The organism is Streptomyces sp. NPDC029152 (assembly GCF_055564355.1).
Genome location: NZ_JBVHWR010000005.1, coordinates 368646 through 424625, shown reverse-complemented (window position 1 = coordinate 424625; position 55980 = coordinate 368646). Strand labels below are relative to the sequence as shown.

Here is a 55980-nt window from a genome sequence, read left to right as displayed (position 1 = left end):
CGCGCGGGAGGGGCTGCGCTTCCTGCGCCACCTGGCCGGGCTGCGCACCGCCTCGGCGCCGGCCCGCATGGTCGTGTTCGGGCTGATCGGGCTGAGCGGCTTCGTGCCCAACCTGGCCGCCCTGTGGGCGCTGACCGCGGCGGGGCTGCACTACCTGCCCTCCGAGATCCTCGCCAACCAGTTCGGGGTGGCCTGGAACCTCCTCCTCCTGGAGCGGCTGCTCTTCCGCGACCGGCGCCGGCACCGGCACTGGGCCGACCGGACGCTGCGGTTCGCGCTGATCGCCAACGCCGACCTGGTGCTGCGCATCCCGCTGATCGCCCTGCTCGTCGGGCAGTTCGGGCTGGCCGTGCTGCCCGCCACCGCACTGGCCCTCGTCATCACCTTCGTCCTGCGCTTCGCCGGGACGGAGGCGCTCGTGTACCTCCCGCGCCGGCGCCGTACGTCAAGGAGAGACGCATGAGAAGGCCCCCGGGGCCCCGCAGGAGAACCTCCGCCCTCCTGGCGGTGTCCGCCCTCACCGGCGGCCTCCTGCTCACCGCCCCCCAGCCCGCCTCGGCCGCCAACCTGGTCGAGAACCCCGGCTTCGAGACCGCCGGCACCGGCGACATGCCGTACTGCTGGGAGAAGTCCGGCTGGGGCGACAACGACTTCTCCTTCACCACCACCGCCGACGCGCACACCGGCTCCAAGGCGATGAAGGTCGAGCTGACCCGCCGGGCGGACGGCGACCGCAAGGCCCTGATCACCGAGTCCGCCGAGTGCGCGCCCGTGGTGACGGCGGGCAGGCAGTACGACCTGTCGCTCTGGTACCGGACCACCACCCCGGACGCCTCCCTCACCCTCTTCCGGCACGACGCCACCGCGGGCTGGCAGTACTGGACCGACCTCAAGACCCTCGCCACGGCCGCCGACTGGACCGAGGCGAGCGTCCGCACGCCCGAGGTCCCGGCCGGCACCGACCGCATCAGCTGGGGCGTCTCCGTCTACGGCACCGGCTCCGCGACGACCGACGACTACACGATGGAGCAGGTCGCCGACCCGGTCCCGGACCCGGAGTGCATGGGCACCGCGAAGGAGTGCGCCGACGGCCGCTGGGACGTGCTGCCCACCCGGAACCCGGTCCGCTCCATGCACTCCGTCGTCCTCCGCAACGGCAAGGTGCTGCTGATCGCCGGCTCCGGCAACGACCCGGAGATGTTCGAGGCCGGCACCTTCACCTCGGCCGTGTACGACCCGCAGACCGGTGAGTACCGGACGGTCCCGACGCCCAAGGACATGTTCTGCGCCGGGCACGTCCAGCTCCAGGACGGCCGCGTCCTCGTCATGAGCGGCAACGCCGGCTACCCGTCGGCGGACGGCACCATCGGCTACCAGGGCTTCAAGGACTCGTACGTCTTCGACCCGGAGACCGAGACCTACACGAAGACCAACGACATGAACGACGGCCACTGGTACCCGTCGGCGACGGTCCTCGGCAACGGCGACGTCATCTCCTTCGGCGGGCTGCGCGAGGACTCCACCGGGTCGGTGACGGCCGAGCGGTGGTCGGACGCGCAGCAGAAGTGGCTGCCGGCCTGGCAGGTCAACCAGACCTGGTCGTACTGGGGCCTGTACCCGTCGATGATCCTGATGCAGGACGGCCGCCTCTTCTACTCCGGCAGCCACGTCTTCGGCGACAACATCCCCGGCACCGGCGCGGCGATCTACGACTACGACGCCAACACCGTCACCCAGGTGCCGGGCCTCCAGGACAAGGACGTGCGGGACCAGTCGGCCAGCGTGCTGCTGCCGCCGGCGCAGGACCAGAAGGTGCTGACCATCGGCGGCGGCAACATCGACTCCAACCCGGACGCGAACCGCCTGACCGACATCATCGACCTCAAGCGGCCCGACCCCGCCTACGTCGCCGGGCCCCCGCTCCCGCAGGGCACGGTCGACCTCGGCGACGGACCGGTGCCGCAGACCGGCAACCAGGGCAAGATGTACGTCTCCGCCGTGCTGCTGCCCGACGGCAAGGTGCTGGAGACCGGCGGCGCGCTGCACAACCGGGCGAACCCGGTCTTCGAGTCGTCGCTCTTCGACCCGGCGACGGAGACCTTCGACCCGGTGGCCGCCGACCCGGAGGCCCGCGGCTACCACTCGTCGTCGTTCCTGCTGCCCGACGGCCGGGTGATGTCCACCGGCGACAACCCGGGCAACGGCTCCTGGAACCACGACGTGTCGGTCTACACGCCCCCGTACCTGTTCAAGGGCGAGCGGCCCGTGATCACCTCGGTGATCGACACCGAGTGGACCTACGGCGACACCCAGCGGATCACCGTCGACCGGCCCGTCGCCAAGGCCGAGCTGATCCGCCCGGCCGCCGTCACCCACTCCTCCGACCCGAACCAGCGGTTCGTGGACCTGCCGCTGTCCGTGGACGGGAACAACGTCGACCTGAACGTGACGAGCAACCCCGACCTGGCCCCGCCCGGCTGGTACATGCTCTTCGCGGTCGACGCGAACGGCGTGCCCTCGGTGGCGAAGTGGGTGCACCTCCAGGGCCCCGCGGCCCTCGCCGCGAAGGACGCCTCCGCGCACGTCCACTCCTTCGCCGACGCCCCGCGGGGCAAGGCCACCGGCCCCGGCCGGAAGCGCGCCTCGCAGCCGGTCGGCCCCGCCGTCTCCGGCTGCGACCGGCACTACGGCTCCGCCGGCGTCTGCGTGCCGACCGTCTTCCCGGCCGAGGCGGGGAGGACGACGGCCGCCCGCTGCGCCTGGCTGGCCCGCAACGGCTACGGCCGCCTGGAGGTCAACGGCGGGGACGACCCGCTGCGCCTGGACCCCGACCGCGACGGCGTCGCCTGCGGCAGGGGGGACGTGCGGACGAAGCGCTAGGGCTCCCGCCCGTTCTCCGCGAGGGCGCGCTCCACGATGGCCTCCAGCTGTTCGTGGTGCGCGCCCTTCCAGTACGCGCGCCCGCACGCGGTGCACTGCGCGAAGACGTCGTAGGACCGCTGGGTGCCGCCCTCGAGCTGGTCCGCCACCTCCTCCTTGGAGGCTTCCTTCAGCAGGCCGTTGCAGGCGGTGCACCGGGTCCAGGGCCGCAGCTCGGGCCGGAAGCGCTCCAGGACCTCCCGGAGCTGTTCCTCGGGGCGGGTGCTGTAGACGTAGGCGCCGGACCACAGCTCGCGGCGGCGCAGCAGGCCCCGGTCGCGGCTGAGCATGACCCGTTTCTCGGCCGCCGACAGCGCGGCGAGCGCCGGGTCGCCGAGGTCCGTCGACTCGTAGGCCGCGTCCACGCCGAGCAGCCGCAGCCGGCGGGCGAGGGTGCCGAGGTGCACGTCGAGCAGGAAGCGCAGGGGAGCGCCCGGGACCCGCTGGGGGTGCTCGACGGGCCGCACGGTCACCGACTCGCCGCCGGTGGGGACGTGTCCGGGCGGCACCTCGCGGCCGTCCACGAGGAGCGCGCCGACCTCGGTCAGGGGGACACCGAGGGACTCGACGACGTGGCCGAGGGTGGAGACGCCGTCGGTGGCGGCGCGGGTGGCGCCGGTGGGGCGGGCACGGGGGACGAACAGGCGTAGTCCGGGGGCGAATTCGACGTGGATCTCGGGACCGTTCACCTGATCAGGATGGCACGCCGGAGTCCGGCGCCCTCAGGCTTCCGCGGGAACCGGCAGGCCGTGCTCCAGGACGTCCAGGGCGCGCTCGACCAGGTCGGCCAGGTCCTCCTCGTGGCCGTGCTCGGCCCAGTACCGCGAGACCTCCATCAGACCGGCGACCAGGGACATCGACAGGACCCGCGTCTCCAGACCGTCGGGGTCGAGACCGGTGCGGTCGGCGACGGCGCGGCCGAGCAGACGGCCGGTGACCGACATGCCCTCCAGCATCCGGGAGCGCACCGCGGGCACCTCGGACATCAGCCGGGTGCGCAGCCGGACCGCTTCGGGCTCGGCCTCGACGCCCCGGCCGATCACCGTGCGCATCACGTACCGGACGGACTTCGGCCACGGCTCGTCCGCGGGCCGCGCCCGGAACTCCTCCAGCACGACCGGGTCGTACGCGTCCGTGAGGACGATGTCCTCCTTGACCGGGAAGTAGCGGAAGACGGTGGACGGCGACACCTCGGCGCGGTCGGCTATCTGCTCGACCGTGGTCGTGTCGTAGCCCTGTTCCCGGATCAGCCCGTAGGTCGCGGCGCGGATCGCCTCGCGGGTCCTGGCCTTCTTGCGTTCCCGCAGGCCGGGCCGCGGCCGGCCTGCGGGGGAGAGGGCGGACCGGGAGGAGGGGGAGGGCGGGGAGGGTGGTGCGGCCGTCATGCGGACCATTGTCGGACACCGCCCGGGGCCGCGGCCACGCCCGGCCAGGGGCTACGCGTGCTGGTAGGCCACCAGCGAGATCCCCACGTAGTGCGCGATGAAGGCCACCAGGGTGAAGGCGTGGAAGACCTCGTGGAAGCCGAACCAGCGCGGCGACGGGTTGGGGCGCTTGAGGCCGTAGATCACGCCGCCCGCGCTGTAGAGGACCCCGCCGACGATCACCAGGACGAGTACGGCGACGCCGCCCGCCCGCATGAACTCGGGGAGGTAGAAGACGGCCGCCCAGCCCATGGCGAGATAGCAGGGGGTGTAGAGCCAGCGCGGTGCGCCCACCCAGAAGACCCGGAAGGCTATGCCCGCCGCCGCGGCGGCCCAGATGCCCCACAGCAGCCACTTCCCCTGGGCGCCGGGCAGGAGGAGCATCGTGAGCGGGGTGTAGGTGCCCGCGATGATCAGGAAGATGTTGGCGTGGTCGAGGCGCCGCAGGACGCCGTCCATGCGCGGGCTCCAGTTGCCCCGGTGGTAGAGCGCGCTGACGCCGAACAGCAGACAGGCCGTGACGGCGTAGATCCCGCAGGCGAGGCGTCCTCTGGACGAGTCGGCGAGGGCGGTGAGGGCGAGGCCCGCGACGAGAGCGGCCGGGAACATCCCGAGGTGCAGCCAGCCGCGCAGCTTGGGCTTGACCGGATGCGGCAGGGAGAGCGCCACGGGACCGCGGCCGTCGGCCTGCGTGTCCCTGGGCGCGTCAGAGGCGGACGCAGTCATGGACCGCATCGTACCTACGGGACCGTAAGTTACGCATCAGTAGCGGAACCGGGCGGACGGCGTGTGGTCATCGTCTCACGGGATGCCCGCCCCGGCGTTTCCCGTGCGCGCCGACCGCACGCCCGCGTCCGCTCCGGCGGTCGCCGGAGTAAAAGAAGTTTCAGGCGAACTCCAGGCGCACGCAAAAAAACACGGAGGCGGCCCCTGGTACGTGGCGATCCTCACCCCGCTCAGGTGTGAGGCCCTCTGGACATATGGGCGCTTTCATCGGATGATCAAATGAGTGCGGTCGGCACCGGATGAGCAGCGTGAGCTCCTCGCGTGACGCATCCGGGTCGCAGCCCCCACGGGGCCTCCAACACAAAACCCCTCATTTAGGAGCAAACGTGGCGCGCGACATCGCGGCTCCCCCCGTCGTCCCCACCCAGCACCAGGAGCTGATCTCGTGGGTGGACGAGATCGCCGAACTGACGCAGCCGGACAACGTGGTCTGGTGTGACGGATCCGAGGCCGAGTACGAGCGCCTGTGCGAGGAGCTCGTGGCGAAGGGCACCTTCAGGAAGCTCGACCCGGTCAAGCGCCCCAACTCCTACTACGCGGCCTCCGACCCGTCCGACGTCGCCCGCGTCGAGGACCGCACCTTCATCTGCTCCGCCGAGGAGGAGGACGCCGGCCCGACCAACCACTGGAAGGACCCCGCCGAGATGCGGGAGATCTTCCGGGGAACGGGCGGCGAGGGCGGCCTGTTCCGCGGCTCCATGCGCGGCCGGACCATGTACGTCGTGCCCTTCTGCATGGGCCCCCTCGGCTCGCCGCTGTCCGCGCTCGGCGTGGAGATCACCGACTCCGCCTACGTCGCCGTCTCCATGCGCACCATGACCCGCATGGGACAGCCGGTCCTGGACGAGCTCGGTGACGACGGCTTCTTCGTCAAGGCCGTGCACACCCTCGGCGCCCCGCTGGCCGAGGGCCAGGAGGACGTCCCCTGGCCGTGCAACAGCACCAAGTACATCTCGCACTTCCCCGAGGACCGCGAGATCTGGTCCTACGGCTCCGGCTACGGCGGCAACGCCCTGCTCGGCAAGAAGTGCTACGCCCTGCGCATCGCCTCCGTCATGGCCCGCGACGAGGGCTGGCTCGCCGAGCACATGCTCGTGCTGAAGCTGACCCCGCCCACCGGGGAGCCCAAGTACGTCGCCGCCGCCTTCCCGTCGGCCTGCGGCAAGACCAACCTCGCCATGCTGGAGCCCACGATCTCCGGCTGGACCGTGGAGACCATCGGCGACGACATCGCCTGGATGCGCTTCGGCGAGGACGGCCGCCTGTACGCGATCAACCCCGAGGCCGGCTTCTTCGGCGTCGCGCCCGGCACCGGTGAGCACACCAACGCCAACGCGATGAAGACCCTGTGGGGCAACTCCGTCTTCACCAACGTCGCCCTCACCGACGACGGCGACGTGTGGTGGGAGGGCATGACCGAGGAGACCCCGGCCCACCTGACGGACTGGAAGGGCAACGACTGGACGCCCGAGTCCGGCACCCCGGCCGCGCACCCCAACGCCCGCTTCACCACGCCCGCCGCGCAGTGCCCGATCATCGCGCCGGAGTGGGAGGACCCCAAGGGCGTGCCGATCTCGGCGATCCTCTTCGGCGGCCGCCGCGCCACCGCGGTGCCGCTGGTCACCGAGTCCTTCGACTGGAACCACGGCGTCTTCCTCGGCGCCAACGTCGCCTCCGAGAAGACCGCCGCCGCCGAGGGCAAGGTCGGCGAGCTGCGCCGCGACCCGTTCGCCATGCTGCCGTTCTGCGGCTACAACATGGGCGACTACATGGGCCACTGGATCGACGTGGCGAAGGACAAGGACCAGTCCAAGCTGCCCAAGATCTACTACGTCAACTGGTTCCGCAAGGACGACGAGGGCAGGTTCGTCTGGCCCGGCTTCGGTGAGAACAGCCGCGTCCTGAAGTGGATCGTGGAGCGCCTGGAGGGCAAGGCGGACGGCGTCGAGACCCCGATCGGCGTCCTGCCGACCAGGGAGTCCCTCGACACCGACGGCCTCGACCTGCCCGAGTCCGACCTGGACTTCCTGCTCAGCGTCGACAAGGAGGTGTGGCGCGAGGAGGCGGCGCTCGTCCCCGAGCACCTCAACACCTTCGGCGACCACACGCCCGCCGAGCTGTGGGACCAGTACCACGCGCTGGTGAAGCGCCTGGGCTGATCCCCCTGGTTCCGCGGCCGGTCCGGCTAGCCCTGACCCGCGAAGTCGTCACGAAGGCCGGCCGCGAGGGACCTCTTCCGCTCCAGTAGCTCGATGTCCCGGAGCACGGAGAGGCCCCGCTCGGGCCGGGTCCCCGCACAACGGCGTGCGACGGACCCGGCCCTTCGGCATGTCCGCGCCGGTGATGAAGCGCCCCGAAGGGCCGCGGGGAACCGCGCGAGCAACCACACACGACCGAAAGCCGCCGACGGACAGACACCCCCGCGGTGCCGCAGCGGCCCGCCCGAGCCACGCGGTGAGTGGCGCCCGGTCCGCGCGTCGCTGCGGGTGCGCGCGGACCGGGGCCGTCGAGGGAGCCCGCGAAGGGCTCAGCGGGACGCCAGTTCGCGCGGCTCCAGGGCCGCGGCGTGGGCGTCCATGCGCTCGGCGGTCAGGATCGCCGCCGCCGTGTCGGCGCGGGAGGCGGCCACCACGAGGGCGCGGCCCGCCAGGGTGTGCGCCCGCCGGTGCAGTGCCGCCAGGTGCGATGCGTGCGGCGCGGTGGTCACCGGCGCCCGGACCGGCTCGTGACCTCCCCGCAGCCGGGCGACCTGCTCGGCGAGCCGGTCGGCCGCGGTGTCCAGCTCCTCGGAGGGCGCCGACGCGCGCAGTTCGTCCGTGGTGGCGAGCAGGGCCGCGAGATGACCCGCGAGCTGGATGTCCAGCTCCTCCTCACGGGTCCGGTGGGGGAAGTCCGAGGTGCCGCCGGCCACCGTGCTGTGGACCGACTTGCTGCGGATCGGTTCGTACATGGGACGGCCTCCTGAACGCTTACAGGAAGCCATCCTACATTGGAATCGATCTAAAGTTGAGTCGGCCGCAAAACAGGACCATGTGTATGCATGGTGCGGGGGTCAGGGCTGGCCGTAGCCGTCCAGGAAGCCGCCGATCCGGCCCACCGCCTCCCGCAGGTCCGTGGCCGTCGGCAGGGTCACCACGCGGAAGTGGTCGGGCTCGGGCCAGTTGAAGCCGGTGCCCTGGACGACCATGATCTTCTCCTGGCGCAGCAGGTCCAGGACCATCCGCCGGTCGTCCTTGATCTTGAAGACCTTGGGGTCCAGGCGCGGGAAGAGGTACAGCGCCCCCTTCGGCTTCACGCAGGTCACGCCCGGGATGCTGGTCAGCGCCTCGTGCGCCGCGTCCCGCTGCTCGCGCAGCCGCCCGCCCGGCAGCACCAGGTCCTTGATGGTCTGCCGCCCGCTCAGCGCCGCGACCACGCCGTGCTGGCCCGGCATGTTGGCGCACAGCCGCATGTTCGCCAGGACCGTCAGGCCCTCGATGTACGACTCGGCGTGCGCGCGCGGTCCCGAGACGGACATCCAGCCGACCCGGTAGCCGGCCACCCGGTACGCCTTCGACATGCCGTTGAAGGTGAGGGTGAGCAGGTCCGGGGCGACCGCGGCCGTCGGGGTGTGCACCGCGTCGTCGTAGAGGATCTTGTCGTAGATCTCGTCCGAGCAGACCAGCAGGTTGTGCCGGCGCGCGATGCCGGTGAGCCCGCGCAGCACCTCCTCGTCGTACACCGCGCCCGTCGGGTTGTTCGGGTTGATGACGACGATCGCCTTGGTGCGGTCGGTGACCTTGCGCTCCACGTCCGCGAGGTCCGGCATCCAGTCGGACTGCTCGTCGCAGCGGTAGTGCACGGCCGTGCCGCCGGACAGGGAGACGGCGGCCGTCCACAGGGGGTAGTCCGGCGCCGGGACGAGCACCTCGTCGCCGTCGTCCAGCAGGCCCTGCATCGCCATCACGATCAGCTCGGAGACGCCGTTGCCGATGAAGACGTGCTCGACGTCCGTCTCGATGCCGAGGGTCTGGTTGTGCATGACGACCGCCCGGCGCGCGGCCAGCAGGCCCTTCGCGTCGCCGTAGCCGTGCGCCGTCGAGACGTTGCGGAGGATGTCCTCCAGGATCTCGGGCGGGCACTCGAAGCCGAAGGCCGCCGGATTGCCCGTGTTCAGCTTCAGGATGCGGTGACCGGCCGCCTCCAGCCGCATCGCCTCCTCGAGCACCGGGCCCCGGATCTCGTAACAGACGTTGGCGAGCTTGGTCGACTGGATCACCTGCATGCCGCGAGCTTACGACCCGGTCACGGCCCGTGGGCCGTGTTTTCCACCACGCGGGACGTGTCGGCCGGGACGGCCGGCGCCGCACCCGACCGCACCCGGCGGGACGGATCCGGCCAACTGGCGGCCGGTTACCGCTCCTTGTTCCCACCCCCCTCCGTCATGACAATGCTCATGACAATCAGGTGCCGTCCGGAAGACCTCCGGCCGGCACCTCCATAGAGGGGACCCCACATGAACAAGCCTCTCCTTGCCGCGCTCGCCACCCTGGCCGTCGCCGGGGTGGGCGTGGCACCGGCGGCCGCCGCGTCACCCGCGGCCGACACGGCTCCCGTGTCACGCACGGCTCCCGTGTCGCGCACGGCTCCCGCGACACCCGCGGCACCCGCCGTCCGCGCCGTGACCTTCGCCGGCACCGTCTCGCTCAGCAACTGTTCGGGCTCCGTCGTCCGCCTGCCCGCCTCCGAGGACGACGACCCGGCCCTGGTGATGTCCAACGGCCACTGCCTGGAGACCGGCTTCCCGGCGGCCGGCGAGGTCGTCGTGAACCAGCCCTCCAGCCGGTCCTTCGGGCTGCTCAACGCCTCCGGCACCCGCGTCGGCACCCTGCGCGCCGGCAAGATCGCCTACGCGACGATGACCGACACCGACGTCTCGCTGTACCAGCTCACCAGCACGTACGCCCAGATCCGCAGCAGCTACGGGATCAGCCCGCTCACGCTCGGCGACACCCGTCCCGCGGCCGGCACCGCGATCACCGTCGTCTCCGGCTACTGGAAGCGGACCTACGCCTGCAACATCGACGGGTTCGCCTACCGCCTGAAGGAGGGGGAGTGGACCTGGAAGGACTCGGTCCGCTACACCTCCGCCTGCCAGACCATCGGCGGCACCTCCGGCTCGCCCGTCGTCGACAACGCCACGGGCAAGGTCGTGGCCGTCAACAACACCGGCAACGAGGACGGCGGGCGCTGCACCGAGAACAACCCCTGCGAGGTCTCCGAGAACGGCACGGTGACGGTCCGCAAGGGCATCAACTACGCCCAGCAGACCTACCGGATCCCCGCCTGCTTCGGCGCCGACAACAAGCTCGACCTCGGCCGCAGCGGCTGCGTCCTGCCCAAGCCGTAGTCAGCGCGGGCTCCGGCGGACCGACCGCCCGGCCAGGACGTCCGTCCGGCGCCCGTCCTCGATCACGAACCGCCCGTCGACCAGCACGTACGGGATGCCCGTCGGCAGCCGCCGCGGTTCCTCGTACGTGCTGCCGGCCGCGACCGTCGCCGGGTCGAAGAGGACCAGGTCGGCCCGGTACCCCTCGCGGATCCTGCCCCGGTCCGGCAGCCGCAGCCGGGCCGCCGGCCGCCCGGTGAGATGCGCCACGCACTCCTCCAGCGACAGCACGCCCAGCTCCCGGACGTAGTGGCCGAGGTAGTGCGGGAAGGTGCCGTAGGCGCGCGGGTGCGGCTTGCTGCCCTGGAGGATGCCGTCCGAGCCGCCGGTGTGGACGCGGTGGCGCATGATCGCGCGGACGTTCTCCTCGTGGCCGACGTGCTGGAGGATCGTCGGGGCCAGCCGGTCCGTCACCAGCAGGCGCCGGGCGACCGTCCACGGGGTCTCGCCGCGGGCCCGCGCCGACTCCAGGACCGTACGGCCCACGTACTCCGCCAGCGCCGGGTCGGTCGCGCCGGAGATCTCGATGGTCTCCCACTCCACGGGCACGCCGTGGCAGCCGTCGGAGCCGGTCACCTCCATGTGGTGCCGGATCCGCTCGGCGGTCCCGTCGTCCGCCAGCCGCTTCAGGACCTGCTCCGGCCCGCCCTCGCTCGCCCAGCTCGGCAGCAGCGCCACGAGGGTCGTGCAGCCGGGGGTGTACGGGTAGGTGTCGAGGGTGATGTCGGCACCGGCGGCCAGCGCGTCGTCCAGCAGCGTCAGCAGCTCGGGCGCCCGGCCCTTGTTCACGCCGAAGTTCATGGTGGCGTGGGCGAGGTGGAGGGGACAGCCGGCCTCGCGGGTCAGCTCGACCATCTCCTCGTAGGCCCGGAGCGCCCCCGCCCCGTACGAGCGGTGGTGCGGGCAGTAGTAGCCGCCGTACGACGCCACCACCCGGCACAGCTCCGTCAGCTCGGCGTCCTTCGCGTACATGCCCGGCGTGTAGGTCAGCCCGGACGACATGCCGATCGCGCCCTGCTCCATGCCCTCGGCGACCAGCCGGCGCATCCGCTCCAGCTCGGCCGGCGTCGCCTCGCGGTCCTCCCAGCCGACCGCGAGGGCGCGGACCGTGCCCTGCGGGACCAGGTACGCGGCGTTGACCGCGATGCCCCGGTCGAGCCGGTCCAGGTACTCGCCGACCGACCGCCAGTCGAAGTCGACGTCGTCGCCGGGGCCGTTCCACCCGGCGATGGCGCGGCGCACCTCGCCCAGGGTGCGGTCGTCGACCGGCGCGTACGACAGCCCGTCCTGCCCGAGGACCTCCAGGGTGACGCCCTGGGCCGCCTTCGCGCTGTGGTCGGGGTCGCGCAGCAGGGCCAGGTCGCTGTGGGCGTGCATGTCGATGAAGCCGGGGGCCAGGGCGAGGCCCTCGGCGTCCAGCTCGCGGCGGGCCCGGGGGCGCTGGCAGCCGGCGGCCGCCGCCTCCTTGACGACCGACACGACGCGGCCGCCGTCGACGACCACGTCGGCGCGGTACGAGGGCTCACCGGTGCCGTCGACGACCTCGGCGTCCCGGATGACCAGCTCTTCCACCAGGGCCTCCTCTAGAAGAACGTACGGATGTAGTCGACGACCGTCCCGTCCGCCCGGACGACCGGGATCAGCTGCCACTTGTCGAAGGACGTGCACGGGTGGGACAGGCCCATGCCGACCCAGTCGCCGACCTCCAGCTCCGCCTCCGGGGCCGTGGCCAGCCAGGCGTGCTGGTCGGACAGGCCCGTCACCGTGACGCCGTCCGCGGGGCGCTCGGGGCCGCCGTCCGCGGGGCGGACCACCTGGGCGAAGGGCAGGTGGAGGTCGTGGGCCGCGTCCCGCTTGCCGGCGTTGGTGAAGGCCTGCTCCGGGGAGGGGCGCGAGACGACCTGGGACCACAGCCGGAAGGCGGGCTCCAGGGCGCCCTCGGCGGGGACGCGGTTGAAGGGGGTCAGCTCGCGGTAGTGCCCGTCGTCGTGCGAGACGTAGGCGCCCGAGCGCAGCAGCTTCAGCACCGGCAGGGAGAGGTCCGGGACCTCGGCGAACACGTCGGCCACCGCGTCGAACCAGGCGCTGCCGCCCGCGCTGAGCACGATCTCGTCCAGTCCGGCGAACCGCCCGGCCTCGTCGAGGTCCACGGCCAGGGCGACCAGCCGCCGCAGCCAGGCGCGCACCCTTTCCGGGTCGGCGTCCGGCACCTCGCCCTCGTAGCCGGCGACACCGGCCAGCCGCAGCGTCGGTGCGGCGGCCACCGCGTCGGCGACCGCCGCGCACCCCGCCTCCGTGCGCACCCCGGTCCGGGCGCCCTCGCCGGCGGCCAGCTCGACCACGACGTCCACCGGGCGCGAGGCCCCCGCGCCGGCCAGCGCCGCGTCCATCAGTTCCACGCCGCGGACGGAGTCGGCGTAGCAGACGAAGCGGAAGTCCGGGTCGGCGTCCAGCTCGGCGGCGATCCGGCGCAGCGCGGAGGCGTCGACCAGCTCGTTGGCCAGGAAGATCCGCTTGATGCCGAAGGCGCGGGCCACCCATACCTGGTGCGGCACCGCCAGCGTGATGCCCCAGGCGCCGTGCTCGATCTGCCGGTGGAAGAGCTGGGGGGCCATGGAGGTCTTGCCGTGCGGGGCGAAGGCGAGGCCGTGCCGGGCGGCGTACGTCTCCATGAGCTTCAGGTTGTGCTCCAGGCGCTCGGCCGAGAGGGCCAGCACGGGGGTGGTGAAGCCGCCGGTGAAGAGGTCGCGGCGCTGGGCGGCCAGCTCGGCGACGGTCAGGCCCGCGGCGTCCGGCGGGAGGCCCTTGAAGCGGTGGTCGACGTGCTCCTCGGCCAGACGGGCGAGGGCTTCGGTGCCGGTGGCGAGGGCCATGGAGCCTCCCTGAGGTGGAGCGTTGCATTCTTTGCAACGCCCGTTGCGTATATCGCTCACTGCTGTCTAACATCTCGGCCAACGCGGGGTCAACGGAGCCTCCGCCCGTGACAGTCCGCCCGCGAAGGTCGAGGAGCCCCACCATCGTGACCGCCGACGGCCCCACCAGCACCGCCCCCGACGTCGTGGACGTCGTCGCGCTCGGCGAGTCCATGGTCACCTTCCTGCCCTCCCGCCCCGGACGCCTCGCCGACGTCCCCTCCTTCGACCGCGCCATCGGCGGCGCCGAGTCCAACGCGGCCTGCGTGCTGGCCGCCGCCGGGCACACCGTCCGCTGGATCAGCGCGGTCGGCGCCGACGGCTTCGGCGACCACCTCGTCGAGGCGATCGGCTCCTACGGCGTCGACGTCTCCGCCGTCCGCCGCGACCCGGACCGGCCGACCGGCGTCTACTTCCGCACCGCCGGGGACCGGGCCACCGACGCGCACGAGGTGGCGTACTACCGGGCCGGCTCGGCGGCCTCCGCGATGTCGGCCGCCACCCTGGACCTCGACGCGGTCCGCTCCGGACGCGTCCTCCACCTGTCCGGCATCACCGCCGCGCTCTCCGCCGACTGCCTGGGCCTGATGCGCGAACTGACCGCCCGCCGCCCCGGCCGCCCCCTGGTCTCCTTCGACGTCAACCACCGCCCCGGGCTGTGGCGCGACGGCGACGGCCCGGCGGTGCTGCTGGAACTGGCGCGCGGCGCCGACCTCGTCTTCGTCGGCGAGGACGAGGCCTGGGGACCGGGCGGCCCCGAGGCCGTGCGCGCCGCGCTGCCCGAGCCGGAACTGCTCGTCGTCAAGCAGGGCGCGAGCGGCGCCACCGCCTTCCACGGGGAGCACGTCACCTCCGTCCCCGCGCCGCACGTCGACGTCGTCGCCGCCGTCGGCGCGGGCGACGCCTTCGCCGCCGGGTTCCTCTCCGCCACCCTGCGCGGGCTGCCCGTGCGCGACCGCCTGCGCCACGGCCACCTGACGGCCGCCGCCGCCCTCACCGTCCCCGGCGACCTCGCCGCGCCCCCGGCACGCGCGCACGCCGACCGCCTGGCCGCCCTCGACGACGACGCGTGGGGGAGACTGCGACTCGGCCCCGGCTGGACACAGGCCGACGAAGGGGCCGACGAGGAGGTACGCACACCATGAGCCAGACCGTCGACCGCGCGCTCAGCATCCTGCCGCTGCTCGCCGAGGGCCCCGCCGACCTGGGCCGGGTCGCCGAACGGCTCGGCGTCCACAAGTCCACGGCCCTGCGCCTGCTGCGCACCCTGCACGAGCACGGCTTCGTCTACCGCCAGTCCGACCAGCGCTACCGCCTCGGCGCCCGGCTCATCGCCCTCGCCCAGGAGGCGATGGAGAACCTGGACGTCCGCGAGATCGCCCACCCCCACCTCGTACGCCTCAACGAGCAGGTCGGGCACACCGTCCACCTCGCCGTCCACGAGGACGACGAGGTCCTGTACATCGACAAGGTCGAGAGCCGCTACCCGGTCCGCATGTACTCCCGGATCGGCAAGCCCGTCGCCATCACCGTCGCGGCGGTGGCGAAGCTGCTGCTGGCCGACCTCCCCGAGCACGAGCGCCGCGCCGTCGCGGAGAAGCTCGACTACCCCCTCTACACGGCCCGTTCGACACCGAACGCCGACGCCTTCCTCAAGGAGCTGGCCACGGTGCGCGAACAGGGCTGGGCCACCGACCTCGGCGGCCACGAGGAGTCCATCAACTGCGTCGCCGCGCCCATCCGGGGCGCCGACGGCCGGGTGGTCGCCGCGATGTCGGTCTCCGCGCCGAACGTCGTCGTCACCGCCGACGAACTCCTCACCCTGCTCCCGCTGGTGCGCCGCACGGCCGACGCCGTCAGCGGCGAGTACTCCGGCAGGACCCCCGTGCACACCCCCCAGCACCACCCCGAGAAGGACACGGCATGAGCGACAAGACCGAGAAGACCGCCCTCACCCCCGCCACCCACACCGTCCCGCCGGCGAAGTTCTCGCACGGCGTCAGGAAGGGCAACATCCTCCAGGTCGCCGGCCAGGTCGGCTTCCTCCCCCACGAGGAGGGCAAGGCCCCCACCCCGGCCGGCCCGACCCTGCGCGAGCAGACCCTCCAGACCCTCGCCAACGTCAAGGCGATCCTGGAGGAGGGCGGCGCGAGCTGGGACGACGTGATGATGATCCGCGTCTACCTCACCGACGTCGACCACTTCGCCGAGATGAACGAGATCTACAACGCCTACTTCGAGGAGCAGGGCCTCACCCAGCCGCCCGCCGCGCGCACGACCGTCTACGTCGGCCTGCCCGCCGGACTCCTCATCGAGATCGACGCGCTGGCCGTACTGGGCTGACGCCCCCTCCGACCTCCCGTCTGCCTGTCACACGGCACGGCGCCCCCTCCCCGGGGCGCCGTGCCGTGCCCCGCCCTGCCCGAAAGCTTCATGCGTTCACCCAGAGGACCCCCCCGCATGTCCCTCCCGTCCCTCCGGCTCGCCGCCTCCGAGACCCCACCGCACACCGGCGGTCTGCTCACGCTGATCGACGGAACGGCGGGCCTGCTGACCGTCGCCGCGATCGGCATCGCGCTCCTGCTCTTCCTGATCATCAAGGTGCGGCTGCAGCCCTTCGTCGCGCTGCTCGCCGTCTCCATAGCCGTCGGCCTGCTCGCCGGCCTGTCGGTCACCGAACTCTTCGGCACCGTCCAGAAGTCCGACGCCGTCTCCACCATCGAGTCCGGCATGGGCGGCATCCTCGGCCACGTCGCCATCATCATCGGCCTGGGCACCATGCTCGGCGCGATCCTCGAGGTCAGCGGAGGGGCGGAGGTGCTGGCCTCCCGGCTGCTCGGCCTGTTCGGCGAGAAGCGCGCCCCGCTCGCCATGGGCCTGACCGGCCTGATCTTCGGCATCCCCGTCTTCTTCGACGTCGGCATCTTCGTCCTCGCGCCGATCGTCTACGCCGCCGCCAAGCGCTCGGGCAAGTCGGTCCTGCTCTACTGCCTGCCCCTGCTCGCCGGCCTGTCGATGACCCACGCCTTCCTGCCGCCGCACCCCGGCCCCGTGGCCGCCGCCGGACTGCTGCACGTGGACCTCGGCTGGGTGATCCTCATGGGCGTCGTCTGCGGCGTCCCCGCCGTGCTCGCCGCCTGGGCGTACTCCGCCTGGGTGGGCCGCCGCATCTTCGTCCCCGTGCCGCAGGACATGGTCGAGGCCGCCGAGGAGGCCAAGCGGGCCGTCATCGACGAGCAGCGCAAGGCCGGTGTCGCGCCGCGCGAGACGCCGGTGCCGCTCGGCACGGTCCTCGGCATCATCGGCACCCCGCTGGTCCTCATCCTCGCCGCGACCTTCTCCTCCATCGCCCTGGACCCCTCCACCACCCGTTCGGTGATCGAGTTCTTCGGCAACCCCTTCGTGGCCCTGACCCTCGCCCTGTTCCTCGCCTACTACCTGCTCGGCATCCGGCGCGGCTGGTCCCGCAAGTCCCTGGAGACCGTCTCGACGGCCTCGCTCAAGCCGGTCGGCAACATCCTGCTGGTGGTCGGCGCGGGCGGCGTCTTCGGCGCCGTCCTCAAGGCCAGCGGCGTCGCCCAGGCCCTCTCCGACACCTTCCACGACGTGGGCCTGCCGGTGATCGTGCTGTCCTACCTGATCTCCCTGGTGCTGCGGGTCGCCCAGGGCTCGGCGACGGTCGCCATCGTGACGACGGCGGGCATCGTGGCGCCGCTGCTCGCCGCGGGGGACCACTCCCAGGCGTTCACCGCCCTGGTCATCATGGCCATCTCGGCCGGCTCGATCTTCGCCTCGCACGTCAACGACGGCGGCTTCTGGATGGTCGCCAAGTACTTCGGCATCAGCGAACGGGACACCCTGAGGACGTGGACCGTGCTGGAGAGCGTGCTGTCGCTGGGCGGCTTCGTGATGGCGGCGGTGCTGAGCCTGTTCGTCTAGGACGGCCCCGGGGGCGCGTCGGCACGTGGTGCGTTGTACGCGTCCGATAACGATGCCGGGGCCGACTGTGCCCGGCACAGGATCGTCGACCATACTGCCCGCTGTGGAGCAGCGCATAGAGCCGAGCAGCCAGCCCCTGAAAGGCGCCGGGTTCGACCCGGCCTTCATCCCCGGGCTCACCGCGCCCGCGCCGTCCGGCGAACCGGAGGGGACGGGGGTGACGGGAGAGACCGCCGCGGAGGATGCCGCCCCCGAGAAGCCCGGGAAGCCCGAGACGAAGGACGCCCCCGCGGCCTCCGGCGCCGAGGGGGCGGCGGAGCCGGACGAGGAGGCGGTGGAGCCGGACGAGGAGGCGGTGGACGGGCCGGTCTTCGAGGCCGCCGACCGCCGCGCCCGCATCGTCGCCGACCACAAGGGCGTGCGACTCGCCCTCGACGACCAGGCGTGCGAGTTCCGCTGGGACGAGATCGGCGCCGTCGAGACCGAGACGGCCCGCTTCGGCAAGCGGTACACCGTCACCGTCCACACCCCCGACCGCCGTTGGTACCCGATCGAGGTCGAAGCGCCGTCCCGGAGCCGCTTCAAGGAGTGGGACGCGGCCCTGGACGAGGTCCTGGACGCGTACTTCGAGGACGGCGAGGCGGAGGCCGAGGCCGCGCCGGACGAGAAGCCCGGGGCGGAGCAGGGCACGGAGCCGGGGGCCGGCGCGGAGGACGGCGCGGACGGAACGGAGCGCGGGGCCGCGGCCGCCACCGAGTAGGCACATGGCGTGAAGATCCCCGCACGCCCTCTTGCCCGGCCGGCGGCTTTCCGCTTTCTTGAGCCGCATGGCGGACACCACGGGCAACACCAGGGACACCGGCGTACCCCACGGGGCCGGGGCCGGCCCGGCCCCCCGCAGGTCCGGTTGGCGCCACATCGGCCCCGGCATCGTCGTCGCCGCGACCGGTGTCGGCGCCGGCGACCTCGTGGCCACCCTCATCGCGGGCGGCAACTTCGGCTACACACTGCTGTGGGCCGCGATCATCGGCTGCCTGGTGAAGATCTCCCTCGCCGAGGCGTGCGGCCGGTGGCACCTGGCCACCGGCCGCACGCTGTTCGACGGCTGGGCGAGCCTCGGCCGCTGGACGACGTGGTTCTTCGCGGTCTACGCCGTGATCTGGGGCTTCGTCTACGGCGCGGCGGCGATGTCGTCCAGCGCCCTGCCCCTGCAGGCCCTGTTCCCGGACGTGATGGACCTCGAACGGTGGGGCGTGGCCTGCGGTCTGGTCGGCCTGGTCTTCGTCTGGTTCAACAAGTACGCCGTCTTCGAGAAGGTCATGACGGTCCTGGTGGGCGTCATGTTCGTGGTGACGGTCTACCTGGCGGTCCGGGTCGCGCCCGACCTGGGCGACGCCTTCGCCGGCCTCCTCCCGGTCCTCCCCGACGAGAAGGACTCCGTCCTCAACACCCTCGGCCTGATCGGCGGCGTCGGCGGCACGATCACGCTGGCCGCGTACGGCTACTGGGTCAACGCCAAGGGCTGGACGGACACCGGCTGGATGAAGGTCATGCGCCTCGACAACCGGGTCGCCTACGCCACCACCGGCGTCTTCGTCATCGCGATGCTCTTCGTCGGCGCCGAGCTGCTGCACTCGGCGAACATCGCCATCGCGAGCGGCGACAAGGGCCTGGTCCAGCTCGGCGACATCCTGGAGGACCGGTACGGCACCGCCACCGGCAAGCTCTTCCTGATCGGCTTCTTCGCCACCTCCTTCACCTCGCTGATCGGCGTCTGGCACGGGGTGAGCCTGATGTTCGCCGACTTCGTCGCCCGGCTGCGGGCCGGGACGGCGGCCACGGGCGAGAAGGTCGCCTCCGGCGAACGCGAGCGTTCCTGGCCGTTCCGCCTCTACCTCCTCTGGCTGACCTTCCCGCCGATCGTCCTGCTCTTCCAGGGCCAGCCCTTCCGGCTGGTCATCGTCTACGGCGTGCTGGGCGCGGCGTTCATGCCGTTCCTCGCCCTGACCCTGGTGTGGCTCCTCAACTCCTCCCGCACGCCGCGCGAGTGGCGCAACGGATGGCTGAGCAACGGCATGCTCGGCATCGCGGGCCTGCTGTTCCTGGTGCTGTGCGTGAAGCAGGTCTGGGACCAGCCGTGGTCGGAGTTCTTCCAGTAGGAAACCGCACCTTTGCGGTGATCATGCCGGTAAGGGAGTTTATTTACCCGCGTGATCCGGCCATCGCCCCATATTCTCTTGCGGTGAAGGATCTTGAGGGGCATCCTTTCGGCTGTAGACCGTGTGTCCGAAATGGAAAAAAAGGGGGGGCCATTATGGGTCTGAGGAAGAGGATCGCGGCCGCATCCGCCGTCCTGGTGACCGCCGGCGCGGCTGTCGGCCTTGTCGCTCCTACGGCGCAGGCGGAGACCCGCTGCAGCACGCTCTATCTCTGCCTGTACTACAACTCGAACCAGCAGGGTTCGTTCCGGGTGTTCGTCACGAACACCCCGGACTTCGCCGGTTACACCTTCACGGGTGACGGGGCGGGATACGGGCAGGCCGTGAAGAACAACGCCGCCTCCGCGACCAACGGGTTCCCGACGAGCAGTGGCAGGAGCGCTCGTATCTTCTACAACTCGAATTACGGCGGCGCCTACGACAACGTCGGCCCGTCCAGCGCCAGGAACCTGAACAACACGTACAACGAGAACGCCTCGTTCCTCTGGGTGACTTCTTGATCCGGTACGTCAGTGGAAATGCCGCCGGCCCTGCTCCCGCGAAGGAGCCGGGCCGGCGGCACGTAGGTGATTCGGGTCGGGAGCAATGGGTTTCGGTCTGCTGAGTGACAAGCTTCTGCGCTGCCGGCCGCTGGGAGTCGGAGCGGTGCTCCTCGCCGCCGTCGGCTGTTCCTCGCAGCACCCGGAGCCGGAGGGCGGGCGGACCGCCGCGCCGCGGGCCCCGGCCCTGCTGGCTTCGGCCGGTCTCCGGCTGCCCATCGAGGAGTACCTCTTCTCCGACGCCGAGGCGGGCAGAGTCCGACAGGCCCAGCAGACGCTGATCGAGCGCTGCGCGCGCCGCTTCGGTCTCACCTACGAGCCCGTCTCCGCGAGCCCGCCCGTCGGCCCCCGCAGCGTGATGGACCGGCGGTACGGACTCACCGACGCGGAGCTGGCGCGCGCGGACGGTTACCACCTGGGCGACCGCGACCCCCGGACCCGGCGGACGGAGGAGTTCGAGGTCCCCGAGGGGAAGATGCTGACCGTGCTGACCGGGAAACCCGGCGCTTCCGGTGGCCGCAAGGTCAACGGCGTCGAGGTGCCGGCCGGGGGATGTGCCGGCGAGGCCGGACGGGAACTGTCCAAGGACGGCACCCTCGGATCGAGCGATGTGGCGCAGGACCTCAACGGGAAGAGCTTCTCCGTCACCAAGGAGGATCCGCGGGTGCTCGCGGTGTTCGAGTCCTGGTCGCGGTGCATGAAGGACAAGGGGTTCTCCTATCCGGACCCGCTGACGGTGATGAACGACAGCCGCTTCCAGGGGCGGGAGTCCCATCCGCTCGAGATCAGGACGGCGGTCGCCGATGTGGCCTGCAAGGGGCGCGTCAACCTGGTCGGCACCTGGTTCGCCGTCGAGGTCGAGTACCAGAAGTCACTGATCGCCGAGAACCGGAAGGACCTGGCTCCGGTGCTTCAGGACAAGCGGTACGAGCTCGAGGCGGCGGACGCCGTCAATTCCTCCGGCTGACGGCCGGGCGCCCGCGCCGAACGGTACGACCGGACCCGCCTTTGTGGCCCTCCGGCCCGCGGAGGCGGACGACGCCTGCCCGAGCCCGCGTCACCGCCGCGCCGCACTCGGGGCGATCGTCCACGACGACCACCCCGAGTGCGCCCGCCTCCCGCCCCGCCACCGCCTGCGACGGGCGCCGCCGCGCCGCGGAGGCGGGCGACCCCGCCGAGGACGGGCGCGGCGGCGTCTTGGGCAGGCCGGCTACGGCAGCGCGTGCACGTGCGCTCCCACCGCGTTCGACCAGGCGTTGCCCGCCGTCGCGTCCCAGTTCGTGGACCAGGTCATCGCGCCCCGCAGGGACGGGTACGTCTTCGACGGCTTGAAGGTGCCGCAGTTCACGCCCTTGGTCAGGCAGTCGAGGGCGTTGTTCACGACGCTCGGCGCCACGTAGCCGCCGCCGGCGGCGCGGGTGGAGGCCGGCAGGCCGAGCCCCACCTGGGACGGGTCGAGGCCGCCCTCGAGCTGGATGCAGGCCAGGGCGGTGAGGAAGTCGACCGTGCCCTGCGAGTACACCTTGCCGTCGCAGCCCAGCATGGAACCGCTGTTGTAGTACTGCATGTTGACGACGGTGAGGATGTCCTTCACGTTCAGCGCCGTCCTGAAGTACGCGGCGGACGTCGACTGCATGTCGATGGTCTGCGGAGCCATGGTGAGGATCATGCCCGGGCCGGCCTTGGCCGACAGGGCGCGCAGGGCCTGCGTCATGTAGGTCGCGTTGAGGCCGTTCTCCAGGTCGATGTCGACGCCGTCGAAGCCGTACGTCTGCATCAGGGAGTGGACGGAGTTGGCGAAGTTGGTCGCGGAGGCGGAGTCGTTGACCGTGATGGTGCCCTTCTCGCCGCCGATGGAGATGATGACCTTCTTGCCGGCGGCCTGCTTGGCGCGGATGTCCGCCTTGAACTGGTCGACGGTGTAGCCGTTCAGCCCGGCCGTGTCGAGGTTGAAGGTCACCGCGCCCGGCGTCGTCGTGGCGTCCGCGAAGGAGACGGCGATGATGTCGTACTGCGGGGAGACGTCCGAGATCTTCTGGACGGCGGCGCCGTTGTTGAAGTTCTGCCAGTAGCCGGTGACGGCGTGCTTGGGCAGGCCGCTCCCGCTGCCGCCCGCCTCGGTCGTCCGCGCGGTCACGGCCGCGGACCTGGGGGACTCGCCGGCCGCGTTGGTCGCCGTGACCTGGAAGGAGTACGACGTCGAGGCCGCGAGGCCGGTCACGGTCGCGGTGGTGCCGGTCACGGCCGTCACCTTCGTGCCGTCGCGGTAGATGGTGTAACCGGTGGCGCCGGAGACCGCGTTCCAGGCCAGCGAGGCGGAGGAGGAGGTCGTGCCGGAGACGCTCAGCCCCGCCGGGGCGGCCGGGACCGTCGGCTCGGGTCCGGGGGTGTTGCCGCCGCCGTCCGGACCGTACACGGACACGTCGTCCACGTGGTAGGCGGACTGCCCGTACCAGCCGTGGGTGTAGACGGTCACGGAGGTCGTGGAGGACCCCGTGGTGAAGCTGGTGGAGAGCTGCTTCCAGGAGGCCGCGTCCGGGGTCCAGGTCGACACGTCGGTCGTCCCGGTGCCGGTCACGCCCAGGTAGGAGTACCCGCCCTGGACCCACGCGCTCAGCGTGTACGTCGAGCCGGGCTTCACCTTGACCGTCTGGGAGCACCGGGCGTTGTCCTGCCCGCCGGGCGTCGCCCTGAGCGCGGCGCTGCCGGTGTGCGCCGGGGAGGCGACGGTCGTGCCGCTGTTCGCGGAGCAGCTCCAGTTGCTCAGGCCGGACTCGAAACCGGCGTTGCTCACGTTGTTGACGTCCGCCGCGGACGCCTGGCCGACGGCCGTGACGCCGAGCGCCAGGGCGGCGGCCACGACACCGGCCACGGAACGCGCCCGCGTCCGTCGTCGTCCGCGCGGTCTGTGTACGGGCTCCACTGGGGCCTCCGGTGGGGAGTGGGGAGAGGAAGGGGGAGTACACGGTGGCCACCGCTGACGTACAAGGTGGTCCAGACCAATTGAGGGTGTCAAGAGTTAGGTACAGACCAACTGACCCTCCCCCTCGGCGTGATGGCCCGCCCCGGACCGGCCCGAGGGAACTGCCGGCCGGGCTCCGGTGCCACGTCGCCGGCCTGCTCGGGCGGGAGGGCGGGTGAGGGAAGCGGAATGCATGGTATGTGCCGGTATGTCGGCTCTTGCGCCCCGTAAAGTTCCTCTTGAGGTACAGAAACGCTGTTCTCCGGTCACACACGCGTGGATACAGTGCTCACGTAGTCACGCAGTGAAGTCGTCCGGGTGGGCCGTGGTGATGGCGGCCGGCCCAGGGGCAGGGAGACGGGGAGCCGCGCGTGCCAACTGCGATTGCCGTGACCGGCGCCGGGCTGGCGTTGCCGCCGCAGGACGAACGGACGCTGCCCGCGGTCGTGCTCCAGGACGTCGACCAGCGTCCGCTGGAGCAGGTGCTGGGCGAGATGCAGGCGCTCGTCGAGCAGCACGGGCACGTGATCGTGGTGTGCCCGCAGGGCCCGTCCTCCGGTGTGGAGCGGCGGCTCCACACCGTCCGGTCCCTGCTGGAGAGCGACCGGATCGCCCTGTTCCGGCCGGCCCTGCCGCCGCTCGGACTCGCGGTCCTGGCCCGCCAGTTACGGCAGCTGGCCTCCTGCGACCTCGGGCCCGGCGTCCTCGCCTCCGCGGGCCGGCTGCTCACCCACTACGTTCACGCCGGCGCGCTGCTCGGCTCCGTCGCCCGGCTCGACCACGTGCCCGTGGGCCTCAAGTCGCACGCCAAGTCGTGGGTGCCGGGCAGCCAGTTCGGCGTCGTGGCGCACCCCGAGCCGCAGTTGGTGCGGATCACCCCCGGCGCGGCCCTCACCGGACCCGACTTCGGGACCTCGCTGGTCGTGGCCAAGGGGCAGCTCGCCTCCGACTGGGTCACCGGCACCCTCGCCCCGTCCTGGAAGGTGCAGGGGGTGCGTGAGGCGCCGCTGCCGGCGGAGTCCCCGGAGTGGTGGGGGACCGGCAAGGTGACCGAGTTCTGCGCCTACCTGCCCGACCTGTCGGTCCTCTACCAGCTCGTCACCTCCGTACGGCGGAGCGCCTGCCACTGGTGCGGCATCGAGGTCATCGGCGACCGCTGCGTGTTCTGTTCCGCGACACCGCCCGTTCACGACGGTCTCCCCGGCCCCGCACCCGGCACGGGCGGCGGTCCGGGGACGGGGCATCGGGCCCGCCGCGAACTCACCCGAGGCAGACGCGCCTCGACGGGGTAGGTCCGTCCCGTGCAGACCGTCCCGCCATCCGACCCGGCTCGACCGATTCCCCCAACGAGGTTGCACGGTTCATGAACTCCCGTCAGCGCCGCGGCATCATCCTGCTGATCCTGTCGGTCCTCTGCGCCCTCGGCGCCTTCGCCGGCGTGCTGTCCGTCGTCGACGACGTGAAGTCCAAGGTCGGCCCCGAGGTCACCGCGTACCAGGTGAAGAACGACGTGGCGCCCTACACGTCCCTCAGGGCGGACCAGTTCGAGAAGATCGAGATGCCCGAGCGCTGGCTGTCGGAGAACGCGGTCACCGACCTCTCCCGGATCCGCGGCAAGATCGCCGTGACGACGCTGAAGGGGGGCTCGCTGCTGCAGAGCGACATGATCGTCGACCAGCCCGCCCTGCAGCCCGGACAGCAGGAGGTCGCCATCATGATCGACGCGGCGACCGGCGTCGCCGGCAAGATCACGCCGGGCGCCACCGTGAACGTGTACGCCACCTTCGAGGGGGAGCGCGACACCACCCCCGACCAGTCCAAGATCATCGTGACGAACGCCAAGGTCATCGACGTCGGCGAACTCACCTCGCTCCAGCCCGGCGAGAAGAGCGGTGAGCGCCGGGCCACCGAAGCGGTCCCCATCACCTTCGCCCTGTCCACCCTCGACGCCCAGCGCATCACCTACGCCGAGTCGTTCGCCCAGCGGGTCCGGCTCGCGCTCGTGGCACCGGGCAGCGACACCACGGTCCCGGACAAGGACCGTACGTACGAACTCGCGAAGGACAAGTGAGAGGCCCGCATGCCCACGAGGATCCTCCCGGCAGTCGGCGACGCGGACGCCGTACGGTCCATCACGACCCTGCTCAGCCAGCTCCCCGACGCCGAACCGGTCGCCCCGGTGACCGACTCCACCCAGCTCGTCGACACCCTGGCCCGGCTGGCCGCCGAGTCGGTCGACGAGCTGCCCGAGGTCGTCGTGGTGCACGAGCGGATCGGCCCGGTCCCGGCGCTGGAGCTGATCCGCGAGGTCGCCCTGCGCTTCCCGGCCGTCGGCGTCATCCTCGTCACCTCCGACGCGAGCCCCGGCCTCTTCCAGGCCGCCATGGACCACGGCGCCCGCGGCCTGGTCGCCCTGCCGCTCGGCTACGAGGAACTCGCCAGCCGCGTCCAGGCGGTGGCCCAGTGGTCGGTGGGCGTGCGCCGGCACCTCGGCAGCGGCAAAGACGTGTTCACCGGCGCCGGCGGCACCGTCGTCACGGTCAGCGGCGCCAAGGGCGGGGTCGGGGCGACCCTGACCGCCGTCCAGCTGGCGCTCGCCGCGCAGGCGTCGGGCCGCGCCACCGCCCTGGTCGACATGGACCTCCAGACCGGCGACGTCGCGTCCTACCTCGACGTCCAGTTCCGCCGGTCCGTGGCCGACCTGGCCGTCATCAACGACATCTCCCCGCGGGTCCTCGCCGACGCCGTCTTCCGCCACGACACCGGCCTCGCCCTGCTGCTCGCCCCCGGCGAGGGCGAACGCGGCGAGGAGGTCACCGACCGCGCCGCACGCCAGATCGTCAGCGCCCTGCGCTCCCGCTACGAGGTCGTCGTCATCGACTGCGGCGCCCAGCTCGGCGGGGCCGGTGCGGCGGCCGTGGAGATGGCCGACAAGGCGCTGCTGGTCACCACCCCGGACGTGGTGGCCGTCCGGGGCGCCAAACGGGCGGTGCGCATGTGGGACCGGCTGCAGATCCGCAAGGCGGAGGAGACGACCGTCGTCGTCAACCGGCACACGCGCGCCACGGAGATCCAGCCCCCGCTGGTCCGCAGGATCACCGGCACGGCGGTCGCCGCCACCACCGTCCCCGCGGGCTTCAAGGAACTCCAGGGCGCCGTCGACTCCGGCCGCATCCACGAACTCGACGGCAGGAGCGCCGTGAAGCAGGCCCTGTGGGCCCTCGCGGGCGAACTGGGGCTGGCCAAGGCGGCCGGGAGCGACCGCAAGGGCGGCCGGTTCCGCAGCGACCGCGGCTCGGCGGGCTTCCGGCGCCGGAAGGACGGTGGGGGATGAGGACCTACGGCTTACCCCGCCGGCGGGCGAGGAACGGGGACCGGTACGACGACCGTGGCCAGGTCACCGTCGAGTTCCTCGGCATGACGCCGACGATCGTCGTCACGCTGGTGGTGCTGTGGCAGCTCGTGCTCGTGGGATACACGTACACGCTCGCGGGCAACGCCGCGGACGAGGCGGTACGGGCGGCGACGGCGGCGGGCCCGGGGGCGCGGCAGGGGGCCTGCCGGGACGCCGGCCGGGACAAGCTGCCGGGGGCCTGGGAGGGGGGCGCCGGTGTGGACTGCTCCACCGCGAACGGGTACGTCACGGCCGACGTGCGGCTCGAGGTCCCCCTTCTCTTCCCGGGCACGGTCGGCTTCCCGTTCACCGTGCACGGGCATGCGGGCGCCGTCGAGGAGGAGGACGACTGAGATGCCGTGCTCCCACCGGAACGGACGTGCCCGCGACCGCGGCCAGGTCGCCATCGAGTACCTCGGCTTCCTCCCGGTCCTGGTCATCGTCGCCATGGCCGCCGTACAGCTGGGCCTCATCGCCTACACCGCGCAGCAGGCCGGCACCGCGGCCCGCGCCGGCGCCCGGGGGGCCTCGCTCCAGGGGAGCGCCCAGGAGGCCTGCGCCACGGCGGTCAGCGACTGGCTGGCCGACGGCACCGACTGCCCGTCCTCGTACGGCGGGGACGAGGTCACGGTCACCGCCTCCGTCGACATCCCCTCCATCGTCCCGGGCTGGGACTTCGGGGACGCGACCAGGACGGCGACCATGCCGCTCGACCACCGAGCGGACGAGTGACCCATGACCGGTGACCACGTGAGCAGTGACCGCGTGAACGAGGAGCAAGGAGCACCGGACGCATGAGCCTGCGCGCACGCATCCACGCACCCGAGGAGCACGGCGGCCGGGGCGAGGACGGACACCTCGTCGCCTCCTACCGGGCCAAGCTCCTGGAGGAGATCGACCTCGCGGAGATGAGCTCGCTCGCCACGGCCGAGCGCAGGGCCCGGCTGGAGCGCGTCCTCGGGCACATCATCAGCCGCGAGGGCCCCGTCCTGTCGACGGTCGAGCGCTCCCAGCTGATCCGCCGGGTCGTGGACGAGGCCCTCGGCCTCGGCATCCTCGAACCCCTGCTGGAGGACGCCTCCATCACGGAGATCATGGTCAACGGACCCGACGCGATCTTCGTCGAGCGCGGCGGACGCGTCGAACAGCTCCCGCTCCGCTTCGCCTCGAACGACCAGCTGATGCAGACCATCGAGCGCATCGTCTCCACCGTCAACCGCCGCGTGGACGAGTCGAACCCGATGGTCGACGCCCGCCTGCCCTCCGGCGAGCGCGTCAACGTCATCATCCCGCCGCTGTCCCTGACCGGCGCCACGCTCACCATCCGCCGCTTCCCGCGCTCCTTCACCCTCCAGGAGCTGATCGGCCTCGGCTCGCTCGACGAGCACATGCTGTACCTGCTGGCCGGACTGGTGCAGGCCCGCTTCAACATCATCGTCTCGGGCGCCACGGGCACCGGGAAGACGACCCTCCTCAACGCCCTCTCCGGCCTGATCCCCGAGACCGAACGCATCATCACCATCGAGGACTCCGCCGAACTCCAGCTCCAGCAGGCCCACGTGATCCGCCTGGAGTCCCGCCCGCCCAACGTCGAGGGCAAGGGCCGCGTCACCATCCGCGACCTCGTCCGCAACTCGCTGCGCATGCGCCCGGACCGCATCGTCGTCGGCGAGGTCCGCGGCGGCGAGTCCCTGGACATGCTCCAGGCCATGTCCACCGGCCACGACGGCTCACTCGCCACCGTCCACGCCAACAGCGCCGAGGACGCCCTGATGCGGCTCCAGACCCTCGCCTCCATGTCGGACGTCGAGATCCCCTTCGTCGCCCTGCACGACCAGATCAACAGCTCCGTCGACGTCATCGTCCAGCTCACCCGCTTCGCCGACGGCGCCCGCCGCATCACCGAGATCGCCCTGCTGGCCAGCCACGGCGGCGAGCCCTACCGCCTGGCCACGGTCGCCCGCTTCAACGCCCAGCCGATGGCCGCCGACGGCCGGATCTACGGCGCCTTCGAGTACCACCCCCTCCCGCGCCGCGCCGCCGAGCGCCTCTACATGGCGAGCCAGCCCGTCCCGCAGGCCTTCGGCGTGGCCGACACCGCAGACCAGCTCGCCACCCGAGAAGCCAGGTAGGACCGCCCGATGGAACTGCACACGCTCGTCACGCTCACCACCGGCATCACGCTGCTGACCTGCACCCTGGCGGTCCTGGGCCTGCACTCCTACGCGGCCGGCAAGGCCCAGCGCGAGGCCCTGGTCGACCGCCTCTCCGCCGCCGGCCGGCCCCCGTCCGCCGGCCGCCGGCGCCGCTTCCGCACCCTGGACCGCCGGCTGCGCCGCACGAAGCTCGGCCGCAGGCTGGAACTGCGTCTGGCCGCGACGGGCCTGGACGTCACCCCCGGCGAGTTCTTCGCCGGCATGCTCGCCACGGTCGTGGGCCTGTGGCTGATCGGCCAGGCCGCCCTCGCCCCCTTCTTCGGCCCGATCGCCGGCCTGCTGGGCGTCTGGGCGGCGATGCAGTTCCTCACCTGGCAACGCCAGAAACGCATCGAGAAGTTCATCAACCAGCTTCCCGAACTCGCCCGCATCCTCGCCAACGCCACCCAGGCCGGCCTCGCCCTGCGCACCGCCATCGGCATGGCGGCGGAGGAACTGGAGGCCCCGGCCGGCGAGGAACTCGGCAAGGTGGCCGACCAGCTGGCCATCGGGTCCTCCCTGGACGACGCCCTGAACGAACTCGCCGAACGCCTCCCCTCCCGCGAACTGGTCGTCCTCGTCACCACCCTCGTCCTGTCCAACCGGGCGGGCGGCCAGGTGGTCAGCGCCCTGCGCAACCTCACGGAGACGCTGGAGGAACGCAAGGAGACCCGGCGCGAGGTCCGCACCCAGCTCGCCCAGGTCAGCATGACGTCGTACGCCGTGCCGGTGCTCGGCGTCGGCTCCCTGTTCCTGATGAACGGGGTGAAGGACGGCGCCCTGGAACGCATGACGGGCTCCCCGGTCGGCCAGGGCGCGGTGATCATCGCCTTCGGCCTCTACGCCGTCGGCTTCGTCCTCATCCGCCGCCTGTCCCGCATCGACGTCTGAGGAAGGGGGAGCCATGGGACTGCTGCTCGCACTGGTCATGGGCCTGAGCGTCTGGGGCGTCTTCGCCGGCATCCGCATGTACCGCGCCGACGCCAGACTCCCCGGCGACCTCGCCCTCGCCCTCGAGGTCGGCTCCACCCGCACCGGTGCCGTCGACTCCCTGATCGACCGCATGGGCATGCGCTACGCCCCCGCCGTCCTGCGCCTCATGGGCCCGGCCCTGGTCGCCAAGTACCGCCGCCGCATCGACCTCGCGGGCAACCCCGGCGGCCTGACCCTCGACCGCTACGCCGCCCGCCGAGCCGTCTACGGCTTCCTCGGCGCCGTCGGCTTCCTGGTCTTCCTCCTGCGCGGTCAGTACGTCGTCGCCCTGCTCCTGCTGGCCTTCGGGGCGTTCTGGACGGAGGTCGGCATCTGGTCGGCGATCCGCATCCGCAAGGACGTCATCGAACGCACGCTCCCCGACTTCCTCGACGTCCTGGCGGTCGTGGTCAGCGCCGGCCTCGGCTTCCGTCAGGCCCTGGACCGCGTCGCCATGCGCTACGAGGGCCCCTGGGCCGACGAACTGCGCATCACCCTGCGCCAGATGGACCTCGGCATGAGCCGCCGTCAGGCCTTCGCGGAGCTGCGCCGGCGCAACGACTCCGAGCAGGTGGCGATGTTCGTGACGGCCCTCCAGCAGGGCGAGGAACTGGGCGCGCCCATCGTGGACACCCTGGTCTCCCTGGCCAAGGACATGCGCCGCACGGACGCCCAGAACGCCCGCCGCAAGGCCGCCCGCGCGGTGCCCAAGGCCACCATGATGATCACCACGTTCATGGTCCCGGCCACGATGATCCTGCTCGGCGCCGGCCTGATCCTGGGCTCCGGCACCGACTTCGGCACGATCACGGGGGAGTAGGCGGACATGCCGATCACCTGGCCGGGGAAGGGGGCGAACGTCAGCCGAAAGAGTGCGGCTGCACACGAAGCAGAGCTTCCGACATCCATTCGCACGGAGCCCAGTTGGGCTTCTTCCACGCAAAACCTTTCGCACATGCAATCAGTTGTGGGACAGTCGTTGTCCGGTACCCCCGACAGGTCGAGGTTCGCATGAACAGACTCCACCGGCGCCGGCCGCTCCGGGGCCACCACGAGGTGGCCGGGTCTGGAACGCCCTCGACGGACCGTCCCACAGCACACGTCCACCCTGGAGGGGAACACCATGAACAACTGGCTGCACACCACCACCGCGTACCTGCGCTCCCACGCCGCCCGGAACGACAGGGGGCAGACGGCCGTGGAGTACCTGGGGATCATCGCGGTGGTGGTGGCCATCGTGCTGGCGATCACGGGGACGGACATCGGGCAGACGATTTACGACGCGATCGTGAGCAAGATCGACGAGGTGATCGGTTGAGTCACCGCCTCAAGTACGGGGATGCGGGGCAGGCTTTCCCCATTTACATCACGGTGGTGGGCGGCCTGCTCTTTCTCGCGTTGGCGTACTTTGCGATCGGGCAGGCTTCGGCCAATCGGAACGGCGCCCAGACGGCGGCTGACTCGGCGGCTCTCGCTGCAGCGCAGGAGACACGCGACCAACTCGCTGACCTGTGGGTCGATGTAGTACGTGATCCGGCCAAATGGCAGGACATCTTCGAGGGGGATGTGGCTGGGCTCACCCCCTCGTGTTGGCGGGGCGAGCAACTCGCAGCCCAGAACGATGCTCGTTTGTTGAGCTGCGCTCCCGAAGGTTTGCTGGGCTTCACGGTCGTGGTCGAGACGAACAAATCCGTTGGGGAAAGCATTGTGCCCGGTACGGAAGACAAGAAGTCACAGGCAAAGGCGACTGCCGTGATCGAACCACGGTGCACGTTCGAGATGCCGGCTGAAGATGCAAAGGACATCCTGCCGCGTCTCACCTGTCAGGGAACGCACTGGGACCTGGATCCGAAGAAACTGGATGATCTACCCGAAGCCAACGAGCTGTTCGACGTCCATCTGGCCGACTGACAAGCGAAGCGATGAGGATGAGGGAAGCACGGCATGGACATTCGGTTCACTACGAAGGCACGCAGGGGCATGGTCGCAACGACGGTCGTGGTCGGACTGGCCATGGGGGTGGCAGCTTGCAGCGGGGAGGGAGGCGAGGACGACAGACCGACGTCCTCGGCGTCTGCTCCTGGGCGCGCTGGATCCAATCCGAGTGCCCAGGAAGGGACGGACAAGCCTCTGGCTGAGCTGAGGGGAGAAGACGGGCTGATCTTCAAGATCACCTCGGCCACAAGGGATGCCGGGGGGTTCGTCACCGTTAGCGGGGAGCTCAAGAATGACGGTAGCAAGGACGCTCGTGTCTCAGTACGCACGGCAGGGGACGAGACCGAAATCATCAGACACGGGTCGTCCCTAGGTGGAGCGACCCTCGTTGATTCAGCGAGCAAGAAGCGGTACTACGTGTTGCGCGACACGGAGGGCCGCCCACTCACCACTACGAACATCCCGAGAATCAAGGCGGGGGCATCTGTTCCCGTATTCATGCAGTTCCCGTCTCCACCCGCCAGTACGACTGAGGTCGCATTCCAACTGCCGACGTTCGCCAGCGCGACCATCTCCATCTCCGGGTGAGGCACCCCATGACACGCACCCGCCTCACCCTGCCCCTCACCGCCGCCGCCCTCCTCCTCGCCACGAACCTCTGCACCACCGCGCACGCCGACGACGGCCCGTCCGTGCCCCCGGGTACGGAGGCCACCGCGTCCGCGCCCGTCGAGGTCGACCCCAACGACCCCGACCTGAAGCTGCCGGACGGCGCCACGCTCGCGCAGGCCAAGGTGCTGGACATCAAGTCGGTCGTCGAGGACCAGGGCGGTGACGAGCGCCGCGAGGACACCAACACCAGCGTGACCTTCGCGCTCCAGGCCGAGGTGCTGTTCGGCAAGGACAGCGCGAAGCTCGGCGGCGAGGCGAAGTCCCGTGTCGCGGGGATCGCCGAGGAGATCAGGAAGCAGAACGCCGGCAGGATCCGCGTCTTCGGCTTCACTGACAACCTGGGCTCCTCCGCCCACGGCGACGCCCTGTCCAAGCAGCGCGCCAACGCCGTCCAGCGACTCCTCGCCCAGACGCTGAACGACTCCGGCGTCACCTACGAGGTCCGCGGCTACGGCGAGGACTACCCCATCGCCGACAACTCGACGGAGGCGGGCCGCAAGAAGAACCGCAGGGTCGAGGTCTCCTTCCCGCGCACGTCGTGAGGACGACGTCACGGCAGGGCGCCGCACGGGCGGCCGGCATCGCCCTCGCGGCGCCGGCGGCCGCCCTACGCGCGGCGTGAGTAGGCGCCGGCGCCCGGATGAGATGAGTAGACGCGCTCATGCCGACGTCCGTCCAGGGGCCGCAGGCTGGACCCGTGAACGTGACCCTGAACGTCGAGCCCCGCGACCTGGCCGACTGGCCCGCGTGCCGCTACCTCGCCCTGTTCTTCTGGAGCGGGACGGTGCTGATCACCTGCGGCCCCCTTCTCCTGCTGACGATCCTCTCCGTCGCCTGGATGCAGCCGCTGACGGCGGTGTCCCCGCTGGCGAAGCTGCTCGCGCTCCAAGTGGGCGTCACGGCCGCCGTGGTGACCCCCCTGTACTTCGCCCCCGGCATCCGCCGGCTTGCCCGCTCCGCCCGCTTTGCGCTGCTGGGGCCCCTCGCCGGTGCCGTCTCACTGACCGTGTTCCTCCTCTTCCGCTAGAAGAGGCGATCGGCGGCCGGAGCATCGGGACGAGGATGACGGCCATGGGGCAACCTTGAAGGTTCTCGCCGGTGTGAGGGAGTGAGGGTCCCCTATTCCTCCCGTACCTCCAACCGCATCCCCTTCCGCACCCCCCACCCGGCCATCGCCCCCGCCTCGGCCTCCAGCACGTGCCGGGAGCGGAGCCGGGGCAGTCCCAGCCGGCCCGGGCGCATGGTGCGTACGGCGAGGACGGTGAACCGGCGGTCCAGATAGGCCACGTCGATGGGGAAGCGCATCCGGAACGTGTGCACGCTGCCGGCGGGCGACAGCAGAAGCGCCCCGTCGATCGAGTCCCGTCCCAACAGCCCCTTGGTACGCGCCCGGTAGGAGGCGGCGATCTCCAGCGGTACGGCGACCGCGCTCCCGTCCGGCCCGCCTTCCACGACCAGGCGCCCCCGCCCGTCCCGCCAGCGCCGCCCCATGCCGACTCCCTCCCCGCGCCACGCACACGACGCCGTGCCGCACCGCGAAATGCCGTTGTCCCGCGCCCGGGCCAAGTGTAGGAAGATCCCATGACCGCACTCGGCGTCGTGTTCCGTCCCCAGCTCGCCCCCGAACGACTGCGCGACGTGGCACGCGTCGCCGAGGAGGCGGGGCTGGAGGAGCTGTGGCTGTGGGAGGACTGCTTCCTCGAGGGCGGGATCTCCACGGCCGCCGCCGCCCTCGCGTGGACCGAGCGGCTCCGGGTCGGCGTCGGGCTGCTGCCCGTGCCCTTGCGGAACGTGGCCGTGACCGCCATGGAGGCCGCCACGCTGCACCGGATGTTCCCCGACCGCGCGATCCTCGGTGTCGGGCACGGCGTGCAGGACTGGATGGAGCAGGTCGGGGCGCGGGCCGAGTCGCCGCTCACCCTGCTGCGGGAGCACCTGCTCGCCCTGCGGGCCCTGCTGCGCGGGGAGCGGGTGACGACCGCGGGACGGTACGTCCGGCTCGACGACGTCGCCCTCGACTGGCCGCCCGCGCAGGGGACCGAGGTGCTCGCCGGGGTGACCGGACCCCGTTCGCTGCGGCTCGCGGGGGAGGCCGCCGACGGGACCATCCTCACGTCGGTCAACACCCCCGACGCGGTGCGGCGGGCCCGTCTGCTCATCGACGAGGGCCGGGCGGCGGCCGGGCGGACCGGTCCTCACAAGGTCGTCGTGTACCTCCTCGCGGCCACCGGACCCGGCGCCGCCGAGCGGCTGCGGGCCGAACAGCGCGCCGAGGGCCTCGACGCCGTGCCCGACCTGGGGGTCGCCGGAGACGCGGAGACCGTCGCCAAGGCCGTCGGGCGGATGGCCGAGGCCGGCGCCGACACCGTCGTCCTCCAGCCGACCGGGGACGAACCCGACCCCGAGGGCTTCGTCCGGTTCGCCGCCCAGCAGGTCCGGCCCCTGGTGGACTAGCATTCCGGCCGCCGCCCCCCACTCGCAGAAGCCGCCCCCCATTCGCAGAAATCGGATCGACCGCACCATGGCACCTGCTTCCTCCCGCTCCTTCGACGACCTCGTGGCCGAAGGCGCCGCCGTCCCCACCGAGGGCTGGGACTTCTCCTGGTTCGAGGGACGGGCCACCGAGGAACGGCCGTCCTGGGGGTACGCGCGGTCCATGGGCGGGCGGCTGACCGGAGCCACCGCCGTACTGGACGTGCAGACCGGCGGCGGCGAGGTCCTGGACCTCGCCCTCGGCGTCGCCGCCCCGCACCGGCCCCCGCTCGTCGTCGCCACCGAGGGGTGGCCGCCGAACGTCGCCAAGGCCACCGCGCTGCTCCGGCCGCGCGGTGTCCCCGTGGTCGCCTCGCCCGACGACGCGCCGTTCCCCTTCGCCGACGGGGCCTTCGACCTCGTCGTCAGCCGGCACCCCGTCGTCCCCCACTGGGCGGAGATCGCCCGTGTGCTCGCGCCCGGCGGCACGTACTTCGCCCAGCACGTCGGCCCCGCCAGCGTCTTCGAGCTGATCGAGTTCTTCCTCGGCCCCCTGCCCGAGGAGAACCGCAACGCCCGCCACCCCGACCTGGAACGCGCCGGCGCCGAGGCCGCCGGTCTCGAGGTCGTCGACCTGCGGGCGGAGCGGCTGCGGATGGAGTTCCACGACATCGGCGCCGTGGTCCACTTCCTGCGCAAGGTCGTCTGGATGGTCCCCGGGTTCACCGTCGAGGAGTACCGGCCCCGCCTGCGCGACCTGCACGAGCGGATCCGGGCCGAGGGCCCCTTCGTCGCCCACAGCGCGCGCCAGCTCTTCGAGGCCCGCAAGCCGCACGCGTAGGCCGGAGGCGGAGCTCGGACGGACTTGGCCGGGAACTGCCGTTCGGGCCGTCGTGCGCCCGCCGCCGTCCGGGTGAATCCCGCGGTCCTCGCCAGGGAGGGGGACCGGTGCCGGGCCGGACGGGCCGTTCCGGACGTAAGTGACATACCTTCGCAAATATCCGCGCTCCGGAGGGGGCGTGCGGAATCACCCCGCGATCCTCACAGGGTTTCCACATCGTTATCCACCGGCGCCCCTCGCGGGTCGAAACCCTCTGCGGTGATCACGTAAATTCGGAGTAGGCAATTCGCGTGAGCAAAGCTGCGCGTGTGGCACCGCGCAGTGGAGGGGGCTGCGCGGTGCCCGGTCAAGCGGGCGTTCGCCGCCGGTATCACCCGGTGGAGGGATGCGGGAGCACTCCGTCGCGCCGGGGGCGGCGCGCACCGGAACCTCCGTATGGCCACTCCTGTCACCCGTTTCCCTCTGAATTCCGTGCGAATGACCGCGTTCTGGCCATGATTCAGGGCGGAATGGGCAATTCCGTGACCACCCGGGCGTTGCCGGACGATTCCGGAGAGTAGTTGTGGCACGCCGATGCACGCAGCATCACTTACGAAGGGTTATGGTGGAAACCCCCCCTCGGGCCGGTCCGTCTCCCCCCCACGGACCGGCCCGTTTTTTCTGCCCTCGCGCTGCCCCGCCTCCCGGCCCCCGAGGGCTCCGCGTCCCGGCCCGCCCGCACCCCCGACCCGCCCGGGTGCCCACGTGGGGCGCCCGTCATGGGGAGTTCACCGGTGTGTCGTCCTGCGGCGTTGCATGGCGGCGCTCGTTCGAGGGCATAAGGCAAGCAGGTCGACGCCCGAACCACGGGCATCGGATCTCAGCGGACGGCACAGAGCCGTACGCCCGGGAGGCCCTTTGCACCAGCCCTGCCGTGCGGTCACGGCGCGGAAGAAGCGGCGGAGGGCCGGTTCGCGGCCCGCGCCCGTGCAGGGCGGCCCACGACCGGCCGGCTCGCTCCCGCCCTCCCGGCCCAGCGTCCACTCCGTCGCTCCCCGACCTCTTCCGAGGGGGTACGTCCTTCCGTGGTGACCAGCACAAAGCGCCACAAGCCAGATCGGCGCACCTACGTTCTCGACACCAGCGTCCTGCTGGCCGACCCCAAAGCACTGAGCCGCTTCGACGAGCACGAGGTCGTGCTCCCGATCGTCGTGGTGACGGAGCTGGAGGCCAAGCGGCACCATCCCGAACTGGGCTACTTCGCCAGGCAGGCCCTGCGCCTGCTCGACGAGTTCCGTGTGCGGCACGGTCGCCTCGACGCCCCCATCCCGATCGGGGACCTCGGCGGGACCGTGCGTGTCGAGCTCAACCACTCGGACCCCAGCGTGCTGCCGACCGGCTACCGCCTGGGGGACAACGACTCCCGCATCCTCGCGGTCGCCCGCAATCTGCAGGCCGAGGGGTTCGACGTCACCGTGGTGTCGAAGGACCTCCCGCTGAGGATCAAGGCGTCCTCCGTCGGCCTGCTCGCCGAGGAGTACCGCGCGGAGCTCGCCATCACGGACGCCTCCGGCTGGACCGGGATGTCCGAACTCACCCTGCCGGGTGAACAGGTGGACGTGCTCTTCGAGGAGGGCCGGGTCCACGTCCCCGAGGCCGCCGACCTGCCCGTGCACACGGGGCTGACCATCCAGTCGGAGCGCGGCAGGGCGCTCGGCCGCGTCACGCCCGACGGCGGCGTCCGGCTGGTGCGCGGCGACCGGGAGGTGTTCGGCATCAAGGGCCGCAGCGCCGAGCAGCGGATCGCGCTCGACCTGCTGCTCGACCCGGACATCGGCATCGTGTCCATGGGCGGCCGGGCCGGCACCGGCAAGTCGGCGCTGGCGCTGTGCGCGGGTCTGGAGGCCGTGCTGGAGCGCCGGCAGCACCAGAAGGTGATGGTCTTCCGCCCGCTGTACGCGGTCGGCGGGCAGGAGCTCGGCTACCTGCCCGGCTCCGAGGCGGAGAAGATGAGCCCCTGGGCCCAGGCGGTCTTCGACACGCTGTCGGCGGTCACCAGCCGTGAGGTCATCGAGGAGGTCACCGCCCGCGGCATGCTGGAGGTCCTGCCGCTCACCCACATCCGCGGCCGCTCGCTGCACGACGCGTTCGTGATCGTGGACGAGGCCCAGTCGCTGGAGCGGAACGTCCTGCTGACCGTCCTGTCCCGGATCGGCGCCAACTCGCGGGTCGTGCTGACCCACGACGTGGCGCAGCGCGACAACCTGCGGGTGGGGCGGTACGACGGAGTGGTCGCCGTCGTCGAGAAGCTGAAGGGCCATCCGCTCTTCGCCCACGTCACGCTGACGCGGTCCGAGAGGTCCCAGATCGCGGCGCTCGTGACCGAAATGCTGGAGGACGGACACATCTGAGAACCGCGTCCCGACAAGGGGGCGCTCGCCCCGACGGCCGACGCCGTCCGGAAAGGCAAAGAGCCTAGCCGGGCGGCGTCGTCGCGCGCGGAGTTTTCTCTGAATCCACAGGGCCAAACGGGATGTGAGCTTTCCCACGCAACACAGAATTGCCTCACCGCGCCGGGTTACGGCAGAGTCTCACTCCTGTCAGGCCCCGCATACGACACACCTGTACCCCCAGCGGTACGGCACCACGGAAACATCCGTTCCAACTCCATAGCAGCGTCGTATGCCGCCCGAGCACCACGCGGCGCTCCCGTCGAGGGAGTTGTCCACCGGGCCCGCACCTCCCGTGACCCGTAGTTGGGGAGGTCAGTGCCAGGGGCACGATTGCGTCCGCGAGGGTCACCGAAGCGGGCGATGCTGGAAGGAAACCGTGTGAGCCGGATCTCGGTCCGGGGATTCGCAGTGGCCTCGGCCACGGCGGTCACCGCAGTCGGAAGCGTCGTCGGCGTTGCCTCGGGCAGCACCGCGCAGAACCACGACGCGGAGGCGACAGCAGCGGGCATGACGCTGCTCGCGGACATCCCCATGGGCGAGCAGGCGCAGGTGCAGACCGCGTCCCTGACGCAGCAGGCCGACGTACAGGCCATCGCCGCGGACGCGAGCGCCAAGAAGGACGCCGAGGAGGCGGCCCGCAGGGCAGCCGCCGAGACCGCCGTCGCCAAGCAGGAGAAGGCGAAGAAGGCGGCCGAGGCGGCCGAGGAGGCCAAGAAGCGCGAAGCGCAGGAGGAAGCGGCCAGCCGCGACGCCGCGCGCGAGTCCGTCTCCTTCGCCGTCCAGAGCTCCTACACCGTCGGCCAGATCCAGGCGATGGCACGTCAGATGGTCCCCAGCGGCCAGTTCCAGTGCTTCAGCAACATCGTGGACCACGAGTCCAGCTGGAACTACCGGGCCGTCAACCCGTCCTCGGGCGCCTACGGGCTCTTCCAGGCCCTGCCCGGCTCCAAGATGTCCTCGGTCGGCTCCGACTGGCAGACCAACCCGGCCACCCAGATCAAGTGGGGCCTCAACTACATGGACAGCCGCTACGGCAGCCCGTGCGACGCCTGGAACTTCTGGCAGAACAACCACTGGTACTGAGCCGGCACGGCCCGCCGCTCAACCTCGCGCAGCCCCTCACCGTCCTACGGTGAGGGGCTTTCGCGCTCCCGCCATGTACGGTCGAACCGGAACGACTCCAGGGGGGAGTGGTGGGGAGAGACGGGGGAAGAGGACGGATCATGTCGCGAGTGCCAGGATGGCTCGGCCGGCTGGGTGCCGGACTGACCCGGATGAGCAGGCGGTTGGACCAGCGCCGCGCCGAAGTGGAGGGCGAGGACCCCGAAACCGGCGGCGCCGGACCGGCGCACGCCCCGGACCACCTGTCCTCGTTGGACGCGGACGACCTGTCCGCGGGGCACGGGTACACGTTCGTGGAGCACCCGGTCGTCGTCCGCGAACGGCCCGATCCCGCACAGGCGGTGCCGTGGGGCATGCGGGTCGCGGCGGAGGCCGGATGGCGGCTGCTGGTCCTCGCGGGCACCCTCTGGGTGCTGATGAAGGTGATCAGCGCCGTCCAGCTGGTGGTGCTGGCGTTCGTGGCCGCGCTGCTGATCACGGCCCTGCTCCAGCCCTCGGTGGCGTGGCTGCGACGGCACGGGGTGCCCCGTGGGCCGGCCACGGCACTGACCGCCGTCCTCGGGTTCGTGGTGATGGGCCTGATCGGCTGGTTCGTCACCTGGCAGGTCATGGAGAACATCGACAACCTCTCCGACCAGGTCCAGGACGGCATCGACGAACTGCGCAACTGGCTGCTGAACAGCCCCTTCCACGTCACCGACAAGCAGATCAACGAGATCGCCAAGAACCTGCGCGAGGCGGTCGGCGCCAACACCGACCAGATAACGTCCGCGGGGCTGGAGGGCGTCACGGTCGTCGTCGAGGCGCTCACCGGCATCCTGCTGGCCGCCTTCTCGACGCTGTTCCTGCTCTACGACGGCAAGCGGATCTGGCAGTGGACGCTGAAGCTGGTGCCGGCCGCGGCCCGGCCGGGCGTGGCCGGTGCCGGTCCGCGCGCCTGGCGGACGCTGACCGCGTACGTGCGCGGCACGGTCGTGGTCGCGCTGATCGACGCCATCTTCATCGGCCTCGGCATCTACTTCCTCGACGTGCCGATGGCCGTTCCGCTGGCCGTGTTCATCTTCCTGTTCGCCTTCATCCCGCTCGTCGGCGCCGTGGTGTCGGGCGCGCTCGCGGTCGTCGTGGCGCTGGTGACGCAGGGCATGTTCGCGGCGGTCATGACGCTCGTCGTCGTGCTGGTGGTGCAGCAGATCGAGGGCCACATCCTCCAGCCGTTCATCCTGGGGCGCGCGGTGCGGGTCCACCCGCTGGCGGTGGTGCTGTCGGTGGCCGCCGGCGGCATGGTGGCCGGCATCGGCGGCGCCGTGGTCGCCGTACCGCTGGTCGCGGTGACGAACACCGTCGTGGGCTATCTGCGGGCGTACTCCCGCGAGGCCGCCGTACGGCAGGCGCCGAGGCCGCGCGGCGCGACGTCGACGGACGCGTCACCGGCGGCGGGACCGCCGCCGGAGCCCGCCCCCGCCCCCGGGGCCGAGCCGGCGCCGGACACGCCCCCGGCGTAGCGACGCGAAGGGCCCCGCCCACCGGGATGGTGGACGGGGCCCTTTCCTGCCGGGTCCTACTGGGCGAGAACCGCCTCGGCGTCCAGCGTGGCGCCGACGGCCTCGATCACGGCGGCGATCTTGAAGGCCTCCTGGATGACCTCGCGGTCGATCCCGGCCTTGCGCAGCACCTGCTCGTGCGAGTCCAGGCACATGCCGCAGCCGTTGATGGCGGACACCGCGAAGGACCACAGCTCGAAGTCGACCTTGTCGACGCCCGGGTTGCCGATGACGTTCATCCGCAGACCGGCGCGCAGGGTGCCGTACTCGTGGTCCGACAGCAGGTGCCGGGTGCGGTAGAAGACGTTGTTCATCGCCATGATGGCGGCGGCCGACTTGGCGGCCGTGTACGCCTCGGGCGTGAGGTTCGCCTTCGCCTCCGGCTCCAGCTCGCGCAGCACGATGGGGGAGCGCGAGGCGATGGCGGTCGCCAGCACGGTGCCCCACAGCTGCTGCGCCGGAAGGTCGGAGTTGCCGATGACCGAGCCCAGGTTGAGCTTCAGGTCCTTGGCGTAGTCCGGTATGGCGGACTTCAGGGAGTCGAGGGACATGTCAGGTCACTCCCCGGCCAGCAGCGCGACCGGGTCGAGGGTCTCGTCGCCCTTGGTCCAGTTGCACGGGCAGAGCTCGTCGGTCTGCAGGGCGTCGAGGACCCGCAGGACCTCCTTGGGGTTACGGCCGACCGAGCCGGCGGTCACCATGGAGAACTGGATCTCGTTGTTCTGGTCCACGATGAACACGGCGCGCTTGGCGAAGCCGTCCTCGCCCTCGATGCCGAGGTCGCGCATCAGCTCGTGCTTGGAGTCCGCCATCATCGGGAACGGCAGGTCGGTCAGGTCCGGGTGGTCCTTGCGCCAGGCGTGGTGCACGAACTCGGAGTCGCCGGAGAAGCCGAGGACCTGGGCGTCACGGTCGGCGAACTCGTCGTTCAGCTTGCCGAAGGCGGCGATCTCGGTCGGGCACACGAAGGTGAAGTCCTTGGGCCACGCGAAGACGACCTTCCACTGACCCTCGTAGGTCTTGTGGTTGATCTGCTGGAACTCCTTGCCCTTCTCCAGCGAGACGCAGGCGGTCAGATCGAACTCGGGGAACTTGTCACCGACAGTGAGCACGCGCTCTCCTTGCAGCGAAGAAACACCCATTTTGCGAGTGTTTCCCATGGGTTGGACGTTATTGATGTTGGCACAGAGTGCATTGATTAGTGAAATAGCTACACTCGGTCGGGTTGATCGGAGGTGGCTATCAGTGACCGGCAAGAAGAGGCAGCCCAGCCTCGCCCAGCTGCGGGCCTTCGCGGCGGTCGCCGAGCACCTGCATTTCCGCGACGCCGCCGCCGCGATCGGCATGAGCCAGCCCGCGCTCTCCGGCGCGGTCTCCGCCCTGGAGGAGACACTCGGTGTCACCCTCCTGGAGCGTACGACGCGCAAGGTGCTGCTCTCGCCGGCGGGGGAACGGCTCGCGATACGCACCAAGGCCGTCCTCGCCGAGGTCGGGGCCCTGCTGGAGGAGGCCGAGGCGGTACGCGCGCCGTTCACCGGGGCGCTGCGGCTCGGCGTCATCCCGACCGTGGCGCCGTACCTGCTCCCGACGGTCCTGCGGCTGGTCCACGACCGCTACCCCGACCTCGACCTCCAGGTCCACGAGGAGCAGACGGCGAGCCTGCTCGACGGCCTGGCGTCCGGCCGCCTCGACCTGCTGTTGCTGGCGGTGCCGCTCGGTGTCCCCGGTATCACCGAACTCCCGCTCTTCGACGAGGACTTCGTACTCGTCACCCCGCTCGACCACCGGCTCGGCGGCCGGGAGGGCATCGAGCGCGGCGTGCTGCGCGAGCTGAAGCTGCTGCTGCTCGACGAGGGGCACTGCCTGCGCGACCAGGCGCTCGACATCTGCCGGGAGGCCGGCCGCGCGGACGTCCCGGCGACCACGACGGCGGCGGGCCTGTCGACGCTGGTGCAGCTGGTGGCGGGCGGCCTCGGCGTGACCCTGCTGCCGCGTACGGCGGTCCGCGTGGAGACCTCCCGCTCCAGTCAGCTCCTCACCGGTTCCTTCGCCGACCCGGCGCCCACCCGCCGTGTCGCCCTCGCCATGCGCACGGGCGCGGTCCGCGCCGCCGAGTACGAGGAACTGGCGGCGGCGCTGCGGGAGGCGATGGAGGACCTCCCGGTGCGGACGGTCCGCGGCTGAGCCGCCGGGGCGTCCCGGCGACGCGGGAGCCCGGACGGGCACGGGGCGCGTGCCCGTCCGGGCCCGGGGAGGGGCGGACGGAAGGGGGCTACTCCGTCCGCAGGCCCTCCGGGCGCATCAGGCGCAGCAGCGGCGGCAGGCTGGCCAGGGTGACCACCAGGACGACCGCGGCGCCGATGCCGGTCATGGACAGGACGCCGGCCCAGTCGACGACGACCGGGGTGGCCGTCATCTTCAGCAGCACCGTGCCCAGCGTCAGGCCGACCGCCGTGGCCAGCACCAGGCCCAGCGCGATCGGGATCGCGGTCTGCCACAGCACCGACAGGCTCAGCGTGCGGCGCCGGGTGCCGAAGGCGACCAGCGACGACAGCAGCTTCCTGCGCTCGCGCAACTGCTCCAGCTGGGACACCAGCAGGCTCGCGCCGATCAGCGCCAGCACGCACGCGGCGCCGACGAACAGTCCGGTGCGGATGGCGTCGAACCGGTCGGTGCGCTCCGTCGCCGTCCAGTTCAGGGGGAACGCCAGCGGATCGATGGCCGCGGCGGTGTTGCGCACCCGGTCCCGCACGTCCGGCACGGACTCGTCGAGCCTGAGGTACGTGTGCCCGGTCAGCGCCGGCGCGAACGCGGCCGGCGTCGCCTTCGGCGTGAGCAGGAAACCGCCCCGGTCGATGTCGGCCAGCAGACCGGTACGCGGCTTCGCCGCCTTGACGCCCCGCGGCACGGTCCAGGGGATCTCCAGGCTCTTCGCGCCGCCCTCGTACGACGGGTCGAGGTACAGCTTCCGTCCCGGCGTCACCAGCTTCCCCACGTCGACGCCGGTGTCCCACTCGGCGCCGTGGACGGCGAACACGTCGCCGTCGCGGCAGGAGGGCAGACCGGCGATCTCCCGCAGGGCCGCGCAGTCGCCCACGGTCAGCATCGTGGTGGTCTCCGGGTCCACGGCGCGGTCGCCGAGGTAGCCCTCGGAGTAGGCGTGGGCCGTGTCCACCCCCTCGGTGTTCCGCAGCTTCGCGGCGGCCGGGGACAGGGGCACCTGGCTCGGCAGGACCACCTCCATCTGCGCCCACGACACGTCCTGCCCGGTGTCCTTCGTGTAGTCGTCGTCCACGCCCGCGAACAGCATCTGCAGCGCGATCGCGCCGGCGACGGCCACGGCGATGCCGTTGACCATGCGGGCCGCCGTGCCGCTGCTCACCTGCAGCCGGCGCACGGCCAGCTGCCAGGACACGGCGCCCGGGCCGAGCCGGGCGACCACCGTCTCCACGATCCACGGCAGCAGCGCGGTGACGCCGACCAGCAGCAGGACGACGCCGCCGGTCACCAGGTACTGGTTGAAGTCCCCGTCGTCACGGCCCTGGCCGATCATCGGGTACAGCATCGCGAGGCCGGCCAGCGGCAGCAGCAGCCGCCACCACAGGCGCCGTCGCGCGGGCTTGGCCGTACGCACCACACCGAGCGGCTCGATGACCACCCCGCGCAGCGCGAACAGCGTCACCAGGACGGCCGCGACCGGCACCGCGACCGCCACCAGCAGGGCCAGCAGCAGCGACGGGTCGAGGTAGCTCGGGAACACGCTGATGCCGAACACCTCGGCCGTCCCAGCCAGTTGCCGTCCGACCAGGAAGAACCCGGTGCCGAAGAGGAGGCCGAGCACCGAGCCCGCCAGCGCCTCGCCGGCGGCGATCCGCCGGGTCATGCGGCTGTCGGAGCCCACCAGCCGCAGCGCGGCGAGTCGCCGGTCGCGTCGCTCGCCGCCGAACCGCACGGCCGCCGCGATGAACACCGCGACCGGCATCAGCAGCACCACGAAGACGACGAGGACCAGCAGGAGAAGCACCGGGTCGGACCGCTCGGTCCCCGGGTCGGGGTCGCCGAAGTGGTCGATGCGGACGATCCGGCCGCCGGCGAGGTGCGGCGCGAGGTCGTCGGCGCCCCGGAAGAAGGCCAGTTCGTGCGAGCCGATCAGCCCGCTCTCCCCGATGGTGCCGACGATCCGTTCGGGCAGCCGCTCCCGCAGCAGCTTGCCGGAGTCCGACTCCAGCAGCTCCTTCAGCGCGGGGGAGACCACCATCTCGCCCACGGCGGGGAACTTCTCGACCCCGGGCGGCAGCGGCGCCCGCGGCCCCTCGACCTCCAGGGCGCGGCCCCGGACGACGTCGTCGCGGAAGTCGGTGTCGACGTCGGCGACGATCAGGGTGTCGTCGGCCTTCGGGGGCTGGTCGTCGGTGAACGTGATGTCGGTGCGCGCGGCTTCCCGTTCGTGCCGGACGGCCAGCGCGTTCGGCAGCGCGGTCGTCAGCAGCAGCAGCGCCACTCCCAGCCCGACGCCGACGGCCGTCAGCACGGCCCGGGTCCACCCCTCGCGCCCGCCGGTGACGGTGAAGCGGACGCCCATGGCCAGGTCCCGGGCCCACCGGCCGACGTTCATATGGCGCGCTCCATGTCCCGCGACCTGCCGTCCCGCACGACGACCTCGCGGTCGGAGTAGGCGGCCACCCGCGCCTCGTGCGTGACCAGCACGACGGCGGCGTTGGTGGACCGGGCGGCGTCCGTGAGCAGTTCCATCACGCGCTCGCCGTTGAGGGAGTCCAGCGCGCCGGTCGGCTCGTCGGCGAACAGCACGCGCGGGTTCGTGACCAGCGACCGTGCCACCGCGACGCGCTGCCCCTGGCCGCCGGAGACCTCGCCGGGCCGCTTCCTGCGCAGGTCGTCGACCTCCAGCCGCTCCATCCAGGCCAGCGCGGCCCGCTCGGCCTCCTTGCGGGAGGTGCCGTTCAGGCGCAGCGGCAGGGCGACGTTCTCGACGCAGGTCAGCTCCGGCACGAGCTGCCCGAACTGGAACACGAAGCCGAACTCCGAGCGGCGCAGCGCGCTGCGCCGGGCGTCGGACATGGTGGACAGTTCCCGTCCGTCGTACGTGATCGTCCCCGAGTCGGGGGTCACGATCCCGGCGAGGCAGTGCAGCAGCGTCGACTTGCCGGACCCGGAGGGGCCCATCACGGCGACGACCTCACCGGGGTGGATGGAGAACTCGGCGCCGTCCAGGGCGAGGGTCGGGCCGTAGGCCTTGGTCAGCTTCTCGGCCGAGAGCAGGGATCCCGTGGGAGCGGTCACCGGGCCACCGCCTCACGGAGCTTGTCGAGGCGCGCGGCGGTGAGCTCCAGCCAGCGCAGGTCGGCCTCGAGGTGGAACAGGGCGTGGTCGCAGATGAGCTGGTCGGCGAGGTCGCCCTTGCGCTTGCGGTCGGTGAGGATGCGCATGCTGCGCAGGTGCTCCGAGCGCTGGGTGTCGAGGACGTCGGCGGCGTCGCGGTGGGTGAGCAGCGCGAGGACGACCTTGGTGTAGAGCGTGGACTGCAGGTACGGCTCGGGCTTCTCCGGAGTGGCGAGCCACTGCTGCACGTCGGTGATCCCGGCGTCGGTGATCGCGTACCGCTTGCGCTCGGGACCGCCGCCCGCCTCGATGCCGTCGACCACGACGAGGCCGTTCTTCAGCAGGCGGGACATCGTCGAGTAGACCTGGCCGTAGTGCAGCGGCCGGTCGTGACCGAACTTCTCGTCGAAGGCGCGCTTCAGGTCGTAACCGTGGCGCGGCCCGGACTCCAGGAGTCCCAGGAGGGTGTGACCGATGGACATGCGCAGCACTCTACATGCGGTGTATACGCACCGTGTATACGCAGAGTGCAGAGACCGTGCCGACGGGCATGAAAGGGCAGGTCGGAGCGTTTGTTACGGTTCCGCCACGACGGAGACCGCGCCGCCGCGAGGATGCGGCGGCGCGGCCGGTCCGGCCCGGTCACGAAGGCGGCGTCACGCCCGGACCGCCTCCCGGGGGCCGCCCCCGGCGGGGCAGCGGCCCGGCGTCCCCGGGCAGGCGGCCCGCCTCCGCGAGCGCCCTGCGCAGCAGGAACTCGATCTGGGCGTTGGCCGAGCGCAGCTCGTCGCCCGCCCAGCGGGCCAGTGCCTCGTACACCTGCGGGTCCAGCCGCAGCAGCACCTGCTTGCGCTGCTGCGGCCGGCGCTTGGGGGCCGGGCCCTCGGACGGGGTCGTCACTGGTAGAGCGTCCCCGTGTTCAGGACCGGCTGGGCGGCGCGGTCACCGCACAGCACGACCATCAGGTTGGACACCATCGCCGCCTTGCGCTCGTCGTCCAGCTCCACGATGTCCTGCTCGCTGATGCGGGCCAGCGCCGCCTCGACCATGCCGACCGCGCCGTCCACGATCTGCCGCCGCGCCGCGACCACCGCGCCGGCCTGCTGCCGCTGGAGCATCGCCGAGGCGATCTCCGGCGCGTACGCCAGGTGCGTGAAGCGGGACTCGATGATCTGCACGCCGGCCGCCTCCACGCGCGCGTGCAGCTCGACGGCGAGCTTCTCGGTGATCTCCTCGGCGTTGCCGCGCAGCGAGAGGCCGTCCTCCTCGTGGGCGTCGTACGGGTACTCGATGGCGATGTGCCGCACGGCCGCCTCGGTCTGGGTGGAGACGAACTCGACGTAGTCGTCCACCTCGAAGGTGGCCTGCGCGGTGTCCTCCACCCGCCACACCACGACGGCGGCCAGCTCGATCGGGTTGCCGTAGGCGTCGTTCACCTTCAGGACGGCCGTCTCGTGGTTGCGCACCCGCGTCGAGATCTTGGTGCGCGAGGTGAACGGGTTCACCCAGCGCAGCCCGTCCTGCCGGATCGTCCCCCGGTACCGGCCGAAGAGCTGCACCACCCGGGCCTCGCCCGGCGCCACCATGTTCAGCCCGCACATCGCCAGGAACGCCGCCAGGGCGATGAGGACGCCCCCGACGATCAGCCCGGCCTTCGCGCCGGTCGCCGTCACCGCCGTGGCGGTGACGATCAGCGCGGCGCCCACGAGCAGCCCGAGCAGTCCCAGCAGCAGCGCCAGTCCGCCACCGATGCTGGGCGCCTGGGTCTCCCGCACCCGGGGTGCCGGCATCTCGGGCACATCGGCTGCGACCTGCGGTGTTCCGTCTACGGACATGGGTGGTCCCCCGTTCTCGCCAGGTGCCCTCGTGTGCACCTGGGTGATTTCCTCGGCTTATCTAAGTGATATCACTTTACCCGATCGTCGCAACCCTGAACCCCGCTCGTACGTCGGTTCCGTTGGAGCGGGTGCTGATTCTCACGTCCCCACAAGGCCGGATCGGTTGCCGTTCGTCATATATCCCGGTGTTAGCTTTCTGAGCTGACCTGAGCGGCGAACCTGTGTGACGGGTGAGCACGCACGACCGAATCGGAGCGGATCGGACCCATGGGACGAGCGGAAGAGAGAAGGGCGCGCCAGCGCGGTGGCCGCCGCGCGGCGCCGAGTCGACGCCGCTCGTCACCGACGGCCGACCGGAGCCTGATACGCCGGCTGTTCACCTGGAAGAAGATCCTCGGCGCCTTCCTCGGCCTGTGCCTGCTCGGCATAGGCGCCTTCATCGTGCTGTACATGGTGATCGACATACCCGAGGGCAACGCCGACGCCCAGCGGCAGGGCAACGTCTACAAGTACAGCGACGGCTCGATCATGGCCCGCAAGGGCTACAACCGCGAGATCGTCGACCTGGCCAAGGTCCCCAAGGACGTGCAGCACACCTTCGTCGCCGCCGAGAACAAGACCTTCTACAAGGACTCCGGCGTCGACCTCAGGGGCACCGCGCGCGGCATCCTCAACACGCTCTCCGGCAAGGGGGCGCAGGGCGGTTCGACGATCACCCAGCAGTACGTCAAGAACTACTACCTGACCCAGGACCAGACCGTCTCGCGCAAGCTCAAGGAACTGGTCATCTCCCTGAAGCTGGACCGGGAGAAGCCCAAGGACTACATCCTCGCCGGGTACATCAACACCAGCTACTACGGGCGCGGCGCCTACGGCATCCAGGCCGCCGCCCAGGCCTACTACCGCGTCGACGCCGAGGACCTCACGGTCGAGCAGGGCGCCTACCTCGCCGCGCTGCTCCAGGCGCCCAACCAGTACGACTGGGCGATCGCCAGCGACACCGGCAAGAGGCTGGTCCAGGAACGCTGGAACTACGTCCTGGACAACATGGTCGAGCAGAAGTGGCTGGACGAGGCCGACCGCCGGGCCATGAAGTTCCCGGTCCCCAAGGAGCCCAAGCCCGCGCCCGGGATGGAGGGCCAGACCGGCTACCTGGTCGAGGCGGCCAACACCGCGCTCAAGAAGCAGCTCATCGCCGACGGCACCGCCGAGGACACGAAGCAGGCCGACGCGATGGTCGAGGCCGGCGGCTGGACCGTCACGCTCAACGTCGACAAGAAGAAGCAGGCGGCGCTGGAGAAGGCCGTCAAGGAGCAGCTGACCAGCAAGCTGGACCCGACCGAGCGCGACGTCGACGCCGACGTCCAGGCGGGCGCCGTCTCCGTCGACCCGAAGACCGGCGCGGTCGTGGCGATGTACGGCGGCGTGGACTACGTCAAGCACTACCGCAACAACGCCACCCGCGACGACTACCAGCCCGCCTCCACCTTCAAGCCGGTCATCCTCGCCGCCGCCGTGGACGAGGACGCCGAGACGCAGGACGGCGTGCCGATCACGGCGAGCACCATGTACGACGGCACGAGCAAGCGCCCGGTGGTGGACGGCGGCCAGGAGGTCGGCTTCGCCCCCGAGAACGAGGACGACGCCGACTACGGCGACATCGACGTCCAGGAGGCGATGAACAAGTCGGTCAACTCCGTCTTCGCGCAGATGGGCGTCGACGTCGGCATGTCCGAGGTGGTGAAGGTCGCCGGCAAGCTCGGCATGGAGACCGAGGGCATGGAGGCCGTCCCCGCACAGACCCTGGGCAGCATGGGCGCGAGCCCGCTGGAGATGGCCGGCGTCTACGCCACCCTCGACAACCACGGCAAGAAGGTCACCCCGGCCGTCGTGAAGTCGGTCGAGCACAACTCCCGCAAGGTCGAGTTCCCCGACCCCATCGGTGACCAGGTCATCAGCCGCGAGGCCGCCGACACGGTGACGTCCGTGCTGACCGGCGTGGTCGACGACGGCACGGCCCAGAAGTCCGTGCGCGACAACCCGATGCGCGACGGCCAGCAGGTCGCCGGCAAGACCGGTACCTCCGACAACAACAAGTCGGCCTGGTTCACCGGCTTCACGCCCGGCCTGGTCACCTCCGTCGGCCTGTTCGGCGAGGACTCCAAGACCTTCGCCCAGGTCCCGATGTACGAGGCGGGCGGTGTGCCCCGCGTCAACGGCGGTGGCTTCCCGGCGCAGATCTGGGCCGCGTACACCTTCGGCGTGATGGACGAGGTCACCGAGTTCGACCTGGAGACCAAGCAGGGCGCCGCCGTGCGGCCCAGCACCTCGCCCACGGTCAGCGAGTCGCCGTCCGAGTCGCCCTCCGAGGAGGAGACGGCCGAGGAGACGCCGACCCAGGAACCGACGACCGAGGAGCCGACCGACGAGGAGACGGCCGAGGAGACGCCGACCCAGGAACCGACGACCGAGGAGCCGACCGACGAGGAGACGACCCAGGAGCCGACGGGCGGGCCGTCCACGGGGACGGAGGAACCGGACTTCCCGGGCTGGGACCCGAAGGGCCAGTAGCCGGCAGGCGACCGGCCCGAACGCGGAAGGGCGCCCGGTGTCCACCGGGCGCCCTTCCGTCCGTCCTCAGCCCCGGTTCAGCTCGAACCAGACCACCTTCCCCGTGCTCAGCCGGGTGGCGCCCCAGCGGCGTGCCAGCCGGTTCACCAGGTACAGTCCGCGCCCGCCCTCGTCCGTGGCCCGTGCCTGCCGCAGCCGCGGCAGCTGCGGCACGTCGTCGCCGACCTCGCAGCGCAGCACGTCCGTGCGCAGCAGCCGCAGGGTGACCGGCTTCGTCGCGTACCGCACGGCGTTGGTCACGACCTCGCTGACCAGCAGCTCCACGGAGTCCGTGAGCTCCTCCATGCCCCAGCGGCCGAGCGCGCGCCGGGCCAGGCGGCGGGCCCGGCCGGGGGCCGCGTCCTCCGGCTCCAGGGACCAGAACGCCACGTCACTGGGCGCGATGCCGTCGAAGCGGGCGGCGAGCAGCGCGATGTCGTCGTCCCGGTCGCCCGGCCCGAGCATGTCCAGCACCTCGTCGCACAGGGCTTCCAGCGGCGGCGGGTGGTCCGGCCCGGTGAGCTGCGCCGTCGCGGCCAGGCGCTCCCGGAGCTGCTCGATGCCGGTCCACACGTCCCGCAGGCGGGACTCGACCAGCCCGTCGGTGTAGAGCAGCAGCGTCGCGCCCGCCGGGGCCTCCAGCTCCACGGCCTCGAAGTCCACGCCGCCCACGCCGATCGGGGCGCCCGCCGGCACCCGCAGCACCTCCGCCCGGCCGCCCAGGTGCAGCAGGACGGGCGGCGGGTGGCCGGCGTTGGCGACCGTGATGCGGTGCGAGACCGGGTCGTACACGGCGTACAGGCAGGTCGCCATGCGGTCGGTGCCCAGGCGCTGCGCCTGCTCGTCGAGGTGGTGCAGCACCTCCTGCGGCGGCAGGTCGAGGCCGGCCAGGGTCTGCGCGGTGGTCCGCAGCTGGCCCATGATGGCCGCCGACGTCATCGAGTGGCCCATCACGTCCCCGACGACCAGCGCGACCCGGCTGCCGGGCAGCGGGATCGCGTCGTACCAGTCGCCGCCGACCCGCGCCGTCTCGGCGGCCGGCAGGTAACGGGAGGCCAGCCGCACGCCGGTGCAGCGCGGCAGGTTCTCCGGGAGCATCGTGCGCTGCAGCTCGTCGGCGATGTACGCCTCGCGCCCGTACAGCACCGCCTTGTCGATGCCGAGCGCGCTGTGCGTCGCGAGCTGGGCGGCGACCAGCAGGTCGTCGCCCTCGAAGGCGACGCGCTCCGGACCGCGCAGGAACAGGGCCGCGCCGATCACCCGGCGCCGGCCGCGCAGCGGTGCGAGGATCGCGCGCCGGTCGCCGGGCACGGCGAAGTCGCCGCCGTCACCGAGCAGGTCGGGCAGGGCGGCACGGGCCGCGGCGGTGTCCGTGAAGACCGGGCGGACCCCGCGCAGCACTTCGGCGAGCGCGCTGCCGGGCCGCACCTCGCACAGCTCGGAGCCGACCGCCTCCAGCTCGGAGGGTTCGGGCTGCGCGGCGGGCGGGAGCCCGCCCTCGGTGTCCCGCTCGGCCGGTATCCGGTCGGTACGGCGCAGCCGCAGCACCAGCGGGCCGGTGGGCCGCTCGTCCCCGACCGGCAGCGGCTCGCGCAGATAGACGAGGATGGCGTCCGCGAAGGTCGGCACGGTGGCCCGGCACAGCCCCATGACGATCTCGTCCAGGTCCATGCCCCGGGCGATCCGCCGGGTCGCGGCGCCGACGAACCGCAGCCGGTCCCCGTCCCGCCGCATGGGCGTGGGCCGTCCGGGTGCGGTGGGCTGCCCGGTACGCCGGTCCGGCGCCGGGGACGCGTCACGGGCGCCCTGTCCCGTGGACGCCCCCTCCCCGCCCGGCTGGACCGGGACGCCCTCGGCCGCGGGCCGCGGGCGGTGGGTGTCGGGCTCGGCGGCGTGTCCCGCACCCGGCTGGGAGTGCTCGAAGGCGCCCGTGCCGGGGACGGGCGGCGTCTCTCCGGTGCGTCCCTGTGCCGGTAAGGCGGCCGCGGGGGCCCGCGGCGGCACGGGGGCACCCAGGAACGCCCCGCGGGAGTCCGTGGGGTCGGCGCCCGGCGAGGGGCGTTCGAAGGAGGTCGGGTGCTCCGTCACGCGTGTCGAATCCATCCGTCCGGGACTGCGCGCGGCGCGTGCAGTTCGTCCCGCAGAAACCCCGATACCCGGAAGACGTGCCCCAGGAACGGAATTCCCGCGTGGTCAGAGGCTGTTCCTGTGCCACCGGCGGGCCGTCCGCGGCCCGTACCGGTACTGCCCTCGTAGCCCTCGCTCACGTCCTGCCGCCCCTCGGTGACGATCGGTCAAGCACAGTGCACGCTCCGCCGGTTGCCGCTGAGCGCCCTTGCGGAGGACGATCCTACGTTTCTTGCCCGGGGGCGCATCAAGGGTCTCATGGGGACACGTGCGCGGGCGTGCGGTCCCAGTCGCCGGGCAGCGACGGTACCGTCCAGGACGGGTCGGGTCTCCACCGTTCCCAGCCGTCCGAGAACGGCGGTCCCCAGGCCCGGATCACCTCGACCGCCGCGCGCCCCGCCCCGCGCACCCGCTCGGCGAGACCGGCGTCCACCAGCCGGTCCCGCTGGGCCTGCGCGAACTCGTCCTCGTCCCGCCAGTGCCAACTGCGGTCCGGCTGCACGGTGATGTCCAGGAAGTGGTCCTCGGAGTCGACGCCGCCCTCCCAGCGGGCCAGCGGCTCCTCCAGGTTCACGTACCAGTTCTTGAACACCCAGCCCGGGTCCCAGAACAGCCACACCGACCACGGGTCGCCGGGCCGGGCCAGCTTCAGCACCCCGGTGCCGAACCAGCGGTCGCGCTGCACCGCGCGCGGCTTGGTGTAGCGCGACGCCAGCGGCTCGAGGTGCACGGGCGTGCCGTCGGCGAGCACCGGCTTCACGCACTCGGTGCCGGGCGCCATCCACACGGCGAGCAGCTCGGCGTCGTCCCGCACGACGGTGACGGGGCGCACGATGTGGAAGTGCCGGCCGCCGTTCTCCCGGTACCGCCACAGGATGTGACTGCCGGGAGTCCAGAACCGTGCCGGGGCGGCCGGACCGCCCCCCTGTGCCGTCACGCTCACCGCTTCACCGTCTGCCATGGAGAGATATTAGGTGCCCCGGCCATCCGACGCGGGGGCGATCGCGAGGAGCGGACCTCACGGACGGGTCATCCGCAGCACGTCCAGGGCCTCGTCCAGCTGCTCGCGCGTGAGGTCGCCGCGCTCGACGTACCCGCTCTCCAGCACCACCTGACGGATCGTCTTCCGCTCGGCCAGCGCCTTCTTGGCGACCTTGGCGGCCTCCTCGTACCCGATGTACTTGTTGAGCGGCGTGACCACGGAGGGCGAGGACTCGGCGTACTCGCGGGCCCGCTCCCGGTGGGCGACGACGCCGTCGACGGTCCGGTCGGCCAGCAGCCGCGAGACGTTGGCGAGCAGCCGCACCGACTCCAGCACGTTCTTGGCGATGACCGGCAGCATGACGTTGAGCTCGAAGTTGCCGGCCGCCCCGGCGGTGGCCACGGTCGCGTCGTTGCCGACGACCTGGGCGGCGACCATGAGGACGGCCTCCGGGATGACCGGATTGACCTTGCCCGGCATGATGGACGACCCGGGCTGGAGGTCGGGCAGCGAGATCTCCGCGAGGCCGGTGCGCGGACCGGAGGACATCCACCGCAGGTCGTTGGCGATCTTCGTCAGTCCGACGGCGACGGTCCGCAGCTGTCCGCTGGTCTCGACGATGCCGTCCCGCGCGCCCTGCGCCTCGAAGTGGTCGCGCGCCTCGGTCAGCGGCAGCCCGGTCGCACGGGCCACCTCCTCGATGACGGCGGCGGCGAAACCGGGCGGGGTGTTGATGCCGGTGCCCACCGCGGTGCCGCCCAGCGGCAGTTCGGCGAGCCGGGGCAGCGACGCGTTCAGCCGTTCGATGCCGTACCGCACCTGGGCCGCGTACCCGCCGAACTCCTGGCCCAGCGTGACGGGCGTGGCGTCCATCAGGTGCGTACGCCCCGACTTCACCACGTCGGCGAACTCCTCGGCCTTGCGCTCCAGGGCGCCGGCGAGGTGGTCGAGGGCCGGGATCAGGTCGCGGGTGACGGCGGCGGTGGCCGCGATGTGGATGGAGGACGGGAAGACGTCGTTGGACGACTGGGAGGCGTTGACGTGGTCGTTGGGGTGCACGTCCCGGCCGAGCCGCTCACCGGCCAGGGTGGCGATGACCTCGTTGGTGTTCATGTTGGAGGAGGTCCCCGACCCCGTCTGGAACACGTCCACGGGGAAGTGCTCGTCCCACCTCCCCTCGGCGACCTCGCCGGCCGCCTCCTGGATCGCGTCGGCGATCTCCTTGTCCAGGACCCCCAGCTCGGCGTTGACCTTGGCCGCCGCGCCCTTGATCCGGGCCAGCGCCTCGATGTGCGCGCGCTCGATGCGCTGTCCGGACACCGGGAAGTTCTCCACCGCCCGCTGCGTCTGCGCCCGCCACTTGGCGTGGGCGGGGACGCGCACCTCGCCCATGGAGTCGTGCTCGACTCGGTAGTCGGGGTCGCCGGTTCGGGTCGTCGTCATCGTCGTACCTCCACGAAGATCAGCACAGGGTCGGACCTACCTATTCCCCGTCCGTGGGCGGCACGCCCGCCCGCCGCGGCGGCAGCAGCCCGTCGACCAGGGCCCGCAGGCCGGTGGCGTAGGTGTCCTCGGCGGTCAGCTCGGCCCAGCGCGGGCCCAGGGCGGCGAGGCGGGGCAGGGCGGCGGGGTCGAGGTCCGCGAACACCCGGTCGCGGTAGGTCGGCCGGGTGTCGGTCGCACGGCGGCGGGCGGCCGTGGCGCGGACGACGAGCTCGCCTGCCGTGTAGTACCAGATGGACCGGTAGGTCCCCACCGCCTGCTCCGGCGTGAGCCCGCAGTCGACGGCCGCGTCGACGACGTGCTCCACGAACCACAACGCCGAGGGCGCCAACAGGTCGTCGGCCGTGAGCACTTCGACCAGCCACGGGCACTGGGCCAGCAGGTCCCGCATGGCCGTCGCCGCGGTCAGCAGCCGCTCGCGCGGATCGGCCGGCAGCCGGGGCCGCGCCGCCTGCCCGGCGAAGTCCTCCAGCAGGAGGAGCAGCAGCTCCTCCTTGTCCCGCACGTGGTGGTAGAGGGCCATCGGCGTGCTGTCCGTCTCCTTGGCCAGGCGCCTCATGGTCAGCTTCGCGACCCCCTCCTCGTCGACGATCCGGCGCGCCGCGGTGACGATCTCGGCGCGGGAGAGACGGGGCGGCCTGCCGGGGCGGCCGGGGCGCGGGGAGGCGGTCGACATGCGGCCCATGATGGCCCACCCGCGGGAGAGGGGTGGACGGCGGGAGGTGGACCGGGCTATTTTTCTTACATGTATAGAAACTTAGGAGAGCGGCGGGGGGCCGTCCTGGCGGCGGTGGCCCTGGCGCAGTTCGTCGTGGCCCTCGACATGGCGGTGGTGAACGTCGCCCTGCCCGCCGTGCGCGCCGACCTCGGCTTCGC

53 protein-coding genes (2 of these 53 running past the window's edge) are annotated in these 55980 nt (G+C 71.7%); 33 read left to right on the top strand and 20 right to left on the bottom strand.

Annotated elements, in window-relative coordinates:
* Positions 1 to 463 carry the 3' portion of a polyprenol monophosphomannose synthase gene (locus ACZ4V6_RS14185; RefSeq protein WP_467826469.1) on the top strand. 725 nt of this gene lie to the left of the window's left edge, so only the last 463 of its 1188 coding nucleotides appear in the window; the start codon falls outside the window, past its left edge; it ends in the stop codon at positions 461 to 463.
* Entirely contained in the window at positions 460 to 2880 is a 2421-nt protein-coding gene (locus ACZ4V6_RS14180; protein ID WP_467826467.1) for a galactose oxidase-like domain-containing protein, read from the top strand. Before ACZ4V6_RS14185 ends, ACZ4V6_RS14180 begins: the two co-directional genes overlap by 4 nt.
* On the opposite strand, the gene ACZ4V6_RS14175 is transcribed toward ACZ4V6_RS14180, so the two are convergent.
* From ACZ4V6_RS14175 to trhA, 3 genes are read right to left on the bottom strand one after another with little or no spacing between them, the layout of a single operon-like run.
* The gene (locus tag ACZ4V6_RS14175) at positions 2877 to 3608 is read right to left on the bottom strand and encodes a Mut7-C RNAse domain-containing protein (RefSeq protein ID WP_467826464.1); all 732 of its coding nucleotides are present in this window, start codon (positions 3606 to 3608) and stop codon (positions 2877 to 2879) included. The genes ACZ4V6_RS14180 and ACZ4V6_RS14175 overlap by 4 nt on opposite strands.
* A gap of 33 nt (positions 3609 to 3641) precedes the next feature.
* Positions 3642 to 4313, bottom strand: coding sequence for a TetR/AcrR family transcriptional regulator (locus ACZ4V6_RS14170; RefSeq protein WP_467826462.1), 672 nt, complete (start codon positions 4311 to 4313; stop codon positions 3642 to 3644).
* Between the two features lie 42 nt (positions 4314 to 4355).
* Positions 4356 to 5069, bottom strand: a complete 714-nt coding sequence (trhA, locus tag ACZ4V6_RS14165) for a PAQR family membrane homeostasis protein TrhA (RefSeq protein WP_467826460.1) — start codon at positions 5067 to 5069, stop codon at positions 4356 to 4358.
* Between the two features lie 386 nt (positions 5070 to 5455).
* On the opposite strand from trhA, the gene ACZ4V6_RS14160 reads away from it, so the two are divergent.
* Entirely contained in the window at positions 5456 to 7288 is a 1833-nt protein-coding gene (locus tag ACZ4V6_RS14160) for a phosphoenolpyruvate carboxykinase (GTP) (protein WP_467826458.1), read from the top strand.
* A gap of 368 nt (positions 7289 to 7656) precedes the next feature.
* Here the strand turns inward: ACZ4V6_RS14160 and ACZ4V6_RS14155 are convergent, their stop codons facing one another.
* Positions 7657 to 8079, bottom strand: coding sequence for an SCO4983 family protein (locus ACZ4V6_RS14155; protein ID WP_467826455.1), 423 nt, complete (start codon positions 8077 to 8079; stop codon positions 7657 to 7659).
* A gap of 102 nt (positions 8080 to 8181) precedes the next feature.
* Positions 8182 to 9393, bottom strand: a complete 1212-nt coding sequence (locus tag ACZ4V6_RS14150; protein WP_467826452.1) for a pyridoxal phosphate-dependent aminotransferase — start codon at positions 9391 to 9393, stop codon at positions 8182 to 8184.
* A 231-nt stretch (positions 9394 to 9624) separates the two neighbouring features.
* Between ACZ4V6_RS14150 and ACZ4V6_RS14145 the strand changes: the two genes are divergently transcribed.
* Entirely contained in the window at positions 9625 to 10518 is an 894-nt protein-coding gene (locus ACZ4V6_RS14145) for a S1 family peptidase (protein WP_467826449.1), read from the top strand.
* Here ACZ4V6_RS14145 and ACZ4V6_RS14140 read toward each other — a convergent pair whose 3' ends face one another.
* Complete coding sequence (locus ACZ4V6_RS14140) at positions 10519 to 12129, bottom strand: N-acyl-D-amino-acid deacylase family protein (protein ID WP_467826447.1); 1611 nt, start codon at positions 12127 to 12129, stop codon at positions 10519 to 10521. It abuts the gene before it with no gap.
* 11 nt (positions 12130 to 12140) lie between these two features.
* A complete protein-coding gene (locus tag ACZ4V6_RS14135; RefSeq protein ID WP_467826444.1) occupies positions 12141 to 13430 on the bottom strand; it encodes an amino acid deaminase in 1290 nt (429 codons plus the stop codon).
* Between the two features lie 146 nt (positions 13431 to 13576).
* On the opposite strand from ACZ4V6_RS14135, the gene ACZ4V6_RS14130 reads away from it, so the two are divergent.
* From ACZ4V6_RS14130 to ACZ4V6_RS14095, 8 genes are all read left to right on the top strand, one after another.
* Positions 13577 to 14614, top strand: coding sequence for a sugar kinase (locus ACZ4V6_RS14130; protein ID WP_467826442.1), 1038 nt, complete (start codon positions 13577 to 13579; stop codon positions 14612 to 14614).
* Entirely contained in the window at positions 14611 to 15396 is a 786-nt protein-coding gene (locus ACZ4V6_RS14125; protein ID WP_467826439.1) for an IclR family transcriptional regulator, read from the top strand. Before ACZ4V6_RS14130 ends, ACZ4V6_RS14125 begins: the two co-directional genes overlap by 4 nt.
* Positions 15393 to 15812, top strand: coding sequence for a RidA family protein (locus ACZ4V6_RS14120; protein WP_467826436.1), 420 nt, complete (start codon positions 15393 to 15395; stop codon positions 15810 to 15812). Before ACZ4V6_RS14125 ends, ACZ4V6_RS14120 begins: the two co-directional genes overlap by 4 nt.
* 117 nt (positions 15813 to 15929) lie before the next feature.
* A complete protein-coding gene (locus ACZ4V6_RS14115) occupies positions 15930 to 17408 on the top strand; it encodes a GntP family permease (RefSeq protein WP_467826433.1) in 1479 nt (492 codons plus the stop codon).
* Between the two features lie 103 nt (positions 17409 to 17511).
* Positions 17512 to 18168: a hypothetical protein gene (locus ACZ4V6_RS14110; protein ID WP_467826431.1), complete on the top strand. Its 657-nt coding sequence runs from the start codon at positions 17512 to 17514 to the stop codon at positions 18166 to 18168.
* 67 nt (positions 18169 to 18235) lie between these two features.
* Entirely contained in the window at positions 18236 to 19567 is a 1332-nt protein-coding gene (locus tag ACZ4V6_RS14105) for an Nramp family divalent metal transporter (RefSeq protein ID WP_467826428.1), read from the top strand.
* Positions 19568 to 19722: 155 nt separating this feature from the next.
* Positions 19723 to 20127, top strand: coding sequence for a peptidase inhibitor family I36 protein (locus ACZ4V6_RS14100; RefSeq protein WP_467826426.1), 405 nt, complete (start codon positions 19723 to 19725; stop codon positions 20125 to 20127).
* A gap of 85 nt (positions 20128 to 20212) precedes the next feature.
* Complete coding sequence (locus ACZ4V6_RS14095) at positions 20213 to 21133, top strand: hypothetical protein (RefSeq protein WP_467826424.1); 921 nt, start codon at positions 20213 to 20215, stop codon at positions 21131 to 21133.
* A 243-nt stretch (positions 21134 to 21376) separates the two neighbouring features.
* Here the strand turns inward: ACZ4V6_RS14095 and ACZ4V6_RS14090 are convergent, their stop codons facing one another.
* Positions 21377 to 23089, bottom strand: a complete 1713-nt coding sequence (locus ACZ4V6_RS14090; RefSeq protein ID WP_467826421.1) for a chitinase — start codon at positions 23087 to 23089, stop codon at positions 21377 to 21379.
* A gap of 410 nt (positions 23090 to 23499) precedes the next feature.
* On the opposite strand from ACZ4V6_RS14090, the gene ACZ4V6_RS14085 reads away from it, so the two are divergent.
* The 13 genes from ACZ4V6_RS14085 (at position 23500) to ACZ4V6_RS14025 (ending at position 33323) form a co-directional block, all read left to right on the top strand.
* Positions 23500 to 24420 (top strand): hypothetical protein, encoded by a 921-nt coding sequence (locus ACZ4V6_RS14085; RefSeq protein ID WP_467826418.1) that lies wholly within the window; start codon positions 23500 to 23502, stop codon positions 24418 to 24420.
* A gap of 71 nt (positions 24421 to 24491) precedes the next feature.
* Complete coding sequence (gene cpaB, locus ACZ4V6_RS14080) at positions 24492 to 25199, top strand: Flp pilus assembly protein CpaB (RefSeq protein ID WP_467826416.1); 708 nt, start codon at positions 24492 to 24494, stop codon at positions 25197 to 25199.
* 9 nt (positions 25200 to 25208) lie between these two features.
* On the top strand, positions 25209 to 26462 hold the full coding sequence (locus tag ACZ4V6_RS14075) for an AAA family ATPase (RefSeq protein ID WP_467826413.1): 1254 nt from the start codon (positions 25209 to 25211) through the stop codon (positions 26460 to 26462).
* On the top strand, positions 26459 to 26875 hold the full coding sequence (locus ACZ4V6_RS14070) for a TadE/TadG family type IV pilus assembly protein (protein ID WP_467826410.1): 417 nt from the start codon (positions 26459 to 26461) through the stop codon (positions 26873 to 26875). The genes ACZ4V6_RS14075 and ACZ4V6_RS14070 overlap by 4 nt, the downstream gene beginning before the upstream one ends.
* A 1-nt stretch (position 26876) precedes the next feature.
* A complete protein-coding gene (locus ACZ4V6_RS14065) occupies positions 26877 to 27254 on the top strand; it encodes a TadE/TadG family type IV pilus assembly protein (protein ID WP_467826407.1) in 378 nt (125 codons plus the stop codon).
* 62 nt (positions 27255 to 27316) lie between these two features.
* Positions 27317 to 28654: a CpaF family protein gene (locus ACZ4V6_RS14060; protein ID WP_467826405.1), complete on the top strand. Its 1338-nt coding sequence runs from the start codon at positions 27317 to 27319 to the stop codon at positions 28652 to 28654.
* A gap of 9 nt (positions 28655 to 28663) precedes the next feature.
* Positions 28664 to 29608, top strand: a complete 945-nt coding sequence (locus ACZ4V6_RS14055) for a type II secretion system F family protein (RefSeq protein WP_467826403.1) — start codon at positions 28664 to 28666, stop codon at positions 29606 to 29608.
* Positions 29609 to 29621: 13 nt separating this feature from the next.
* Entirely contained in the window at positions 29622 to 30509 is an 888-nt protein-coding gene (locus tag ACZ4V6_RS14050) for a DUF5936 domain-containing protein (RefSeq protein ID WP_467826400.1), read from the top strand.
* 303 nt (positions 30510 to 30812) lie between these two features.
* Entirely contained in the window at positions 30813 to 31007 is a 195-nt protein-coding gene (locus ACZ4V6_RS14045; protein WP_467826398.1) for a Flp family type IVb pilin, read from the top strand.
* Positions 31004 to 31600, top strand: coding sequence for a pilus assembly protein TadG-related protein (locus ACZ4V6_RS14040; protein WP_467826396.1), 597 nt, complete (start codon positions 31004 to 31006; stop codon positions 31598 to 31600). The genes ACZ4V6_RS14045 and ACZ4V6_RS14040 overlap by 4 nt, the downstream gene beginning before the upstream one ends.
* 33 nt (positions 31601 to 31633) lie before the next feature.
* Positions 31634 to 32212: a hypothetical protein gene (locus ACZ4V6_RS14035; RefSeq protein WP_467826393.1), complete on the top strand. Its 579-nt coding sequence runs from the start codon at positions 31634 to 31636 to the stop codon at positions 32210 to 32212.
* Positions 32213 to 32220: 8 nt separating this feature from the next.
* Positions 32221 to 32838 carry an OmpA family protein gene (locus ACZ4V6_RS14030; protein ID WP_467826392.1) on the top strand — a complete coding sequence of 206 codons (618 nt, stop codon included), beginning with the start codon at positions 32221 to 32223 and terminating at the stop codon, positions 32836 to 32838.
* A 155-nt stretch (positions 32839 to 32993) separates the two neighbouring features.
* Positions 32994 to 33323: a hypothetical protein gene (locus tag ACZ4V6_RS14025; RefSeq protein WP_467826390.1), complete on the top strand. Its 330-nt coding sequence runs from the start codon at positions 32994 to 32996 to the stop codon at positions 33321 to 33323.
* Between the two features lie 92 nt (positions 33324 to 33415).
* Here ACZ4V6_RS14025 and ACZ4V6_RS14020 read toward each other — a convergent pair whose 3' ends face one another.
* On the bottom strand, positions 33416 to 33787 hold the full coding sequence (locus ACZ4V6_RS14020; protein WP_467826388.1) for a DUF192 domain-containing protein: 372 nt from the start codon (positions 33785 to 33787) through the stop codon (positions 33416 to 33418).
* Positions 33788 to 33877: 90 nt separating this feature from the next.
* Here ACZ4V6_RS14020 and ACZ4V6_RS14015 point away from each other — a divergent pair, with 90 nt between their 5' ends.
* From ACZ4V6_RS14015 to ACZ4V6_RS13995, 5 genes are all read left to right on the top strand, one after another.
* Entirely contained in the window at positions 33878 to 34750 is an 873-nt protein-coding gene (locus ACZ4V6_RS14015; RefSeq protein WP_467826385.1) for an LLM class flavin-dependent oxidoreductase, read from the top strand.
* 67 nt (positions 34751 to 34817) lie between these two features.
* On the top strand, positions 34818 to 35609 hold the full coding sequence (locus ACZ4V6_RS14010) for a class I SAM-dependent methyltransferase (RefSeq protein WP_467826383.1): 792 nt from the start codon (positions 34818 to 34820) through the stop codon (positions 35607 to 35609).
* Positions 35610 to 36673: 1064 nt separating this feature from the next.
* On the top strand, positions 36674 to 37999 hold the full coding sequence (locus tag ACZ4V6_RS14005) for a PhoH family protein (RefSeq protein ID WP_467826381.1): 1326 nt from the start codon (positions 36674 to 36676) through the stop codon (positions 37997 to 37999).
* 420 nt (positions 38000 to 38419) lie between these two features.
* On the top strand, positions 38420 to 39124 hold the full coding sequence (locus tag ACZ4V6_RS14000) for an aggregation-promoting factor C-terminal-like domain-containing protein (RefSeq protein WP_467826379.1): 705 nt from the start codon (positions 38420 to 38422) through the stop codon (positions 39122 to 39124).
* 140 nt (positions 39125 to 39264) lie between these two features.
* Entirely contained in the window at positions 39265 to 40665 is a 1401-nt protein-coding gene (locus ACZ4V6_RS13995) for an AI-2E family transporter (protein ID WP_467826377.1), read from the top strand.
* Between the two features lie 56 nt (positions 40666 to 40721).
* On the opposite strand, the gene ACZ4V6_RS13990 is transcribed toward ACZ4V6_RS13995, so the two are convergent.
* The gene (locus tag ACZ4V6_RS13990) at positions 40722 to 41255 is read right to left on the bottom strand and encodes an alkyl hydroperoxide reductase (protein WP_161164848.1); all 534 of its coding nucleotides are present in this window, start codon (positions 41253 to 41255) and stop codon (positions 40722 to 40724) included.
* A gap of 6 nt (positions 41256 to 41261) precedes the next feature.
* Positions 41262 to 41816, bottom strand: coding sequence for a peroxiredoxin (locus ACZ4V6_RS13985; RefSeq protein WP_356199783.1), 555 nt, complete (start codon positions 41814 to 41816; stop codon positions 41262 to 41264).
* 133 nt (positions 41817 to 41949) lie between these two features.
* Between ACZ4V6_RS13985 and ACZ4V6_RS13980 the strand changes: the two genes are divergently transcribed.
* Entirely contained in the window at positions 41950 to 42888 is a 939-nt protein-coding gene (locus ACZ4V6_RS13980) for a LysR substrate-binding domain-containing protein (RefSeq protein ID WP_467826374.1), read from the top strand.
* Between the two features lie 88 nt (positions 42889 to 42976).
* Here the strand turns inward: ACZ4V6_RS13980 and ACZ4V6_RS13975 are convergent, their stop codons facing one another.
* The 5 genes from ACZ4V6_RS13975 to ACZ4V6_RS13955 all read right to left on the bottom strand — a co-directional run bounded on the left by ACZ4V6_RS13975 (position 42977) and on the right by ACZ4V6_RS13955 (position 47879).
* Positions 42977 to 45319, bottom strand: a complete 2343-nt coding sequence (locus ACZ4V6_RS13975) for an ABC transporter permease (protein ID WP_467826372.1) — start codon at positions 45317 to 45319, stop codon at positions 42977 to 42979.
* A complete protein-coding gene (locus ACZ4V6_RS13970; protein ID WP_467826370.1) occupies positions 45316 to 46005 on the bottom strand; it encodes an ABC transporter ATP-binding protein in 690 nt (229 codons plus the stop codon). The genes ACZ4V6_RS13975 and ACZ4V6_RS13970 overlap by 4 nt, the downstream gene beginning before the upstream one ends.
* A complete protein-coding gene (locus ACZ4V6_RS13965; RefSeq protein WP_386319821.1) occupies positions 46002 to 46526 on the bottom strand; it encodes a PadR family transcriptional regulator in 525 nt (174 codons plus the stop codon). The genes ACZ4V6_RS13970 and ACZ4V6_RS13965 overlap by 4 nt, the downstream gene beginning before the upstream one ends.
* A gap of 160 nt (positions 46527 to 46686) precedes the next feature.
* A complete protein-coding gene (locus ACZ4V6_RS13960) occupies positions 46687 to 46944 on the bottom strand; it encodes a type II toxin-antitoxin system antitoxin (protein ID WP_467826367.1) in 258 nt (85 codons plus the stop codon).
* On the bottom strand, positions 46941 to 47879 hold the full coding sequence (locus ACZ4V6_RS13955) for an SPFH domain-containing protein (RefSeq protein WP_467826365.1): 939 nt from the start codon (positions 47877 to 47879) through the stop codon (positions 46941 to 46943). The genes ACZ4V6_RS13960 and ACZ4V6_RS13955 overlap by 4 nt, the downstream gene beginning before the upstream one ends.
* Before the next feature lie 270 nt (positions 47880 to 48149).
* On the opposite strand from ACZ4V6_RS13955, the gene ACZ4V6_RS13950 reads away from it, so the two are divergent.
* Positions 48150 to 50453: a transglycosylase domain-containing protein gene (locus tag ACZ4V6_RS13950; protein WP_467826362.1), complete on the top strand. Its 2304-nt coding sequence runs from the start codon at positions 48150 to 48152 to the stop codon at positions 50451 to 50453.
* 66 nt (positions 50454 to 50519) lie between these two features.
* On the opposite strand, the gene ACZ4V6_RS13945 is transcribed toward ACZ4V6_RS13950, so the two are convergent.
* From ACZ4V6_RS13945 to ACZ4V6_RS13930, 4 genes are all read right to left on the bottom strand, one after another.
* The gene (locus ACZ4V6_RS13945) at positions 50520 to 52595 is read right to left on the bottom strand and encodes a SpoIIE family protein phosphatase (protein WP_467826360.1); all 2076 of its coding nucleotides are present in this window, start codon (positions 52593 to 52595) and stop codon (positions 50520 to 50522) included.
* Between the two features lie 280 nt (positions 52596 to 52875).
* Positions 52876 to 53580, bottom strand: coding sequence for a cytidylyl-2-hydroxypropylphosphonate hydrolase (gene fomD, locus ACZ4V6_RS13940; protein WP_467826358.1), 705 nt, complete (start codon positions 53578 to 53580; stop codon positions 52876 to 52878).
* A gap of 57 nt (positions 53581 to 53637) precedes the next feature.
* Positions 53638 to 55044 carry a class II fumarate hydratase gene (locus ACZ4V6_RS13935; RefSeq protein WP_467826355.1) on the bottom strand — a complete coding sequence of 469 codons (1407 nt, stop codon included), beginning with the start codon at positions 55042 to 55044 and terminating at the stop codon, positions 53638 to 53640.
* A gap of 40 nt (positions 55045 to 55084) precedes the next feature.
* Entirely contained in the window at positions 55085 to 55780 is a 696-nt protein-coding gene (locus ACZ4V6_RS13930; RefSeq protein WP_467826353.1) for a TetR/AcrR family transcriptional regulator, read from the bottom strand.
* Between the two features lie 69 nt (positions 55781 to 55849).
* Here ACZ4V6_RS13930 and ACZ4V6_RS13925 point away from each other — a divergent pair, with 69 nt between their 5' ends.
* Positions 55850 to 55980 carry the beginning of an MFS transporter gene (locus ACZ4V6_RS13925; protein ID WP_467826351.1) on the top strand. It continues 1327 nt past the right edge of the window, so 131 of the gene's 1458 nt are visible here — the first part of the coding sequence; its start codon is at positions 55850 to 55852; its stop codon lies beyond the right edge, outside the window.

Bases quoted from the DNA above. Each gene is read 5' to 3' on its own strand.
- ACZ4V6_RS14180 (WP_467826467.1), top strand. From the start codon at position 460: ATGAGAAGGCCCCCGGGGCCCCGCAGGAGAACCTCCGCCCTCCTGGCG.
- ACZ4V6_RS14170 (WP_467826462.1), bottom strand. From the start codon at position 4,313: ATGGTCCGCATGACGGCCGCACCACCCTCCCCGCCCTCCCCCTCCTCC.
- trhA (WP_467826460.1), bottom strand. From the start codon at position 5,069: ATGACTGCGTCCGCCTCTGACGCGCCCAGGGACACGCAGGCCGACGGC.
- ACZ4V6_RS14155 (WP_467826455.1), bottom strand. From the start codon at position 8,079: ATGTACGAACCGATCCGCAGCAAGTCGGTCCACAGCACGGTGGCCGGC.
- ACZ4V6_RS14150 (WP_467826452.1), bottom strand. From the start codon at position 9,393: ATGCAGGTGATCCAGTCGACCAAGCTCGCCAACGTCTGTTACGAGATC.
- ACZ4V6_RS14145 (WP_467826449.1), top strand. From the start codon at position 9,625: ATGAACAAGCCTCTCCTTGCCGCGCTCGCCACCCTGGCCGTCGCCGGG.
- ACZ4V6_RS14135 (WP_467826444.1), bottom strand. From the start codon at position 13,430: ATGGCCCTCGCCACCGGCACCGAAGCCCTCGCCCGTCTGGCCGAGGAG.
- ACZ4V6_RS14125 (WP_467826439.1), top strand. From the start codon at position 14,611: ATGAGCCAGACCGTCGACCGCGCGCTCAGCATCCTGCCGCTGCTCGCC.
- ACZ4V6_RS14120 (WP_467826436.1), top strand. From the start codon at position 15,393: ATGAGCGACAAGACCGAGAAGACCGCCCTCACCCCCGCCACCCACACC.
- ACZ4V6_RS14115 (WP_467826433.1), top strand. From the start codon at position 15,930: ATGTCCCTCCCGTCCCTCCGGCTCGCCGCCTCCGAGACCCCACCGCAC.
- ACZ4V6_RS14105 (WP_467826428.1), top strand. From the start codon at position 18,236: ATGGCGGACACCACGGGCAACACCAGGGACACCGGCGTACCCCACGGG.
- ACZ4V6_RS14100 (WP_467826426.1), top strand. From the start codon at position 19,723: ATGGGTCTGAGGAAGAGGATCGCGGCCGCATCCGCCGTCCTGGTGACC.
- ACZ4V6_RS14095 (WP_467826424.1), top strand. From the start codon at position 20,213: ATGGGTTTCGGTCTGCTGAGTGACAAGCTTCTGCGCTGCCGGCCGCTG.
- cpaB (WP_467826416.1), top strand. From the start codon at position 24,492: ATGAACTCCCGTCAGCGCCGCGGCATCATCCTGCTGATCCTGTCGGTC.
- ACZ4V6_RS14075 (WP_467826413.1), top strand. From the start codon at position 25,209: ATGCCCACGAGGATCCTCCCGGCAGTCGGCGACGCGGACGCCGTACGG.
- ACZ4V6_RS14070 (WP_467826410.1), top strand. From the start codon at position 26,459: ATGAGGACCTACGGCTTACCCCGCCGGCGGGCGAGGAACGGGGACCGG.
- ACZ4V6_RS14065 (WP_467826407.1), top strand. From the start codon at position 26,877: ATGCCGTGCTCCCACCGGAACGGACGTGCCCGCGACCGCGGCCAGGTC.
- ACZ4V6_RS14060 (WP_467826405.1), top strand. From the start codon at position 27,317: ATGAGCCTGCGCGCACGCATCCACGCACCCGAGGAGCACGGCGGCCGG.
- ACZ4V6_RS14055 (WP_467826403.1), top strand. From the start codon at position 28,664: ATGGAACTGCACACGCTCGTCACGCTCACCACCGGCATCACGCTGCTG.
- ACZ4V6_RS14050 (WP_467826400.1), top strand. From the start codon at position 29,622: ATGGGACTGCTGCTCGCACTGGTCATGGGCCTGAGCGTCTGGGGCGTC.
- ACZ4V6_RS14045 (WP_467826398.1), top strand. From the start codon at position 30,813: ATGAACAACTGGCTGCACACCACCACCGCGTACCTGCGCTCCCACGCC.
- ACZ4V6_RS14035 (WP_467826393.1), top strand. From the start codon at position 31,634: ATGGACATTCGGTTCACTACGAAGGCACGCAGGGGCATGGTCGCAACG.
- ACZ4V6_RS14030 (WP_467826392.1), top strand. From the start codon at position 32,221: ATGACACGCACCCGCCTCACCCTGCCCCTCACCGCCGCCGCCCTCCTC.
- ACZ4V6_RS14020 (WP_467826388.1), bottom strand. From the start codon at position 33,787: ATGGGGCGGCGCTGGCGGGACGGGCGGGGGCGCCTGGTCGTGGAAGGC.
- ACZ4V6_RS14015 (WP_467826385.1), top strand. From the start codon at position 33,878: ATGACCGCACTCGGCGTCGTGTTCCGTCCCCAGCTCGCCCCCGAACGA.
- ACZ4V6_RS14010 (WP_467826383.1), top strand. From the start codon at position 34,818: ATGGCACCTGCTTCCTCCCGCTCCTTCGACGACCTCGTGGCCGAAGGC.
- ACZ4V6_RS13995 (WP_467826377.1), top strand. From the start codon at position 39,265: ATGTCGCGAGTGCCAGGATGGCTCGGCCGGCTGGGTGCCGGACTGACC.
- ACZ4V6_RS13990 (WP_161164848.1), bottom strand. From the start codon at position 41,255: ATGTCCCTCGACTCCCTGAAGTCCGCCATACCGGACTACGCCAAGGAC.
- ACZ4V6_RS13975 (WP_467826372.1), bottom strand. From the start codon at position 45,319: ATGAACGTCGGCCGGTGGGCCCGGGACCTGGCCATGGGCGTCCGCTTC.
- ACZ4V6_RS13965 (WP_386319821.1), bottom strand. From the start codon at position 46,526: ATGTCCATCGGTCACACCCTCCTGGGACTCCTGGAGTCCGGGCCGCGC.
- ACZ4V6_RS13955 (WP_467826365.1), bottom strand. From the start codon at position 47,879: ATGTCCGTAGACGGAACACCGCAGGTCGCAGCCGATGTGCCCGAGATG.
- ACZ4V6_RS13950 (WP_467826362.1), top strand. From the start codon at position 48,150: ATGGGACGAGCGGAAGAGAGAAGGGCGCGCCAGCGCGGTGGCCGCCGC.
- ACZ4V6_RS13945 (WP_467826360.1), bottom strand. From the start codon at position 52,595: ATGGATTCGACACGCGTGACGGAGCACCCGACCTCCTTCGAACGCCCC.
- fomD (WP_467826358.1), bottom strand. From the start codon at position 53,580: ATGGCAGACGGTGAAGCGGTGAGCGTGACGGCACAGGGGGGCGGTCCG.
- ACZ4V6_RS13935 (WP_467826355.1), bottom strand. From the start codon at position 55,044: ATGACGACGACCCGAACCGGCGACCCCGACTACCGAGTCGAGCACGAC.
- ACZ4V6_RS13930 (WP_467826353.1), bottom strand. From the start codon at position 55,780: ATGTCGACCGCCTCCCCGCGCCCCGGCCGCCCCGGCAGGCCGCCCCGT.